At 48.1% G+C, this 43,361-nt stretch carries 44 protein-coding genes, 1 tRNA gene and 1 riboswitch; of the genes, 18 read left to right on the forward strand and 27 right to left on the reverse strand.

Features of this window, described 5'->3' with window-relative positions:
* A partial coding sequence (locus C7K08_RS03855) for an RNB domain-containing ribonuclease (protein ID WP_117434629.1) occupies nucleotides 1-1,053 on the forward strand: 1,053 nt, incomplete at its 5' end.
* On the opposite strand, the gene C7K08_RS03860 is transcribed toward C7K08_RS03855, so the two are convergent.
* Nucleotides 1,034-2,713 carry an FAD-dependent oxidoreductase gene (locus tag C7K08_RS03860; protein WP_106499374.1) on the reverse strand — a complete coding sequence of 560 codons (1,680 nt, stop codon included), beginning with the start codon at nucleotides 2,711-2,713 and terminating at the stop codon, nucleotides 1,034-1,036. The two genes, C7K08_RS03855 and C7K08_RS03860, sit on opposite strands and share 20 nt — an antisense overlap.
* Nucleotides 2,714-2,820: 107 nt before the next feature.
* Here C7K08_RS03860 and metG point away from each other — a divergent pair, with 107 nt between their 5' ends.
* Together metG and lptC are read left to right on the forward strand one after the other, a co-directional pair.
* Nucleotides 2,821-4,365, forward strand: a complete 1,545-nt coding sequence (gene metG, locus C7K08_RS03865; protein ID WP_106499338.1) for a methionine--tRNA ligase — start codon at nucleotides 2,821-2,823, stop codon at nucleotides 4,363-4,365.
* Nucleotides 4,366-4,367: 2 nt separating this feature from the next.
* Complete coding sequence (gene lptC, locus C7K08_RS03870; protein ID WP_106499339.1) at nucleotides 4,368-5,522, forward strand: LPS export ABC transporter periplasmic protein LptC; 1,155 nt, start codon at nucleotides 4,368-4,370, stop codon at nucleotides 5,520-5,522.
* Here the strand turns inward: lptC and C7K08_RS03875 are convergent.
* Nucleotides 5,431-6,141 carry a cofactor assembly of complex C subunit B gene (locus tag C7K08_RS03875; protein ID WP_106499340.1) on the reverse strand — a complete coding sequence of 237 codons (711 nt, stop codon included), beginning with the start codon at nucleotides 6,139-6,141 and terminating at the stop codon, nucleotides 5,431-5,433. The genes lptC and C7K08_RS03875 overlap by 92 nt on opposite strands.
* A 31-nt stretch (nucleotides 6,142-6,172) precedes the next feature.
* Here C7K08_RS03875 and C7K08_RS03880 point away from each other — a divergent pair, with 31 nt between their 5' ends.
* From C7K08_RS03880 to C7K08_RS03910, 7 genes are all read left to right on the forward strand, one after another.
* Nucleotides 6,173-6,586, forward strand: coding sequence for a tellurite resistance TerB family protein (locus C7K08_RS03880; RefSeq protein WP_106499341.1), 414 nt, complete (start codon nucleotides 6,173-6,175; stop codon nucleotides 6,584-6,586).
* Nucleotides 6,587-6,609: 23 nt separating this feature from the next.
* Nucleotides 6,610-7,278 carry a photosystem II repair protein Psb32 gene (gene psb32 / locus C7K08_RS03885; protein WP_106499342.1) on the forward strand — a complete coding sequence of 223 codons (669 nt, stop codon included), beginning with the start codon at nucleotides 6,610-6,612 and terminating at the stop codon, nucleotides 7,276-7,278.
* A gap of 37 nt (nucleotides 7,279-7,315) precedes the next feature.
* On the forward strand, nucleotides 7,316-8,455 hold the full coding sequence (gene pxcA / locus C7K08_RS03890; RefSeq protein ID WP_106499343.1) for a proton extrusion protein PcxA: 1,140 nt from the start codon (nucleotides 7,316-7,318) through the stop codon (nucleotides 8,453-8,455).
* 8 nt (nucleotides 8,456-8,463) lie between these two features.
* Nucleotides 8,464-9,027, forward strand: coding sequence for a bifunctional adenosylcobinamide kinase/adenosylcobinamide-phosphate guanylyltransferase (locus C7K08_RS03895; protein WP_106499344.1), 564 nt, complete (start codon nucleotides 8,464-8,466; stop codon nucleotides 9,025-9,027).
* A gap of 2 nt (nucleotides 9,028-9,029) precedes the next feature.
* The gene (locus C7K08_RS03900; protein WP_106499345.1) at nucleotides 9,030-9,512 is read left to right on the forward strand and encodes a tRNA (cytidine(34)-2'-O)-methyltransferase; all 483 of its coding nucleotides are present in this window, start codon (nucleotides 9,030-9,032) and stop codon (nucleotides 9,510-9,512) included.
* A gap of 362 nt (nucleotides 9,513-9,874) precedes the next feature.
* Entirely contained in the window at nucleotides 9,875-10,654 is a 780-nt protein-coding gene (locus C7K08_RS03905) for a peptidoglycan DD-metalloendopeptidase family protein (RefSeq protein ID WP_241537019.1), read from the forward strand.
* A 40-nt stretch (nucleotides 10,655-10,694) separates the two neighbouring features.
* Nucleotides 10,695-10,768: transfer RNA gene (locus C7K08_RS03910), tRNA-Met, on the forward strand.
* Here the strand turns inward: C7K08_RS03910 and C7K08_RS15850 are convergent.
* The gene (locus C7K08_RS15850; protein ID WP_106499347.1) at nucleotides 10,769-11,077 is read right to left on the reverse strand and encodes a hypothetical protein; all 309 of its coding nucleotides are present in this window, start codon (nucleotides 11,075-11,077) and stop codon (nucleotides 10,769-10,771) included.
* Nucleotides 11,078-11,200: 123 nt separating this feature from the next.
* Here C7K08_RS15850 and C7K08_RS03920 point away from each other — a divergent pair, with 123 nt between their 5' ends.
* Nucleotides 11,201-11,800, forward strand: coding sequence for a peroxiredoxin (locus C7K08_RS03920; protein WP_106499348.1), 600 nt, complete (start codon nucleotides 11,201-11,203; stop codon nucleotides 11,798-11,800).
* Nucleotides 11,801-11,849: 49 nt separating this feature from the next.
* On the opposite strand, the gene purQ is transcribed toward C7K08_RS03920, so the two are convergent.
* From purQ to C7K08_RS03950, 5 genes are all read right to left on the reverse strand, one after another.
* Nucleotides 11,850-12,503, reverse strand: a complete 654-nt coding sequence (gene purQ, locus C7K08_RS03925) for a phosphoribosylformylglycinamidine synthase subunit PurQ (RefSeq protein WP_106499349.1) — start codon at nucleotides 12,501-12,503, stop codon at nucleotides 11,850-11,852.
* Nucleotides 12,500-12,757 carry a phosphoribosylformylglycinamidine synthase subunit PurS gene (gene purS / locus C7K08_RS03930; RefSeq protein ID WP_106499350.1) on the reverse strand — a complete coding sequence of 86 codons (258 nt, stop codon included), beginning with the start codon at nucleotides 12,755-12,757 and terminating at the stop codon, nucleotides 12,500-12,502. Before purS ends, purQ begins: the two co-directional genes overlap by 4 nt.
* A gap of 406 nt (nucleotides 12,758-13,163) precedes the next feature.
* Nucleotides 13,164-14,192 carry a GTP-binding protein gene (locus tag C7K08_RS03940; protein ID WP_106499375.1) on the reverse strand — a complete coding sequence of 343 codons (1,029 nt, stop codon included), beginning with the start codon at nucleotides 14,190-14,192 and terminating at the stop codon, nucleotides 13,164-13,166.
* 8 nt (nucleotides 14,193-14,200) lie between these two features.
* A complete protein-coding gene (locus C7K08_RS03945; RefSeq protein WP_106499352.1) occupies nucleotides 14,201-14,827 on the reverse strand; it encodes a HupE/UreJ family protein in 627 nt (208 codons plus the stop codon).
* A 21-nt stretch (nucleotides 14,828-14,848) separates the two neighbouring features.
* A riboswitch (cobalamin riboswitch) is annotated at nucleotides 14,849-14,998 on the reverse strand.
* Nucleotides 14,999-15,005: 7 nt separating this feature from the next.
* Nucleotides 15,006-15,539, reverse strand: coding sequence for a pentapeptide repeat-containing protein (locus C7K08_RS03950; RefSeq protein WP_106499353.1), 534 nt, complete (start codon nucleotides 15,537-15,539; stop codon nucleotides 15,006-15,008).
* Between C7K08_RS03950 and upp the strand changes: the two genes are divergently transcribed.
* The 3 genes from upp to ilvD are packed head-to-tail and all read left to right on the forward strand — an operon-like array spanning nucleotide 15,538 to nucleotide 18,242.
* On the forward strand, nucleotides 15,538-16,230 hold the full coding sequence (gene upp / locus C7K08_RS03955) for a uracil phosphoribosyltransferase (protein ID WP_106499354.1): 693 nt from the start codon (nucleotides 15,538-15,540) through the stop codon (nucleotides 16,228-16,230). The two genes, C7K08_RS03950 and upp, sit on opposite strands and share 2 nt — an antisense overlap.
* A gap of 20 nt (nucleotides 16,231-16,250) precedes the next feature.
* Nucleotides 16,251-16,535, forward strand: a complete 285-nt coding sequence (locus C7K08_RS03960) for a hypothetical protein (protein ID WP_106499355.1) — start codon at nucleotides 16,251-16,253, stop codon at nucleotides 16,533-16,535.
* Between the two features lie 30 nt (nucleotides 16,536-16,565).
* Entirely contained in the window at nucleotides 16,566-18,242 is a 1,677-nt protein-coding gene (gene ilvD, locus C7K08_RS03965) for a dihydroxy-acid dehydratase (RefSeq protein ID WP_106499356.1), read from the forward strand.
* On the opposite strand, the gene C7K08_RS03970 is transcribed toward ilvD, so the two are convergent.
* The 7 genes from C7K08_RS03970 to glpX all read right to left on the reverse strand — a co-directional run bounded on the left by C7K08_RS03970 (nucleotide 18,233) and on the right by glpX (nucleotide 25,231).
* Nucleotides 18,233-18,631, reverse strand: a complete 399-nt coding sequence (locus C7K08_RS03970) for a hypothetical protein (RefSeq protein ID WP_106499357.1) — start codon at nucleotides 18,629-18,631, stop codon at nucleotides 18,233-18,235. The two genes, ilvD and C7K08_RS03970, sit on opposite strands and share 10 nt — an antisense overlap.
* Nucleotides 18,631-19,113, reverse strand: a complete 483-nt coding sequence (locus C7K08_RS03975) for a CIA30 family protein (protein WP_241537024.1) — start codon at nucleotides 19,111-19,113, stop codon at nucleotides 18,631-18,633. The genes C7K08_RS03970 and C7K08_RS03975 overlap by 1 nt, the downstream gene beginning before the upstream one ends.
* A 67-nt stretch (nucleotides 19,114-19,180) precedes the next feature.
* A complete protein-coding gene (pgl, locus tag C7K08_RS03980; RefSeq protein ID WP_106499376.1) occupies nucleotides 19,181-19,894 on the reverse strand; it encodes a 6-phosphogluconolactonase in 714 nt (237 codons plus the stop codon).
* Nucleotides 19,894-21,309 (reverse strand): NADP-dependent phosphogluconate dehydrogenase, encoded by a 1,416-nt coding sequence (gene gndA, locus C7K08_RS03985; RefSeq protein WP_106499358.1) that lies wholly within the window; start codon nucleotides 21,307-21,309, stop codon nucleotides 19,894-19,896. The genes pgl and gndA overlap by 1 nt, the downstream gene beginning before the upstream one ends.
* A 102-nt stretch (nucleotides 21,310-21,411) precedes the next feature.
* On the reverse strand, nucleotides 21,412-22,707 hold the full coding sequence (locus C7K08_RS03990; protein WP_106499359.1) for a glucose-1-phosphate adenylyltransferase: 1,296 nt from the start codon (nucleotides 22,705-22,707) through the stop codon (nucleotides 21,412-21,414).
* A gap of 120 nt (nucleotides 22,708-22,827) precedes the next feature.
* The gene (locus C7K08_RS03995) at nucleotides 22,828-24,153 is read right to left on the reverse strand and encodes a glutamyl-tRNA reductase (RefSeq protein WP_106499378.1); all 1,326 of its coding nucleotides are present in this window, start codon (nucleotides 24,151-24,153) and stop codon (nucleotides 22,828-22,830) included.
* Nucleotides 24,154-24,226: 73 nt separating this feature from the next.
* Nucleotides 24,227-25,231, reverse strand: coding sequence for a class II fructose-bisphosphatase (gene glpX / locus C7K08_RS04000; RefSeq protein WP_106499360.1), 1,005 nt, complete (start codon nucleotides 25,229-25,231; stop codon nucleotides 24,227-24,229).
* A 116-nt stretch (nucleotides 25,232-25,347) separates the two neighbouring features.
* On the opposite strand from glpX, the gene rpe reads away from it, so the two are divergent.
* Nucleotides 25,348-26,022: a ribulose-phosphate 3-epimerase gene (gene rpe, locus C7K08_RS04005; protein WP_106499361.1), complete on the forward strand. Its 675-nt coding sequence runs from the start codon at nucleotides 25,348-25,350 to the stop codon at nucleotides 26,020-26,022.
* Nucleotides 26,023-26,274: 252 nt separating this feature from the next.
* A complete protein-coding gene (locus C7K08_RS04010; RefSeq protein ID WP_133165152.1) occupies nucleotides 26,275-26,847 on the forward strand; it encodes a class I SAM-dependent methyltransferase in 573 nt (190 codons plus the stop codon).
* Here C7K08_RS04010 and ccsB read toward each other — a convergent pair.
* From ccsB to C7K08_RS04045, 7 genes are read right to left on the reverse strand one after another with little or no spacing between them, the layout of a single operon-like run.
* Nucleotides 26,844-27,770 carry a c-type cytochrome biogenesis protein CcsB gene (gene ccsB / locus C7K08_RS04015; protein ID WP_241537020.1) on the reverse strand — a complete coding sequence of 309 codons (927 nt, stop codon included), beginning with the start codon at nucleotides 27,768-27,770 and terminating at the stop codon, nucleotides 26,844-26,846. The genes C7K08_RS04010 and ccsB overlap by 4 nt on opposite strands.
* A gap of 50 nt (nucleotides 27,771-27,820) precedes the next feature.
* Entirely contained in the window at nucleotides 27,821-28,987 is a 1,167-nt protein-coding gene (locus C7K08_RS04020; RefSeq protein WP_106499363.1) for an LptF/LptG family permease, read from the reverse strand.
* Nucleotides 28,984-29,712: an LPS export ABC transporter ATP-binding protein gene (lptB, locus tag C7K08_RS04025; RefSeq protein WP_106499364.1), complete on the reverse strand. Its 729-nt coding sequence runs from the start codon at nucleotides 29,710-29,712 to the stop codon at nucleotides 28,984-28,986. Before lptB ends, C7K08_RS04020 begins: the two co-directional genes overlap by 4 nt.
* Nucleotides 29,709-30,143 (reverse strand): hypothetical protein, encoded by a 435-nt coding sequence (locus C7K08_RS04030; protein ID WP_193464807.1) that lies wholly within the window; start codon nucleotides 30,141-30,143, stop codon nucleotides 29,709-29,711. The genes lptB and C7K08_RS04030 overlap by 4 nt, the downstream gene beginning before the upstream one ends.
* A 4-nt stretch (nucleotides 30,144-30,147) precedes the next feature.
* Entirely contained in the window at nucleotides 30,148-30,543 is a 396-nt protein-coding gene (locus tag C7K08_RS16800; protein ID WP_106499365.1) for a DUF309 domain-containing protein, read from the reverse strand.
* Between the two features lie 5 nt (nucleotides 30,544-30,548).
* On the reverse strand, nucleotides 30,549-32,357 hold the full coding sequence (gene typA / locus C7K08_RS04040; RefSeq protein ID WP_106499366.1) for a translational GTPase TypA: 1,809 nt from the start codon (nucleotides 32,355-32,357) through the stop codon (nucleotides 30,549-30,551).
* A 60-nt stretch (nucleotides 32,358-32,417) separates the two neighbouring features.
* On the reverse strand, nucleotides 32,418-33,146 hold the full coding sequence (locus tag C7K08_RS04045; RefSeq protein WP_106499367.1) for a M15 family metallopeptidase: 729 nt from the start codon (nucleotides 33,144-33,146) through the stop codon (nucleotides 32,418-32,420).
* Between the two features lie 118 nt (nucleotides 33,147-33,264).
* Between C7K08_RS04045 and chlP the strand changes: the two genes are divergently transcribed.
* Entirely contained in the window at nucleotides 33,265-34,575 is a 1,311-nt protein-coding gene (chlP, locus tag C7K08_RS04050) for a geranylgeranyl reductase (RefSeq protein WP_106499368.1), read from the forward strand.
* Here the strand turns inward: chlP and glyS are convergent.
* On the reverse strand, nucleotides 34,572-36,737 hold the full coding sequence (gene glyS, locus C7K08_RS04055; protein ID WP_106499369.1) for a glycine--tRNA ligase subunit beta: 2,166 nt from the start codon (nucleotides 36,735-36,737) through the stop codon (nucleotides 34,572-34,574). The two genes, chlP and glyS, sit on opposite strands and share 4 nt — an antisense overlap.
* Before the next feature lie 93 nt (nucleotides 36,738-36,830).
* Between glyS and C7K08_RS04060 the strand changes: the two genes are divergently transcribed.
* Entirely contained in the window at nucleotides 36,831-38,585 is a 1,755-nt protein-coding gene (locus C7K08_RS04060) for an NADPH-dependent assimilatory sulfite reductase hemoprotein subunit (protein ID WP_241537022.1), read from the forward strand.
* Here C7K08_RS04060 and C7K08_RS04065 read toward each other — a convergent pair.
* The 4 genes from C7K08_RS04065 to tsf form a co-directional block, all read right to left on the reverse strand.
* Entirely contained in the window at nucleotides 38,561-39,199 is a 639-nt protein-coding gene (locus C7K08_RS04065; RefSeq protein WP_106499370.1) for a M15 family metallopeptidase, read from the reverse strand. The two genes, C7K08_RS04060 and C7K08_RS04065, sit on opposite strands and share 25 nt — an antisense overlap.
* A 13-nt stretch (nucleotides 39,200-39,212) precedes the next feature.
* Nucleotides 39,213-41,672, reverse strand: a complete 2,460-nt coding sequence (gene recG, locus C7K08_RS04070; RefSeq protein ID WP_241537025.1) for an ATP-dependent DNA helicase RecG — start codon at nucleotides 41,670-41,672, stop codon at nucleotides 39,213-39,215.
* 38 nt (nucleotides 41,673-41,710) lie between these two features.
* On the reverse strand, nucleotides 41,711-42,304 hold the full coding sequence (locus tag C7K08_RS15170; protein ID WP_133165153.1) for a hypothetical protein: 594 nt from the start codon (nucleotides 42,302-42,304) through the stop codon (nucleotides 41,711-41,713).
* 386 nt (nucleotides 42,305-42,690) lie between these two features.
* Entirely contained in the window at nucleotides 42,691-43,344 is a 654-nt protein-coding gene (gene tsf, locus C7K08_RS04080; protein WP_106499373.1) for a translation elongation factor Ts, read from the reverse strand.
* Between the last annotated feature and the right edge of the window lie 17 nt (nucleotides 43,345-43,361).

The raw sequence follows: 43,361 nt of genomic DNA on the forward strand, positions 1-43,361 counted from the left end.
GATCTTGAGGCACAGCGAAGGGCATCAAGTATCTACCTCAGCCACAGGTTAGTTCCAATGTTTCCCATTGGCCTTGGCAGTGGTCCCTTAAGCCTCTCTCCCGGTTTAAAAAAAGCTGCCATAAGCGTTGCTATTTGCCTTGATCAAAACAGWTGCATTGTTGGAATTGATATTGTTCGATCCTGGGTACAAATCACATATGCCCTTAGCTATAGCGATGCAGATGAGCTAATCGAACTGGCTCCGCCCCAGGATGCTGATCTTGCCGAAATCAATGCCCTGCTTCTGAACAGACGGCTTTGGAGGCAAGCCCAAGGTGCCCTATTGATGGATCAACCGGAGGGCAGGTTTATACGCATGGATGGAAGGCCTCAATTGGAAATTACAGAACCAGGTTGTTCACGGGCAATGGTGGCAGAGGCAATGCTTTTAGCTGGTGCTGCCGTAGCCAATTGGGCTAAAGAACATCAATTGGCCATGCCCTTTCGCTGCCAGGCCGGCAATCAAAGTTTGGCTCCTGATCAATTGATCGAATTACCAGCAGGCGCTGTGCGCTGGGCCCATCAAAGGCTTGGGTTGGGGCGCAGCCGTTTGCAAAGCGAAGCTGCCGCCCATCAGGCCCTTGGCCTTTCTGCCTATCTACAATGGACTTCRCCAATTCGCAGATACAACGACCTGCTGGCACACCGGCAGTGGTTAACACACCAAAATTTAATCGAAGCAGAACCGCTAGCAAAGGAATTGATTAACCCATTATTAGATAAATTAGAACAGCAGAGTAGGGARGTAGGCCAGATAAGTAAGGAGGATCAACGATGCTGCCTACTGGAATGGTTGGAAAGTTTAAAGCCAAAGTTAATAGCGCARGATGGAGTTATGTTGCGCTGGCTTAGGGAGGATCAAAACCTTGCGCTTGTGAGAATAGAGCCATGGGCATTGGAGTTGCCAGCACGACTGAGGGACCCGGCTGGGCCGGGTGATCTATTAAAGATTAATGTKCAGGAAGTTGATCCAGCCAGGGATTTATTGCATCTCAAGGCAACAATCGGTTAATTCGCCACCACGGTCCCCATGGATTCCAGCGGCCAACAACCGTAACTTTTTTACGATCTAGTTTAGTTATTTGTTCTCTAACCATAGGCTCAAGGGTAATAAGAGGCCATYGCTTTGATCCCCAGCAACCAAACCATTGATCCTCACTATTGATATTTAATTCCATTTCCTGTGAATATTCTCCTGGTTCAGGTGGCGCTTCCGTGKGAGTTGGAGTTGTATTTCTAGCATCAAGTGCCCMTAGCTGAGTTTGGTGCCAAGCAGGCGAATGCCAGGCTAAATTTTCATTAATAAAAGGTGCTGAGGGAGCAGTTCTCTCATTAATAAGAGCTTTTTGTAATATTTTTATATTTAATTGTTCTGGTAATATTTTTGCCTGGCTGCAAAGCGCTGCTGCCATGCCTGCTGCCTGACCAACATTTAGCACCAATGGGCCTAATCGTGTTGCACCATTGGCCATATGACTAACACTTATTCCTTTGTCAGCCATCAACAAATTTGCAGCAACGCTACCAAATAGTGCATCAAAAGGAATGCAAAAAGGAGTGCCGCTCCATCTACCGCCCCAGGCTTTACTCTTAGGGGCTAAAGGCCAGTCTGGACCAGGATAGTGATGGTCATTTGGATAATTACCAATGGCAATACTTGATTGGTTAATATCACTATTAAGTGTTGCAGGCAGCAGGTCTTGCTCTGTAACGGTGTAGTTACCAACTATGCGCCTACTTTCACGCCAATAGGGCTGAACTGCAAGTCCATCATCTTTGGATGTGAATAGTAATCCCCCAGTTATTGATTGCAATTCCTTAAAAAAGTTTTGGCTGTGGGCACGCATGCCATCTAGATGCTTGGCGATGCGGTTTGTTGAACCACTAAATGGCGCCAATGGATCTTCATGCCAATCGTTGCCATTGATCGGCCAATTAAGCATCAGTAAATCTTCTGGTAATCTGCCGTAGCTAAGGCACCTCAATAGGCCATGGGGTTTTAGGCAATCTTGAAACGGAGCAGCCGGTTGTTTATTTTGCCTAAATACTTGGCTGCTTTCATTCCAWTCCCCTTGCCAGCGAGCCAGGAAAACCCATGTGGGTGATTGCACCACTTGAGTTTTGAAAAATGGATCCTGCTCCAGTTTAATTTTTTCTGGAGCACTTGGTTCATCCCACTCTTCTTTTGCTTCCCAACCTAACCGGTAGGGCACATCAGCATAAACCAAACTTTCAGCCAATTCTGTGCCATCTATTATTAGATCAAAATTTACTKCCAATTGATTAATACCATCACTAAAAATAGCCCCTGTTATTAAACTATATTTTTTTGTTAGTTCTTGTAAATTCCAACCACTGATCCAYTTGAGGTTTGGCTCAGCCCGTATCCAATCTTGAAATATWTTTTCAGCTTGAGCCGGTTGAAAGCCAAAGCAACTTACCCAATTGTTGTCTAGTCCTTCAGGTACGTCCATTCTGAGCTTACGTAGAAGGGCGCCCCAAAGACCCGTTTGCCAAGGGGATAGTTCATTGCCATCTGGGGCTGAAACCCCACTTGCACTAAGCATCCCCCCAACCCACGGGCCTGGCGTAACAAGCAGGCATCTTGTRCCACTGCGGGCACACTGCAGTGCAGCCCCAAGGGCTCCAGTGCCACCACCAAGTACCAGCACCGGTACTTTCAATGCGTCCTGGTTCAAAGCTGATTCCTCAAGATGCAATCCCCGTTGGGAGATGGTGAACTAAAAGTGGTTTGCTGCCAATGGTTAGGATCGAGCGAATGACAACCACCCTCACCACGCCGCTCTACTACGTTAACGATCGGCCCCACATTGGAAGTGTTTACACCACATTGGCTGTGGACAGCCTTGCCCGTTACCGAAGGCAGAGGGGTGAGRAGGTAATTTTTATAACCGGTTGTGATGAGCACGGSCAAAAAATTCTTCGCACAGCCCAGCAGGCTGGCATTGCTCCTCAGCTACATTGCGATAATATCAGCGCTATTTTTAACCAAAATTGGCAAGAGTGGGGCATAAGTAATAACCGATTTATTCGTACAACTGATCCACGCCATAGGACGATTGTTAATCAGTTTTTTGAACGTGTTGCCTCAAATGGAGACATAATTGAAGGTAGGCAGCAGGGTTGGTATTGTGTTGCATGTGAAGAATACAAGGATGAATATAAAGATCAAAATTTATCCATTAATCCTGCTCCTATTTGTTCTRTCCATCAACGTTCATTRGAATGGCGTGATGARACAAATTTATTTTTTCGTCTTTCCCGCTATCAACAACAAATTGATCATTTAATTAGTAAGGATGGTTTTATTAGGCCTAGTTCTAGACGTCGCGAGGTGGAGAACTTCGCCTCTGGTGGCTTAAAGGATTTTTCGATCTCCCGTTTAAACCTGCCATGGGGAATTCCAGTGCCTGGCCATCAAGAGCATACTTTTTATGTTTGGTTTGATGCTCTTTTAGGTTACATAACTGCTTTACTAGAGCCGGGAGATGCTCCTGATTTAGATCTTGCTATCTCAAGAGGTTGGCCTGCAAATCTACATGTAATTGGTAAAGATATTCTTAGATTTCATGCTATTTATTGGCCGGCCATGTGTATGTCAGCTGGGATAGAACCTCCAGGGGCAGTTTTTGGCCATGGCTTTCTTACTAGGGAAGGTCAAAAAATGGGCAAATCCCTTGGCAATAGCCTAGAACCTGGCATTCTTTTAAATAGCTTTGGCGTTGATGCTGTTAGATGGTATTTACTAAGGGATATTCAATTTGGTGATGACGGGGATATTCAACAGCAGCGCTTARTAGATCTTGTTAATAATGATTTGGCGAATACTATTGGCAACCTGGTAAATAGAACAATTAGCATGGCTCGCAAATGGTTTAACGGGGTCCCTATTCCAAAGAATCCACCTGGCTTAGACCATCGTTTGGCTGTATTGTGTGAGCAGATCCTTCAATCATTAGATACTAATTATGATCAACTAGACTTTCGCTCCGCATCTGAGAATATCCTAATGCTGGCAACTGCTGCCAACGGTTACCTTAGTGAAACAGCGCCATGGACTGCCATAAAGGATGAAAACAACCGTGATGCAGTTGCTTCAGACATATACGCAGTGCTTGAAGCATCTAGATGGGTTGGCGTTTTACTTTTTCCGCTACTCCCAAATCTTAGTGTTAATTTACTCAAGCAATTAGATCAACCTGCAGTTGAYTGGAAATCACAATTGATATGGGGTAAGCTTGAACCTGGCAAATATCTTGATGAGCCAATTCCTATTATGCAAAGGCTTGAGCTTGAAGCATAAATATGAAATTAACTACCGCATCGATAWTAACTGTCTTGCTTCTCAGCAGTTGCAGTAATTCCTATTCGCCACCCAAGGAAACCGCACCCCCATTTAAATTTAAATCACTTAAGTTGCACCAAAATAATTCAGCMGGTTTAAGGCTTTGGGATTTATATAGCCCCCGCGCCAGTTATCGTATTGATCAAAGGAATGCAATTATTACTAACCCGTCAGGAACCCTTTATCGCAAGGGTGARGCAACCTACCAGATTTCTGCTAAAAARGGTGTTGTTACTAATGATGGCGAACTAATTGAATTATTGGATAGTGTAAAGCTTTCCACCCTTGATCAGCGTAAGATAAATATCTCCGCCGCTAGGGCCCTTTGGAGGCCCGCTGCCAATACGATTGAATTGTTTGGYAAACCTCAGGCTAGCGATCCAACAAAAATCCTAACCGCGGGCAAAGCACGTTTTAATCTGCTCCAGGAGCTACTTGAATTACGCGATCAACCACGCCTACAACAATGGATCAAAAAACAAAACCCCTTACAATTAGCCCAACTTGACCTTCGTGTTAAGGATGCTAATTGGCAGCTTCTAAGCGGCAAGTTAACTGCTGCTGGTCCAATTAAAACTATTCAAAGGCCATCAAGCAAGCAGCAAAGAACTCTTTTTGCTGCTTCGCTACAGGGCAATACAAGGGAAAATTGGCTTGATTTCTACCCGCCTGTTCTGATTAGTGAACCTGCTCGTAAAATGCAGATTAATGCTGGGCTTAGCCGTTGGTGGATTACCGAAGAGCGCATTACATCCTCTGCTCAGGCGCGGGCTACTTTAGATAAATTATCTGTAGCAGGTTCTAATCTTGAGCTGCTGGAAAAAAATAATCTGATTAAAGTTGGTGAAAATTGCGAGCTTAGCCAGCCCGGTGAATTCCTATCAGCAAATAATTGCATCTGGAATTGGCGCACTGGCGAAATCTCAGCATTTGGTTCAGTTGAACTTAAACGCAAACAGCTCAATCAAATTACTTTGGCCCAAGAATTACATGGCAAAACTGGTAATAATGGCTTAATTGTTTTCACTGCACCGGGCCGGAAGGTTCATACTCAGCTGCGTTTCCCCCAGGCCCAGGYTGGAGAAAAGCGTCGGGCTGCTGAAGTGCAATTTTGAGCTTATCTGCCCAGCCTTGGGCCCAGCGTTCATCGCTTCGGCTAAAGCAACGCACCGACCAGCCACCAATCAAWAGCCAACCCCTCTCCCCAATTGGTGTTACGAGGATTGCMGGAAGTAACTCGGGAAAGTAGTTGAATTCAGCAGCTCCTGGATAAAGTTCAAGGTTCACTAAAGATATTTGCTGTTGCTTCTCCCTTGCTCTTTTTAGGATATTTCCYTCTAAGAATGCTTTWTCGCCAAGGATTCCCCGCCGCATTAGCACTTCACCGTCCCACACCAACATCAAACAGGCCGCTGGYGTGGCGAGTAAAAACATTGCGCTTCCCCAGGCAATTTCCCMTTGGCATGTRGTTGAAAGTAGCTTCGTCAACTCAAAGCCCTCCTTACCAGCAAGCTCCACGCGATCCCTGGCCGTTGGATTKGCCCGCGTCCAGATAACCCCAACCAACATCAGGCCAACTGCCATCACACCAGCCAACACAGAGCTTCGGCCTAGRGCRGGTGTAACAAGTTCAGGAAATGTGAAGCTATTTGCGAAATTCARAGCTAATCCCAGGCCACCACAGCAAATAACGAGTTTTGCTGCCGTGGGAGGGCTGCCATTTTGGCTTTCCATAGCTCAAATGGTATGAACCTTGGTGTTTTCAATGAATAGCGCAGAGTCCTTTGCTGCCGTTTGCCTTGCGGCGGTTGCTAGCGATGGAGTTTTGGGCCGTGATGAGGCACGAAGCCTAAGAATTGAATTGGAGTTTCGCACTCCCTTCTCTTCGATGGACGATCGCGAGATGACYGATCTTTTTGATCGCTTGCTAGCCCTTTGGCGTGATCAGGGTTCAGAGGGTCTTGTTCAGTCTGCTTTGCCCCARCTAACTCCACCCCAACGGGAAACCGCCTTGGCGGTAGCTACTCAATTGGTTAGAGCAGATCGCGTGGTGGAGGCTGARGAGCTCGAGTTCTTACAATCCTTAGCTAGGAACCTCGATCTCAGCCCTGGTAAGGCTGAATTGATTATTGAAGTTATGGATATTTTGCATCGAGATGCCTTGGCCACGGCAAACTAAGAAAACCTTCCAGGGGAGCAAACATGGTTCCGTCATCAATCCTGCGCTTACTCAGCCTTTTGTTCTTGGTGTGCGCGCTGGCATGGCCTGGGCAGGCTCTATGGGCGATTGGGATTGATGATTTCCCCGCTCATGCTCCCAACGAACAGGTGGATGATGGGGCCGACGTGCTCAGCCGTGCAGCAATTACCGAATTACAAAAAAAACTTGAGCTGTTCAGTCAAGCTCGAATCGACGCAAGGATTATCACCTTTAGGCGCCTCGACTACGGCATTGGCCTTGATCAACTGGCAGAAGAATTGCTACAGCGCTGGCAAAGCCCAAGCSAGGGAGAGCTTCTTATCCTTTTGGAAACCGGCTCGAATAGCGCTTCTGTGAAAGCCTCGCCAGTTGTTTTAAAGCTGCTGCCTGAGGAACTACTTGAAAGCACAGCAGAAACAACCATGGCTGTTCCGCTCCGTGATGGAGGCAGGTATCGCCAAGCCCTATTAAGTGGTCTTGATCGCCTTGGCACAGTGCTTGGTGGAGCTGAGGATCCTGGGCCGCCACTGRTTGAAGAAGTGGTGGCTCCAGTTACCAATATCCCCACAGCGGAAGAAACCGCTAAYAGCAATGCTTTTTCATGGGTAATTGTTCTGTTGGTGGTTGGAACGCTTGTGCCGATGGCCACATGGTGGGTGTTCTCCCGATGATTGCAAGGCATCATGGAAGMGGTAGATCAGGCCCAACATGGGGATGAACAACTGGTTGGGAGCCTTTGGCAAGGCTGAAGAACTTCAATTCAGCAGCAACCTAGAGCTTGCCTATGAATCTGCCCTGATGATTCAGGGCCTTGAACTGGAATATTTCAATGATCGACCGGTTCGTACAGATGTGGATTTGGGATTACCTAAAACAACACAGGCTCAAATAATTAGGAGATTYCGATCAGCCTTAGCAAACTGCCGTCAATATGTTAGTGCCATAGAAMTGCATAGGTCGGAGCTAGATAGCCAAGAACTACGTCAATTGCAGTTAATTGAATCGGTTGTAAGGCGTTATGGCGGTGGCGATAGCCAGGGAATATTACGTCGGCCAGAGGCACTGCCCCGTAGTTTGCTCGGCGTTTTTGATCGGGTACGTAATGAATTGAATCCAGAGGCTGAAGCCAGCTTGGTTGCGGGCTTTCGCCGCAGGCGTGATTCAACTCTTGTGTCGTTAAGAATTTTATTACTTCTTATATTAGTGCCCCTTCTGTTGCAACAGGTTTCACGCACCTATATCGTTGCACCAATAATTGATCGATTAGCGCCTGAAGTTCCTTTTTTGAGTTACACAAAACCGCAGCTGCAGGATGCTGCKGTTAGTARGTTGCGCCTCTACAAAGAAGAATTGGAGTTTGATGCTCTTTTGGCGGGGAGGGAGGCCCCTTCCATTGATGAGATAAGAACAAAACTGTCTGAAAGGGCCGACCAGCTCAAGGATGAGGCCGATTCCAAGAGCACCGGAGCCATAAAGAATGTTATTTCCGATTTGATCGCACTTATTGGTTTTACTTTTGTTTGTTTTTTAGGCAGGGAAGACTTAAGGGTTTTACGTGGCTTCTTTGATGAATCCGTTTATGGATTAAGTGACAGCGCCAAGGCATTTGTTATTATTCTATTTACAGACATATTTGTTGGATTCCACAGCCCTGAGGGTTGGACTGTGTTACTTCAAAGCATTTCAAGTCATTTAGGGCTTCCAACTGAAGAAAATTTTATAATGCTTTTCATTGCAACATTCCCTGTTATTTTAGCAACAATATTTAAATATTGGATTTTCCGTTACCTCAATCGCGTRTCTCCATCTTCTGTGGCCACTTTGCGCAATATGAATGGTGGTGGTTAAACGCAACGGTGRCTGAACACATCATMGTTACAGGTGCTAGCCGCAGTGGGAAGAGTGAGTGGGCTGAACAATTACTTGTTTCAAAAGCAGCTMACAATCCAATTTGCTATGTGGCTCCGGGCAATTTATACCCCGATGATGCATCCTGGCAGAAACGGCTTGATCTTCATCGCCAAAGGCGCCCCAGTTACTGGCAGCTTATGGAGCTTGAACACCCGCATCTGTTATTAAAAATCCTAGATAACAGCAGTGATTTAGCTAATAATTTTCTATTGATCGACTCCCTCGGCAGCTGGGTATCCCTTGGCCTTGAGCTTACGGATAATGAATGGCTGGCAATGCAGGCTGGACTTCTTGAAGTGTTATCAGTTCGAAGGCTTCCAGTGGTTCTTGTGAGTGAGGAGGTGGGCTGGGGAGTTGTACCAGCAACTGTTGCTGGTGGCTGCTTTCGCGACCGCCTTGGCAGCTTGGCTAGGGCCTGTGCAAGTTGCTGTATCGAGCGCTGGTTGGTTTGCATGGGTGAAGCCCTTCCCTTACATAGGCTCGGCACAACTGTTGTTGGTATGAACTAGGGATGCCCAGGATCATTCTGTTTGAACCAGAAATACCCCCAAATACAGGAAATATTGCCCGCACCTGCGCCGCCACCAAAACTCCGCTGCATCTTGTTGAACCACTTGGGTTTGAGATTAGTGATCGCACCTTGAAGCGTGCCGGTCTTGATTACTGGCCATTTGTAGATCTACATCGCCATGGCAATTGGTCTGATTGCCTGGGCCATTGCCACGGCATGGGCGGCAAACTGATTGCCCTTAGCCGCCACGCCCCAGATTCKTATCTCGATTATCGCTTTCTAGACTCAGATTGGCTGGTGTTTGGGCGCGAAACCAGTGGGCTGCCCGATTACGTGCGCAGTGATTGTGACGCATTTCTTACCGTACCACTACCTTGTGCCAGCGTTAGGAGCTTGAATCTKTCKGTTGCAGTAGCAATTGTGCTTTTTGAGGCTCTAAGGCAAATTAAAAAGCCTTTGCTGAACAGTGATCTCGCTAWTTAGTGGGCTTTCTGTAACTTAGGGCACTTGATTTTCCCTTGWGCATGGTGTATTCTATCGAAGTTGTTGGATGTTGGCTTCTCCAACGGCTTGTTCTTTGATACTTTTGCATGAAGCCTTCCGCTTTACTTGTAACTGTTTCCATTAGYTTTCCTGCTGCATTCCTGTTGTCCGCAGGTATGCCTGGTCGCTCAAATCTTGATCGTTCRCCWTTTTTAAGTTCATCCACTCCAATTAATAGTTCAATTCAAAATAGTACTACTCATTATAATAAATCTGAACTCATAGCCAGCTCTGAGATCCCCTCACTTTGGGCTAGGGTTCGTTATGACATTACGGTTGAACAATTAGCAGATCAACTTGATTTGTCTGCTGAAAGGCTTGCAGTTTTAAATGATTGTGATACCAGTCGAAAATTTGTAGCCGGTGAATGGTTTGCCTTGCCAAGCCGTTCTGCTGATCTGCTGAAATCAGTTGCAGCCATTGATGATTCTCAACTGCGACGCTCAGCACCTCAAAAGTCGATATTTGCAAGATTTGGAGATAATCTCGCAAAAATCGCCGATCGCTATGAAATTCCAGTTCATGAATTAACTCGTTTAAATCCTGGCTTGAACCCGATTGCTCGCTTGGCGGTTGATACTCCAGTTAAGCTTCTGCAACCTGTTCGCGCTCGTTTACCTTTTGGYATTACTCCCGGCGGCAGTGGCGGCTTGAGTTGGCCAGGTTTACCAGATTTTGGTAATCAACAAAATCAAAGATCTTTTACTGGATATATTTGGCCAGCCGTTGGCACCCTCACCTCAGGTTATGGCTGGCGTTGGGGAAGAATGCACCGTGGTATCGATGTAGCMAATAATGTTGGTACTCCCATAGTTGCTGTTGCTGATGGTGTTGTGGCAAGCTCTGGTTGGAATGAAGGTGGCTATGGCTACTTGGTAGAAATTAGCCATCCAGATGGAACACTCACCCGTTACGCCCACAACAGTAGATTGCTAGTGAGCAAGGGTATGAATGTGAGCCAAGGCACCCCTCTTGCCCTAATGGGAAGCACTGGCCGCAGCACAGGTCCCCACCTTCATTTTGAGATCATTCCACCCAGCAGTGGCGCGGCAAATCCACTTGCCTTTTTACCCCGAAAATAGTTAAAGGGTCTCTCAATCATCTATGCTTTAAGGCTGCCATGGCTCGGTAGCTCAGCTGGTTAGAGCACGGGATTCATAACCCCGGGGTCGGGAGTTCAAGTCTCCCTCGAGCCATCAACGCATTTCAATTGCATTTAATCTGTCTCTGAAGCTTGTTGAAGTGGTTTGCTCTTTGTTGTATTCGTTATTTACGGTGCTTTCGTTTAAATTAACGCTGCGCCTTGTGCGGTTTGCTTGATAGGTTTGGGGACGGATTTCCTTTGTTCTGGGGGATCCACCTAAGGAAGATTCTTTAGCTCCACCTGGTTCTTCCTTGGCGCTCCGTTGAATTGGGTGGTTTTTAAGTTCGCTTCGCAGTTGATTGAGCAAGCGAAAGTGACCAGTGTTGTTGTATTTGCGCATTAGCGCCGGATCCCAGGCCATAAAAGCAATTGATTTAWTAGTGTCAGCTTAAACCCACGGGGGGACCGAAAAAGTGGTATGTTATCCCTATCCTTATGCGGATTTACTCCGTATAAGCTGATTTCCCATTAACCGCTTGTACTAATCATGACCAACGGAACACTTAGAGTTGGCCAACAGGCCCCTGATTTCACCGCAACGGCAGTGGTTGATCAGGAATTTAAAGAAATTAGTTTGTCGCAATATCGCGGCAAGTATGTTGTTTTGTTTTTCTATCCATTAGATTTCACATTTGTATGTCCCACTGAAATTACAGCATTTTCCGATCGCTATTCTGAATTCAGCAGTAAGAACACTGAAGTTCTAGGTGTTTCCGTAGACAGTCAATTCAGCCATCTGGCCTGGATACAAACCGATCGTAAACAGGGTGGSTTGGGTGACTTGGCCTATCCGTTGGTGGCAGACCTTAAAAAGGATATTGCTCGCGCCTACAACGTTCTAGACGAAGAAGCTGGTATTGCTGTGCGTGGACTATTTATAATTGATGATGCTGGAATTGTTCAGCATGCCACAATCAATAACCTCGGTGTTGGCCGCAATGTAGAGGAAACCCTCAGGATTCTCCAAGCTTTTCAACACATTCAAGCCAATCCAGATCAGGTTTGCCCTGCAAACTGGACACCCGGTGATCGCACTATGAATCCTGATCCAGTKGGCAGCAAAGACTTTTTTGCTGCGATTTGAACTTTAATTTTTAACTTAAAACCGGGCAACCTCAGTTGTCCGGTTTTTTTTAGCCCACAAGTGCYCGCAGCAGTTGCTGGCCATCGGTGCCACCYAATTGAGGATCGCAGGCTCTCTCTGGATGGGGCATCATGCCAACAACATTTCCAGCTTTATTACTAATGCCAGCTATGTTGCCAACAGAACCATTYGGATTCGCTTGGTAGCGCAACACAACTTGGTTGTTCTGCTCTAGCAATTCATGGGTATCAGAGTTGCAGAAATACCTGCCTTCCCCATGGGCAATTGGTAAATTTATTGTTTCGTTTGGCTGATAAYYAGCAATAAACTKAGATTTGCYTTGYCCAATTRCTAAATTGCATGGYTCACAAATAAAGTGCAGATCTTGGTTTCTGGTTAAAGCGCCAGGCAGTAAACCCATCTCGGTAAGGATTTGGAAGCCATTACAAATACCCAACACTGGTCCGCCCGCTTCGGCAAATTTTCTTACCTCTTCCAATAACGGYGCAAAGCGGGCTAATGCTCCACAGCGCAGGTAATCGCCRTAGCTAAATCCCCCGGGAAGCACAATTGCTTTTGCCCCCTCCAAATCCTTATTGGCATGCCAAAGGAACTTACAGGGGATCTCCAAAATGCCCTCAAGGGCCCAAGCCAGGTCTCGATCGCAGTTTGAACCTGGGAAAACAACTATGCCTACGGTCATTCGCACTGCTCCAAAGCAAGCGTCCAATTTTCGGTTACGGGATTAGCCAAGAGGCGATCACTAAGCAGTTCAACCTCAGAACGGGCTGCTTCGATAGTGGCTGCTTCCAACTCCATTTCCACCATCTTTCCGATGCGCAGTTGCCTTACACCGGTCACTCCTAGCCTTTGGGCGGCAGCCCTGGTGGCCTCCCCAGCTGGATCCAATACCGATGGTCTGAGCTGCACCTGCACTCGAGCTACAAAACGGGGCACTTAGCCAAAGCAAGTATTTCGATCTTGACAGCATTGGCTGCCAAAAGCTCAAAAATTGCCATGGTGAAATTGATCTCAGTGTTGAGACAATGGGACCKGTGCGGGCCCTGCTGCTAATGCTTCTTCTCACTTCAGCCAAGATGGTTGAGGCAGAGTCGCTTGTGATTGCCACTGAGTGCCGAGTTGGAACCAAAATATGGAGTTCTTGTTCMGTAGCTGTGATTGAACCTGGCAGTAGATGGCAGCTAAATATTGGCAGCGAAAGATGGAGCATCCAACACAACGGAACAGGAACGGTCCAATTGCGTCAAGGCAAGGGTTCATGGAAGAGTGCTCAACCCCGTTGGGAAGAGGCTGGTGCGCTTTGTTGGGGGCCTGTTTGCACTAAAGGTCYCCTACCCCTCGACTAGCACTTAAATTCATCAAGGTGAWGCTCTAATCTCKTCGCATCTGGATTGGAGCCGATCAGWACTATTTCGAGTTGATCACTATCTAATCCATCGGCTTCAAACCATAAATTCAGCCGGCTACCAACAGCTTGCACCTGCAAAGGAAGTTCTTTTCCCTTTATTGGTATGCGTCCTTTGAGGCGATAGAGATCCATAGGCTTTATAACATTTGCGAGGATCATTTCAGCTAAACCATCCTTGTGCCATTCTCCCTGCAGGCTTARGGCGGCRGCATTTAGTTCAGGATGGCTGTGGGTGTGCTCCTCTTCTKCYTCRTTTAACCTATTGGTGTGCTGGATACCAAGCAATAAATCCGCTGAAAGCTCTCCGTTAGCGATGGCTAGGCATTGCGGCCTATTCTGAATTTGCAACATCCTTAATTGCTCCTCCAGGAAATTCCTGGCAACTTGTAGTTGATCAGGTTTAAGCAGGTCGGCCCTTGAGATCAACACAAGATCAGCCTGTTCTAACTGTTCTCTAAACAGCTCCTCAATTGCATCAAGGTGATTGATGCTCAGATCTTCAAACCTCTGCTTTTCAAGCTCTTCTGGTTTACAAACTACCGAGCCAGCAGCTAGCGCTTCACCATCTACAACGGTWATAACCGCATGAACGATGGTGCGATGTTTGATTTGAGGCCATTGAAAGGCTTGCAATAACGGTTCTGGAAGGGCTAGCCCGCTTGTTTCAATAATAATTCCATCTAAGGCCTGTGGTTGGGCCAGCAATTTCTCAATTGTGGGCAAAAAATCATCTTGAACCGTGCAACATAAGCAGCCATTGGCGAGCTCAACAATTAAGCCAGCATCGTCTGGGCAGTCAATACAGTTTTTTATTAATGCAGCATCAATTCCAACCTCACCAAATTCATTTACAATAACAGCTAATCTTTGGGTTGTTTGCTTTAATAAATATCTTAGTAATGTGGTTTTACCAGCGCCAAGAAAACCGGTAACTACTGTTACCGGTATACGATTATTTCCCATTACCATTATTAAGGCACCAAGCTAGACCAGGCCAAGCTAGTGCCAATACCAGCAAGCATTCCACTAACAATTCTCAGTTTGCCAGTTGATCCCCACTGAGCCCATGAATTTCTCACAACTTTTAAAGCAACCCAAAGCAAAAGTCCCTGGGAAATTAACAAGCCGATTAAATAGAAGAAAACTGGTGTTGGCTCCCAACCCAGCACCGAAGCGCTAAGCACATAGCCATGGAAGGCAAAGGCAGGAATCAGCAGCAGTTTTGGTAAGCGATTAAGTAAAACAAGGGCTTCCAAAAGCAGTGAAAAACCTATCCATGCTTCAGCCCAAGGCAAGCTGTTTGGTAATGCCAAACCAGTAAGCGATCCAGCTAAACCAACAGCTAGAAGGGCCAGCACCCAGCGAAAACGTAGCTCTTGGCCCAAACTAACAATGCCAAGGGCGAGCAGGAAGAGTAGATGGTCTGGTCCAAGGGCCGGGTGCAGCAGTCCGCTCAGCAAACCTGAAGCTGGGCTTGGCTCCATTGGAAAAAATTCCATTAAGTGGTGGGCCAACACCGGAGTGCCCAAACCAAAAATCAAAACTAAAACGCTGAAAAAGATGGCCAGTGAAGCCTTAGGAAACAAAGATTTGAACATCCGAGAAGCCGGTCCGCGCCGGGGATGGGGGTGAATTCGGCGGGCGTTCTGACTCAAGGCAAGCCACTGGCTGCACCTCTTACAGCTGCGGGACAGCGCCGGATTCTCACCGGACTTTCCCCGTTACCTCCCAGGCCTGWTCACCTGGGAACCGATGCACAACCCTATCACCGCTATTTCAGCCGCAGCCAAGGCTTTCTGCGGTGCTAATTCCAGATAGTTGATTTACGCCTTCAGCCCTTGCACAAAGTGCCTTAATTTCCGGCTGGTCGAGCACTGCCTCAGAGAAATCAGCTCCATCGATGCGGGCGTCGCGGAAATGACTCTGCAGCAACATGCTGCGATCAAGGCGAGCCTGACTCAAATCAGCCCCTTGAAATCCACTGGCAAAACCAACAACATCGCGCATGTCGGCCCCTTGAAGATTGCTGCCCTGCAGCTGGCTGCCATTAAAAACTGCTCCGCGTAGGTCTGCGGCCGAAAAATCAAAACCTTTTAAATCCGCTTTTAGGAATTCCTTTTGTTGAAGATCTTTGCCGTGCATATTTGGGCTTAGATCCTGGAGTGATTTGGCTCCACGTAATTCAGGTGCCGTCATGGCAAAAGTGCTCTGCGGTTGGCCAAAAAGCAGCAGCGCCGCCAATAAAAAAACAGCTGCAGCTAGAGCCTTAAAACGATCAACCATTGATCTTTTTTTTTGGACCGGCGCCATGGCAACTCCTAAGCTGATCCATCCAAATTATGCCAGCAGCATGTCTTTGCGGGTGATCGTTCCTCCCCATCCGCTGGTAGCCCATTGGCTCACCGTATTGCGCGACAAAAACACACCTCCRCCTTTATTTGCCTCCGCCATGAAGGAATTGGGTCGCTGGCTCAGTTACGAGGCGATTCGTGATTGGCTTCCCCAACAGGCCGTTCAGGTTGAAACCCCACATTCAAGTTGTGATGGTTTTGTGATTGATCCCACCGCCGCACTTTTGGTTGTTCCATTGCTTACCACCGGTTTGGGGCTCTGGGCGGGAGGCCAAGAGGTTTTACCAAATGCCAGGGTTGCCCATTTGGGTTTTAGTGATCAAGGCACCAMCTATCTCAATTGCCTACCGAACCAAATAGGTGAAAGGGTTGGCGTAGTTGTTTTTGATGCAGTTCTCGCCAGCGGATCAAATTTGATCAAAGTGCTCAGCGCCCTGGATGAWAAATCGGTACGAGGCGAACGAGTGAGAGCTATTTGCGCTRTAGCAGCAGCTCCAGGACTGAGGCGGGTGGCAGAACARTTYCCAAACCTRAGCATCTATACCGCCTGCATCGACGCAGAATTAGACGACAACAATTGCGTAGTGCCTGGGCTGGGCAATGCCAACCACAGGCTTTATGGCACCGCTACGGATGATTTCCTAGGSTAAATTTAGTTTTTGGCCCTTTTATGGCCGACCAGCCCAGCAGTTCAGGCTCACTTTTTCTTAGCGCTGTTACGGGTGCAGCCCTAGGGGCGGCTGGCCTCACCTGGTGGTTGCTCTCCAGGGCTGATCGCAGGCAGGCCCTTGGCGATCAAATGAGGCGTTTGAGCAAATTAAACAGCCTTGCGCCTGGCGCTGCTTCGGTTTCAGCAGTGCCTGAGAGCCTTGAGGAGAGGGTTCAAAGACTGAACATCGCCATCGATGAGGTGCGCCGCCAACTTGAGGATCTCAGCCCCGAACCTGGGAACTGAGAGGATCTGTTTAGAGCTCCCACCGCTGCCATGGAAAAACTCCGCTCCGCTGCTGTCACCCAAGGCATACAACGAAGCCCAAACCGGGCAATGCTTAGGGCGGTTGGATTTGGGGATGCAGATTTCAATAAGCCAATTGTTGGTATTGCAAATGGCTACAGCACGATTACGCCGTGCAATATCGGCTTGAATGATCTAGCTAAACGTGCGGAGCAGTCTGCCTTCTTGGCTGGGGCTATGCCKCAGATGTTTGGCACCATCACMGTGAGTGATGGTATTTCGATGGGAACCGAGGGAATGAAATATTCCCTGGTTTCAAGGGAGGTKATAGCTGATGCAATTGAAACAGCATGCAATGGCCAATCRATGGATGGTGTTATTGCCGTTGGTGGTTGCGATAAAAACATGCCTGGCGCCATGATTGCCATGGCAAGAATGAATATACCTGCAATATTTATCTATGGCGGAACTATTAAACCAGGCAAACTTGGAGGCTGCGATCTAACAGTAGTAAGTGCTTTTGAGGCTGTTGGTCAATTCACAGCAGCTAAAATTGATGAGGCTCAGCTGCTTGCTGTTGAAAAAAATGCCTGTCCTGGAGCAGGTAGTTGCGGCGGAATGTTCACTGCGAACACRATGAGTTCTGCCATAGAAGCGATGGGCTTGAGCTTGCCTGGAAGTTCCACCATGGCGGCTGAGGACCAGGAAAAGGCWGATAGTGCCGCCCGTTCAGCCGAGGTATTAGTTGCAGCTATTGAGCAGAATATACGTCCTAGAGATCTACTTACCCGCGAGGCATTTGAAAATGCCATCAGCGTGATTATGGCCATTGGTGGATCAACAAATGCGGTTTTACATTTATTGGCTATTGCGCGCACTGCCGGAGTTCCCCTTTGCATTGATGACTTTGAAAGCATCCGTCAAAGGGTCCCTGTTATTTGTGATCTAAAGCCGAGYGGCCGTTTTGTTACCACCGACCTTCATGCGGCTGGAGGCATACCCCAAGTGATGAAGTTGTTATTGGATGCGGGGTTATTACACGGTGAATGCCGCACCATTGAAGGTAAAACATTGAATGATGTTCTGGCTGATATCCCAGCGCTACCAGCAACAAATCAAGATGTAATTAGACCTTTATCAAATCCACTATATGCAAAGGGCCACTTAGCAGTTTTAAAAGGAAACYTAGCTAGYGAAGGCAGTGTTGCAAAAATTTCAGGCGTAAAGAATCCCTGCCTCACCGGACCTGCCCGTGTTTTTGAATGTGAGGAGGATTGCCTGGCGGCAATTCTTTCTGGCTCAATACTTSCCGGTGATGTTCTGATCATTCGTTATGAGGGACCCGTAGGCGGACCTGGCATGCGTGAGATGCTTTCGCCTACCTCCGCAATTATTGGCCAGGGCTTGGGTGATCAGGTTGCGCTGATTACCGATGGCCGTTTCTCAGGTGGAACCTATGGAATGGTGGTTGGCCATGTGGCACCGGAAGCAGCCGTGGGTGGCACGATTGCTTTGGTACAAGAAGGYGACAGCATCACWGTTGATGCCCACAAATTATTGGTTCAGTTGAACGTAAACGATGCAGAATTAGATCAACGCAGGGCAGCTTGGCGCGCCCCAAAGCCCCCCTATAGCACTGGTGTTTTAGGAAAGTACGCCCGGCAGGTAAGTTGCAGCAGCAAGGGTGCTGTTACTGATCAACCCTGAATTAGGAGGCTGCGCAAGCGTCTAGCCATGGTTTCCAAATCCATGCCTGCCGCCGGTCTCTCCTGGCGAAGGCCCGTATTTGGATCCATCCATACTGGATGGCGACCGAGCCAYAGGAGGGGTTGATTTTGTTGCTGCAGCCAGCCAATTTGCAGTGATGGGTCTTGSGCTGAACCGTATATTTCAAGTTCGAGATCATCTYGTTCTCGCCTTAAACCAGCGCAATCCCGCGCTTCAAGGCGCACAACCCAACTATCAACAGCAGCTTCAAGCAAAATTGCTGCATGCCTTAATTCAGGTTTTGAGYGGTCGGCACACTTACATATGCTCTGCAGCAGTTCCGCCTGCTCCAGCAATTGCCCCTCAGCCGGTAGCCAAGTTKTTGCCATTAAGGAACAGCTTCTAGCTTCTGAACTAAAAGCCTCAATGGCCCTGGTCGAAAGCCAATATTTTCTGAACCATCTTCTGCAAAACGCGAGTGCAGTATTTGCATTTGAACAACGCGGCTGGGATCAAATCGAAGCGGTATTGAAACGGGATTTGCCCGCAGCGTTGGTAGCAAATCGGCAAAAGGTATTCGAACAGTTGTAGTGCCAGTTGGTTGGGTATCAAAGTCGCGAACCCAGCGCAATCCTCCAGGTACAAGATCTGCCAATTTTCCGGCCARATCAGAACTGGCAACGGCRAATTTRTATCGGCGCCCATCCCCCTGAAGCACAAGCTCAATCGCCCCTGCTGCCGATAAATCGAGSGGCGGGYTCCAGCGGGGGGAGCGGCAACTAACAAAGCCACCGCCTTCAGCTACCACYTCGGCTTGCATAAGCAAACCATCATTGCCAACGCTGCAAGCACCACTGCTGCGGCCGCCCATAACTGTGTCGTTGAGGCTTGCCCAACCASTAAATCCATCGCCTGCGGCTATYAGCAATATCACCAGTTCAACCAAGCCCTGCACATGCTTCGGTATCCGCAAATACGAGCATATCTGMATTSGTTTGCACCAACTTGGCTGGGGTTCGGCCAGGGTTTTCAGCTGGATCAARTAAGCGTTTGAGCGCTTCTTGTTTGCTGGTACCTGCCACSAGGAACAACACTGMACGGGCGGCGCAAAGCACCGGCACCGTGAAGGTAATCCTTGGAATTCCTTTGCCTTCTCCAACGGTTACCCAGCGATCACGAACCTGAGTGGCGGCCGTGCCAGGGAATAGAGATGCCGTGTGGCCATCATCGCCAAGGCCCAAAAGCACCAGATCAAGAACCGGTGGACTGCTTTGGCAGATCTGCTCAAGGCTGCGTTCATAGGCCTCAACTCCTTTTTCAAGGGTTGGGGAATCCGTTGGTACTGGATGGAAACAAGCAAAGGCGCTTTTGGCATTGCCCAGCAAGCTTGCACGCACCATGCGGGCATTGCTGAGGGGGTCRTTGGCCGGAACCCAACGTTCATCGCCAAGGAAGAAGTCGATYCTCTGCCAAGGAAGGTTGTATTCGGCCAAATTCCGATAGGCCGCTTCTGGAGTGGTGCCACCAGACAAGGCAATCTGTGCCCGATCGCGAWGCGCAAGAGCGCCCTCAATCGTTTGGGCAATTTGCTCCGCGGCCCGCGCTGCTAATTCGGSGCGATCTGCAACCTCAATTAGTTGATAACTTGCCACTAAAGCCACTCAGTGTGGAAGRCCCCTTCTTTGTCAACCCTTTGATAGGTATGGGAGCCAAAGCAATCACGCATTGCTTGCACCAGGTTCTGGGGCAGGCGGGGGCTGCGATAACTATTGATGTAGTCGAGGGTGCTACTAAAGCAAGGCACTGGGATTCCCGCCTCTGCTGCCCCTGCAACCACCTGGGCAAGGCCAGGTAAACGGCGGTTTACCTGCTCTGCAAACCAAGGATCAACAAGCAAATTGCAAAGTTGCGGATCTTTGTTAAAKGCGTCTTGGATGCGCTTAAGCAAACGGGCTCTGATGATGCACCCCCCCTTCCAAATCTGTGCAATTGAAGGCATATGCAAKTTGTAGTTGTGCTCCTCTGAAGCGATACGCATAAGTTCCATGCCCTGGGCATAGCTGGCCATGGAAGCCARCACAACAGCATCCATAAGAGGTGCCATGCCATCTTCAGGGGTACCCATGGGGAAAGCTTTGATCGCTGGCCCCTTGAGGYTGGCTTCAGCTGCAACCCGCTGGGGTTTAAGTGAACTCATTACGCGCGCATTTAAGGATGCGTAAATCGTTGGAACGGGAGCCCCCATCTGAAGGGCACTAACAACGGTCCATAGACCAGTGCCCTTTTGGCCGGCTTGGTCCATGATTTTTTCCACAAGGTCGCTGCCGTCCTCAGGATCCTTTGTGCGTAAACAAACCTCGGTAATTTCAACCAAATARGAGGAAAGTTCTTCACTGCTATTCCATTTGCCGAGCACATCCGCCATTTCTGTGCCACCCATGCCGGCAACACGCTTCATTAAGTCGTAGGCCTCAGCAAGTATTTGCTCAATGCCGTATTCGATGCCGTTATGCACTGTTTTAACGAAGTGGCCCGAACCGCCAGGGCCGATGTAAGTAACGCAGGGGCCGTCTTCTACTTGGGCAGCCATCTTGGTTACGAGGCTTTCGATGGCGTCGTAGGAGGCCTTTGTGCCACCGGGCATCATGCTCGGACCTTCCAATGCACCCTTGGCGCCTCCGGAAACACCCATGCCGATGTAGCCGAAACTTTTGCTTTCCAGCTCTGCTACTCGCCTTTCAGTGTCGGTGTAAAGGGAGTTACCACCATCGATAAGCAGGTCGCCCTCCTCGAGGTAGGGMGAAATGCTGGCGATGGTGTCGTCGATAGGTTGACCCGCCTTGATCATCATCAAGATGCGGCGGGGGCGCTCCAGCTTGTCTACAAACTCCTGAAGGGAGTAGGCACCACTTATTTGCTTACCAGCGCCTCGGCCGGCAAGGAACTCATCGGTTTTTTGAGCCGTTCGGTTGTAAACAACACTTGAGAAGCCGTTGCGTTCAGCGTTCAGAACGAGGTTCTCGCCCATAACGCCAAGGCCGATAAGTCCAAAATGCCCTTTGCCCATGGTTAAACCAGAAAACCAGTCGATTGCAGTGTGGCAACAACTGGCTTAAGGGCCTGCTAAGAACCTGGATCTGTTCGGATCCCAAAGCTTTAGCTCCTTGAATCAGATCGTCATACCGTCGGCTATGGAGGCATTTTTCACCACAACAACAATGCCGTTGCGGATGTAGAAGCCGTGTTCAGGGCGATCGGCTTCCTCCACGTGATCTTTGTTGACGATGGTTACGTTGGCGCCGATGCGCACATTTTTATCGAGGATTGCCCGTCGCACCGTGGTGCCCCTGCCAACACCCATGGGGATGCCKCCACGTTCAAGCAGTAGTTCCCTCTCTTCTCCCGATTCAAAATAATCAGAACCCATAACGAGGGTGTCTTGCAGCACCACTTCATTTTCAATTCGGGATCTAACACCAAGAACACAGCGGTGAATGCTGCAGGCTTTAAGTAATGAACCCTCACCAATGATTGATTCAGTTACCTGGGCATCCTGCAATTTTGATGGTGGTAGGTAGCGGTGCCTTGTATAGATAGGAAATTGCTTGTCATAAAATGAGAAAGGTGGATGGGGTTGGGCTGTTAGGGCCAGGTTTGCTTCATAAAATGCCCGGATAGTTCCGATATCCTCCCAATAATCATCAAAGAAGTAGGAGCGTAATTTCTTGCCGTCTTGTAGTGCTGTGGGGATAATCTCCTTACCAAAATCGGTGGCCTCAGGATTTTCAGCTAAGAGCTTAAAAAGCACATCTCGCTTGAAAACATAGATACCCATTGATGCCAGGTATGGCCTTTTGGCGGCATCCTCTGCACTGAGGCCCATGCCACCTGTGTCCACCCTCATCTCAGTGAGAGCTTCGCCCTTCGGCTTTTCTCTAAATTTAGTAATCCAGCCATCGGCATCAGCATGCATTAGGCCAAAACCCTCTGCCTGCTCGCTATCAACTGGTAGGGCAGCAACAGTGAGATCGGCGCCGCTGCGACGGTGCTCYTCAACAAATAACTGATAATCCATTCTATAAAGTTGATCACCTGAAAGGATCACAACTTCATCAACATCCCATTCCTGAAATAACCATTCGTATTTGCGCACTGCATCCGCCGTACCTTCAAACCAACTTGGGCTATCTGGTGTTTGTTGAGCTGCTAGAACCTCAACAAAACCTTGGCCAAAGCCAGTGGATAAATTGTATGTTTGAGATATGTGCCTGTTCAATGAAGCGCTATTGAACTGGGTTAACACATAAATCTGTGTAATCCCACTATTAATGCAATTACTAACTGGGATATCGATTAATCGATATTTGCCAGCCAGGGGTACTGCGGGTTTGGCCCGCATTTTGGTGAGGGGGAAAAGCCTGGTGCCGGCTCCGCCTCCAAGAATGATCGCGAGAACTCTTTTCATCTAACCCCTGCAGCGGCGCCACTCTGGTGGAAGCACCCCCATTCCGGCAAGGAATTCGCGAGAAGCAAGTTTAATTTGTGATCTGTTTTCGATCCGTAAATGCCCGATTCAAAAAAKCGGCTASTTGCCGCTTGATTCCCCGTCACCAGGGGCCGCAAAGGGGCCGAATAGCTTCTCTAGGGCTTCCATGGCCTGAAGCCTTGCTGCCCGGGGCTGCGGGGCTCGAAGGGCCGTTGTGGGGCCGTGCAGCACYTTGTTGATGATTCCTTTGGTTAGGGCCTCGATCACCTTGCGCTCCCGATCGGATAGATCGGCTCCCATCCGACTTAAGGCCTTGAGAAGTTCCTGCTGGCGCAGGTCCTCCAGGTGCCTACGCAAGCGATTGATGGTGGGAACAGCCTCCAGGCCATCCCACCACTCAAGAAAAGCCCGCTGATCTTCCTCAAGCAGCACCTCTGCCTGAAGGGCGAGCTCACGGCGTGCTGCTTGATTGCGATCTACCACCTCTTGGAGATCGTCTACGTCGAAACACTGCACATTGCGGCTCAGGCTTGCATCCGAGCTGATATTTCGGGGAACGCCTATGTCGATCAACATCAAACGCTGAGTGCGCATCAGCCCATTTAGCCGCTGACAGTTGATCAGCGGTTCATCGGCGCCTGTGCTCGTRAACAGCAGGGAGCTGCTAATCAATTTGTTGTTGAGTTGATCTAGCCCCACGCAGTTGATCGGCAGCTCGGGGAAATCAGCCGCAAGCAGCTCCGCCTTTGCAACGGTTCGATTTACCAAAACCAGCTCCCTAGCCCCCTTGGCTTGGAGATGCTGAATCAACAGGCGGGCCATGCGACCTGCACCCACCACAGCGATCTGCTCGCTGTTCAGAGATACCAATTCATCTAAACCCTGCTCTTGCCCAACCTTCAATTGAGCCAACTCAACCGCTGCTGAACTGATCGAAACAGCACCTGAACCGAGGTTGGTTTCAGTGCGAACCCTTTTCCCAGTACTTACGGCCTGGTTTAAAAGGCGATTTAAAATCGGTCCTATCGATTGGTGATCCTGACCCAATCGATACATTTTTTTTACTTGGCTGAGTATTTGTCCCTCTCCTAAAACCAAGCTATCGAGACCAGAACTAACCCTCAGCAGATGCTGGATTGCCTCCTCGTGGTGAAGGGCAAATAGGTGCGGTTTGAGCTCTAAACCAGGTAAGCCACTGTGGCTGGCAAGAAAATCTTGGATTGCCTCAACCCCCTGTTGGGGTTGCTTCAAAAGGCTGTAGATCTCTAAACGGTTGCAGGTACTGAGGATTGAWGCTTCAAGTACYTGATCACTGGAACGAAGTTCCTTAAGGGAAACCTCCAAAGAATGCTCTGGAATGCTCAGCCTTTCGCGGATCTCAACAGGAGCCGTGCGGTGGCTAAGCCCTACGACGGCTAGATGCATGGCCAAACGGGGGGAACTCAAGAATGGAGAGGCGTAAGCCAGCTCCATTCTTGAAGGTTTTTTAAGTGGTTATTTAATGCAGAGCGATGCTGGTAGCTCCWTCCTTGATATGCACAGTGTTAGTGAAACGGGCTGTGTTGTCTAAGGTACTGATAATCAAGCTGCTGGTGCGGGTGCAATCCTTCTCGAATTTAACCCCATGGAAGAGCAAACCATCGGTGATGCCGCTACCTGCAAATACAACATTCTCCCCTGAAGCTAATTCATCCGCTTCATAAACCTTATCCACATCGGTTATCCCCATTTCATTTAAGCGAGCAATATTGCCTTCCCTTGTGTAGTCGGCCCACTCGCTAGTTTGAGCCACGGCGGGGTCGTAAACCAGCTGGCCTTGGAAATGAGCTCCAAGGGCCCTTAGGGCAGCAGCTGAAATCACACCTTCGGGGGCTGCACCAATGCCCATAAGGCAATGGGTGCCTGTGCCAGCAAATCCACAGGCAATTGCCGCTTGCACGTCGCCATCGGAGATTGGTTGCACCCTTGCTCCGGTAGTTCTGATTTCAGCGATTAGATCCTTGTGGCGGGCACGATCCATCACAACAATTACCAGTTCGCTGGCAGCAAGGCCCAGGCACTGGCTAAGAATTGCAATGTTTTCTGTGGCCGACTTGCGGATATCAACTTTTCCTTTTGCAGCGGGGGGAGCCGCCAGTTTCTTCATATAAAAATCTGGGGCATTAAACAAACCGCCACGGTCTGAGGCGGCAAGAACCGCCATGGATCCCCTCTGGCTGTTTGCGCAAAGGTTTGTGCCCTCGCAWGGGTCTACGGCGAAGTCGACGCCTGGACCCGTGCCAGTGCCCACCTCCTCACCGATGTAGAGCATGGGGGCCTCGTCCCGCTCACCTTCACCAATAACGATTCGGCCTTGCATGTTGATTAAACCCATGCGCTTGCGCATGGCCTCAACAGCAGCGGCATCCGCCTCATTYTTCAGGCCCATACCTGTGAGTTCGGCGGAGGCGATGGCGGCCTGCTCGACTACCTCGAGAATTTCCTGGATAAGGGTGCGGTCCAAGGGGGCTGGGGCAAAGAACGGTTTGCTGGCTCCTTTGAGGGAAGCAAAGCGCCGTTGACTGTATCAGCGTTGGTCGCCGCGGTGCTCCGTACAATTTGGCAACCACCGGCCCTCCCATGACCGAAAAATCCCTTGTGATTGCCCCATCGATCCTTTCCGCAGACTTTTCAAGGCTTGGCGATGATGTGAGGGCAGTGGATCAAGCCGGTGCCGATTGGATCCACGTTGATGTGATGGACGGCCGTTTTGTGCCAAACATCACCATCGGTCCCCTGGTGGTTGAGGCCCTGCGCCCCGTAACCAGCAAGCCACTGGATGTGCATTTGATGATTGTTGAACCAGAAAAATTCGTAGCCGATTTTGCAAAGGCAGGCGCTGACCACATTTATGTACAAGTTGAAGCCTGTCCCCATCTCCACCGCAACCTTGGCCAAATTCGCGATTTAGGTTGTAAAGCAGGCGCAGTACTTAATCCCAGCACTCCTTTAAGCAGYCTTGAATATTGCCTGGAACTCTGTGATTTAGTGCTTTTAATGAGTGTTAACCCTGGTTTTGGTGGCCAAAGTTTTATCCCATCTGCCGTGGATAAAGTGCGAAGCCTGAGGCGCATGTGCGATGAGAGGGGCCTCGATCCTTGGATTGAAGTAGATGGTGGCATCAAGGCAAACAATGCCTGGCAAGTAATCGAAGCAGGTGCCAATGCCCTGGTGGCAGGCTCAGCCGTTTTCAATACAGATAATTACGCAGAGGCAATCAGCAACATTAGGAATAGTCGTCGCCCAGGCGCTTAAACCACGCTACGCGCTATAATATAATGATCTTAAAAGGCAGTTTGGCAAAGAATGTTTTTCAAAAAATTCATAGATTTATTAACCTCTTTAACCTCTAATTTATTTGGCGAAAAATTCCCGCCARATAAATTTAAATWCTCAGAGGAAAAGCGCAAACTTGATTTAATAGGKAATAATAGCGACATATTTAATTATTATTATAATAATAATTTCTGGGGGGACAGTGAAAGCGTATCGGGACCGGGTTCAACCTTGGCCTACACGGAAAACCTKAGGGCCGAGCTTCCAAAATTAGTAGAGGAGCTTGAAGTTACTAGCATCCTAGATTCCCCCTGCGGCGATTACAACTGGTTTAGGATGATTGAATGGAACGGTGAAATAACCTATGTTGGTGGTGACATAGTTGAATCACTAGTTAGCCGCAATCAGCTSCTTTATGGATCAGAAAAAAGGAACTTTGTTTGTTTGGATATAATTAATGAYAAATTACCCGATGCTGACATTTGGCTCTGCAGGGATTGCTTGTTCCATCTTTCCAATACAGATRTTGCGATCGTTCTAAAGAATTTTTTACGAAGTAATATTAAATATTTACTAACTTCAACCTACCCGAGATCCAAGAAGAGCATTGATATTCCAAGCGGCTCATTCCGATTGCTTAATCTTGAGATCAGTCCCTTTAATTTAGGCAAACCTCTTAAGGTGATTGATGATTTTATTGATGGCTTCCCCGAACGCCAGCTTGGCCTATGGGAACGCCACAAAATTATCGAAGCACTGGCCAAAAACAAAGACTTTCAAGCCCTGCTAACTAGAGCAAACTAACTATCAAAAAACCAACCATAACTATGTAARCCGATGCCAAGTAAATTAACACCTATATAACAAACTGTGATTACWACAAGACCTCCCATAGCTAGCCAGGCGGGTTTGCGGCCCTGCCAACCGCGGGTTAAACGGGTATGCAGATAAGCCGCATATACAAGCCAACAAATCAAAGCCCAGGTTTCCTTTGGATCCCAACTCCACCAACTTCCCCATGCTTCATTYGCCCATACAGCACCACTGATGATTCCCACWGTTAAAAGCAGAAAACCAACTGTAATTGTTCGRTAACTAAGGTTATCAAGTCTTTCACCCAGGCCAAAGTAGCTGCCTTGYAATGAAATGGATTCACCTTGATTAAGGTGTGCTTTTTGATAGCCCCCACTGCCAATTGAGCTACTTCGTAGTTCTAGCACTTTACTGGGTTCAGTTATCAGCACGGCAACTGATAAAAGCGAGCCAACTAATAATGCTGCATAACTCATCATTATTACGCTCACATGCATAACCAACCAACTGGAACGTAGGGCCGGCACCAGTGGAGCAGCATTTTTAAGGGTTTCTGGTAAGGCAAAACTTGCAAAAGCAACACAAACCAATGCCATTGGCGTGGTGGCAGCGGGTACGAGCCCTGAAGGCCAACTGCGCTCAACCAATAACTGCGTAAGGGTGCAACCCCAAGCGAGGAAACAAAGGGATTCATACAGGTTGCTGATGGGGAAATGGCCTGAATCGAGCCATCGCCACAAAAGCTGGGTAGTTAAGAGAAGATTTGCAGCCACCACYAAGCCCCGTACCAGTTTTGCCGTAGGGGCCTGAGGGCTACCGCTGAGGCCCCAGAAGGCAAGGGGCAGAGCTAGTAACAGGGAACCAAAGGCCAGAAGCCCYAGCAAAAGCACAGGATCAAGCAAGGGATTATTCAAGAACACACCTCAGGTTTAATACAGCACGGATGGAAAGGGTGGGTGGATTCCTAGCGACTTGCCTGCCTAAGCAGGTATCCACCACCAATAAGCCCGATAAACACAGGCGACCAAGCAGACAGAACTGGTGAAAGGGTACCTTTTACTCCCAAGGAACTAAAAACAAARGCCAGAAGATAGTAAAGGAATATCAATAGAACACTTATGCCAAAACCCTGGCTGCGGCTTGTGCGGCCATTGGGCCTGGCACCCAAACTGGCACCTATCAAGCCAAACACTAAACARATGGCAGGRAAAGAAAATTTTTCTTGAATGCGAACCTTTAACTTGCGAACCTCCTTACGGTCTSCGGCCTGCTCCAAGATGCGCAATCCCTCTCGWGCTTGAGCAACGGTCATATTATTTGCATCCCTTGGCAGTTCAGCTAGATCTAATGGGCCCTCACCAAGGGGGTAAAAATAACTATCAAATTCAGCTGTGGTATTCATTCCACCATTCTCTGAAATATTTATAACGCTGCCCTGAAGAAATTCCCAATTGCCCGATTTTTCGTCATACCTAGCCTGCTTTGCCTTAAGCATCTGCCTACTATTTGGCCTGGAAAAATCTAGTAAWGTAACGTCAAGCATAGCGCCATTGAAATAWCTCCTAGCGTAAAACAAGTGCACTAAACGTTCTTTCTCCTCAGCTGGTCCGCCAATAACTTTTCCATAGCGAGGGTAAATAATATTTTCACCCTTTTCAGAATCAATGCTTCTGCCAAGGGCCTTWTGGAGGGTTACATAACCTGCCCTGTTGGCTGGGGGGACAATAAAATCATTAAACATAAAGGTAAGGCCACTCATTAAAGCAGCCAATAATATTGCTGGAACAACAAATCTCACTGTTGAAACACCGATGCTGCGCAGAGCTGTGAGCTCACTGCCACCAGACAAACGGCTGTAGGCAAGCAGTGTGGCCATTAAGGTGGCCATGGGAAAGGAGAGAACTAGAAAACCAGGCAGTTTTAAAAATAGAACTTGAGTTGCTATCGCAACTGACAACCCCGATTCAGCAACCTTACGAACAAGTTCAAAAACCACTCCAACCGATAGGGTAACSGCTGTRAATGCTGCAATACCAAACAGTAGGGGACCCAGCAATTCAGATAACAACCAACGATCCATCAACGGAACCTGGCGCCAGTAGCGATTAACAAAKGTAAAAAAGCTATTCATAATCTAAAGTCCTCACCAAGATAATGCTTCTGAACCAAGGGGTTATTTGCCACCTCATGGGCAGTACCTGATGCAAGAATTGTGCCATCGGCAAGGATATAAGCACGATCTGTAATTGATAATGTTTCGCGTACATTATGATCAGTGATCAACATSGCAACCCCCCGTTCACSTAGGGAGAGAATCAGTTGCTGAAGATCATGAACTGCCAATGGATCTACGCCAGCAAACGGTTCATCAAGCAATAAAAACCTTGGTCCGTTAGTTCCAACGGCTAAAGCCCTAGCCACYTCAGTGCGCCTGCGTTCACCTCCGGATAATTGAAATCCCTTTCGCGTGCAAAACCGCTCCAGTTGAAAATCAGAGATCAAGGTTTGAAGTCTTTGGCGATGGGCCTCAACTGGAACGCCACTCTGCTGCATGGCAAGCAAGAGGTTATCTCGAACGCTTAAATTRCGAAATACACTTGCTTCCTGGGCTAGGTATCCAATACCTTTGCGGGCTCTCTGCGGCATAGATAGATGTTTTATTGATACCTGATCCAGCAATACATCACCTTGATYGGGTTGCAGCATGCCGGTWACAAGATTAAAAGTTGTTGTTTTACCGGCACCATTTGGGCCAAGCAAACCAACAAYCTCCCCCGGGKCTAGATCAACAGAAACTCCCTTAACAACAGGTCGTCCAGAGAAGCTAAGCGCTACATTTTGGAGTGATAAACTCATGGTGCAGGAGCATTTGCTTGTTTGCGATYGATTCGTATCCAACTCTTCACTTGTTCCCCAGCAGCTGGATCAGCAATSAGGCGGTCAGATGTTACTAAATAAACAACACGTTGAGCCCTGAGGCGATTGCCACCTTCTTGAACAACGTCAACATCGCCGCTYAAAACAATTCTCCCCTCTTTTGTGTAGTATTGAGCTTGGCGAGATGTGGCTATAAGTTTTTTTTCTGGATAGGTAACTTTAACATTACCAGTTGCCGTAACCACACCTGTTGTGTTGTCGGCTTGCTGCAAATCCGATTCAACTGTTATCAGTGGAGCGCAATTAACGTCATTTCCAGTTCCAATAAAACCAAAAATTGCAATGGCAAAGAAAATAATTACTTTATAATATTGTGATTTTTTATCAGTTTTCGTGTGGTTTGGGAGCATAGATCTACACCTCAATTRAAATTAGCGGGAASGATATCTCTTGTGGTTTATCAGGTYTCATGCCTRGGGAATRGTTTGAATCCTTCAGGYTTGTTTGCAGCAATTTAAGAATTTCCTGGCAGGGCTCTAAAAACTCGCCTTCCWTAAAACCAATSGGGGATATTTGGGCCMTGCGCATGCGACTGATTCCCTCCGCCAAAAGCAGAAGGGAACCGTTTAAATTGCCCGTTGAGTGGTGATGCATTGCTACAGATATTTGAACAATGCCATGAATCCAGCGTCGCTTTGGCTCATCGCACTCGTGCCASAGGTCCTCAAATAAATCATGGGCTTCGTAAAAGTTCCCAGAATTAAAGCTWTGAATGCCACTATAAAAWCGTGGATCTAAAAATGGATCCACAGGGCCTAGCGCTTTGCTCCTTTTTTAGATGGTAATTTGCGCAAGCGGATTGATTCCGGTGTTACCTCTAGCATTTCGTCTGGTCCGATGTACTCCAAAGCCCGCTCAAGGGTCATCTGGATAGGTGCTTGTAGGGCGTCAAGCTCCTCTGCACCAGCTGATCTGATGTTTGTTAATTGTTTAGCCTTACAAATATTTAGTTCCAGATCCTGGGGGCGACTGTTTTCACCAACAATCATTCCCTTGTAAACCTTAGTGCCGGGAGTGATAAAGAATTGCCCCCTATCTTCGGCACTTTTCAATGCATAGAACGTAGCAGTACCCTCYTCAAATGAAATCAATACTCCGTTRCGGCGAGTATCTAGGTCTCCCTGCATTCTGCGGTATTCAAGGAAGGAATGACTCATWATTCCTTCACCCCTTGTAGCACGAATAAAATCACCGCGGAAACCGATTAAACCCCTTGAAGGAACAACAAATTCCAGTTGAGTGCGGTTGTCTATGCCAGTTTCCATATTTTGCATCTCACCCTTGCGTACACCAAGTTTTTCAATACAGTTGCCAACCGACTCCTCAGGAATATCCAAAACCAATGTTTCAAAAGGTTCGCATGGGCTGCCATCAATCGTTCTAAATATCACCTGCGGCTGGGATACCTGGAATTCGTAGCCTTCCCTTCGCATCGTTTCAATCAAGATGCCTAGGTGTAATTCGCCTCTACCACAAACAGAAAAGCGATCGGGAGAGTCTGTGTCTTCAACCCTTAGGGCCACATTTGTAAGCAGCTCTTTCTGGAGACGATCTCGCAACTGGCGACTGGTAACAAACTTGCCYTCTTTACCAGCAAATGGTGAATCATTTACGCAGAATGTCATTTGCAGGGTGGGTTCATCCACCTTGATCAATGGCAGAGCTTCTGGATTGTCTGGACAGGCAACTGTTTCACCGATRTTTACTTCRTCAAAGCCGGAAATTGCAACCAAATCGCCAGCAAAAGCCTCTTGTATTTCTACTCTTTGCAASCCTTGGAAACCTAGTAATTTGCTAATGCGAGCCTTTTTAGTTGTGCCGTCATCTTTTAATAAAGCTGCTATTTGRCCATTTTTGATGCTGCCATTATGAATTTTACCAATGATTATTCTGCCAAGAAAATCAGAATAATCCAGGGTTGTTACCTGCAACTGAAGCGGYTTTTCCGGATCGCCAACGGGGGGGGGAACATGGCGGAGAATTGCTTCAAATAATGGCACCATATTTTCGCTTTCGGTTTTCATATCAGGCTTGGCAAATCCGCCTAGTCCGCTACCAAATAAATAGGTGAAATCACATTGATCATCATCGGCACCCAGCTCGATAAAGAGATCAAGAACTTTGCTAACAGCGATTTCTGGATCAGCCCTTGGTCTATCAATCTTATTAACAAATACGATGGGCCTCAGACCTTTTTCAAGTGCTTTTTTAAGCACAAAACGTGTTTGCGGCATCGGRCCTTCGTTTGCATCTACGATCAGYAAACAACCATCAACCATTCCAAGAACCCGCTCAACTTCGCCACCGAAGTCGGCGTGGCCAGGGGTATCAACAATATTGATTCTGGTGTTGTCGTAATCAACAGCTGTGTTCTTMGAAAGGATTGTWATTCCTCTCTCCCGCTCAAGGTCGTTTGAATCMAGCACGCAGGTTGGTACAAGTTCACCCTCGCGGAAGGTTCCGGACTGCTTCAGGAGCGCGTCCACAAGTGTGGTTTTGCCGTGGTCAACGTGGGCGATGATCGCAATATTGCGAATCGCGGCGCGCTTGGTGCTGGCGCTCATCTGGTAAAGGGTTCTAACGGATCACCAGCCGCAGCTTGCGACAGGGCTTGGCGGTTGCGACTATACCCCCCGCCGTTCATATTGCTTAGCCGCCTCAAAACGCCTCAAGGCTTCCGCAGAGCCTTCAAAGCGCCAATGCCATGGTTCATAGCTAACCCCTTGGCGATTTCCCCTTGGAAAGGAGAGTTGAAARTGAAATCGATGGGCATTGCTTTGAAGCCAATAAAAAGCAGGGGTAGCTTCGAAATCTTCTTGCAAGTTTGCCTGGGGTGTTTCTGCATCTCCCAGATCTAGGGCAAATCCTGTGCTGTGCTCTGAATATCCGGGTGGAGCACTCACCTTCGCCCTGGCCTCAGCGGTTTGATTCCGCTCCGATTTAAYATCAAAAAACAGTTGTTTTTGCGTATCAGCGGATCTGTAACCACTGATCAAGCGCAGTTCAACGCCATCGGCCGCCGCCGCTGCTCGCATYTGYTCATAGGCATTAGCAGCTTCAACATGAAGGGCTAGCCCTGGGGAAACCTCCACGAGCTCGCTGSTGGAGGCTTGGGGATAGGGGAAATGGCCCAGCAGGCGACCKAATTGATCAGGCCTTACATCGATGCCGGCCACGGGGGGAGGGCCCCAAAACCGTTGMATCAGTTGATCCTGCACAAGAAATAAAACCGCCAAACCCGTTCCAAGGGCAAGGGCCGTACTAAGTACAACGGGTCCAATGGGCAGTTCCCGGCTTTTAGGGCGGCGACCAACTCTGCGCGCTAATGGAACGTCCTCTCGGATGCGTGGCATTCCGCCTTGCTTAGGAAATCCCAAAGATCGTAGTGCTSAACTCAGATTTAGCCAGCGGTGCCAGTTGCTGCAGTGTTAGCTTTTTAAGAACATCAATCCCGCTTGCCGGGTTTAAGGAATGGTGCGAGTTGCAGTTGTAGGTGGCGGCCCCAGTGGCTCCTGTGCAGCAGAGGTGTTAGCTAAGGCAGGGATAAAAACCTGGATCTTTGAGCGCAAGCTKAATAATGCCAAACCATGCGGTGGTGCGATCCCCCTATGCATGGTGGAGGAGTTTGACCTGCCCGAATCGATTATCGACCGGAAGGTGCGCAATATGAAAATGATTTCACCATCTAACCGCGAAGTTGATATTAATCTAGATAATAAAGATGAGTATATTGGCATGTGCCGCAGAGAGGTTATGGATGCCTATCTGCGCGAAAGGGCGGCTGGTTGTGGCGCTCAACTGATCAATGGACTRGTAACTAAAATTGATACAGGTGATAAGCGTCAGGGGCCCTACACACTCCACTATTCCGACTACAGCGAAGGCGAATCCACTGGAACMGCTTGCACAATTGAGGTGGATGTAATCATTGGTGCMGATGGGGCTAACAGCCGGGTTGCCAAAGCAATGGATGCTGGCGATTACAATGTTGCGATTGCTTTCCAAGAGCGCATTAAATTACCCGCGGAGGAAATGAAATATTATGAGAATTTGGCTGAAATGTATGTKGGAACAGATGTTTCACCAGATTTTTATGCWTGGGTATTTCCAAAATACGACCATGTTGCAGTTGGTACAGGAACTATGCAGCAGAATCAAAGCTTGATTAAAAGTTTGCAACGGGGTATCCGTGAAAGAGCAAAGAAAAGACTTTTAAATGGTGAAGTTATCAAAGTTGAAGCCCATCCAATTCCTGAACATCCAAGGCCCCGTAGAGTTGTGGGTCGCATGGCGCTAGTGGGTGATGCGGCTGGTTACGTTACCAAAAGTTCTGGAGAGGGAATTTATTTTGCAGCTAAAAGCGGCAGGATGTGCGCTGAGGAAATTGTTCAAGCATCCCTTGCTGGTAGCCGCATACCCTCTGAAAAAGATTTAAAACAGTACTTAAAGAAATGGGATCGTAAATACGGAGCAACCTACAAAGTTTTAGAATTACTTCAAAATATATTTTATAGAAACGACGCAGCTCGAGAGGCATTTGTTGAAATGTGTGATGACAAAGACGTACAGCGTCTAACTTTTGATAGCTATCTATAYAAAAGGGTGGTTATGATGAATCCCTGGCAACAATTAAAACTAACATTTCTAACCATCGGCGCTGTATTACGGGGTAACGCCCTAGCCCCAAACATTTATCTACCTGTTGACAGCGCCGTMCGAACAGATCTTGAAGCCACRGAAATGCTCCGCACTGGAGCAATTAAAGGTGGCATAAAAAGCTAACCATTTAAACTGCTGAAGTCTGCYAATATATTCGACTGGTTTTTAAGAATGGCCAACATKTTTAACCTGTTTTTGCGCAATTCAAGGTTGTCAACCATAACCATTACACTATTGTCTCCATCAAAAAACTCCGCCAAAATAYTAGAACTTGAAGTTAACATTTCTGCAAGCTCTGGGTAAAATTCAGGTCCCCTTAGGCACAGCCTCTCTAGTTTCTCTAACACAATAAACATCTCTTTCTCACTAGTTGCTTGAAATAAATTGCAATCCACAACAGATTTCGGGCTGATGGCAAGGGGGCCCAGTTCAGCTTTWACRGCYAATTTGGCCGCCCTCTGYACCACCTGTTGCAGCGGAAGCAAGCTTCCATTATTGCGCATTTTTATTAACAACTCAGACCTTATCTTTGCATCAGCAGGATCCCTAAGTAGCTGTTCATTTGAAACATTTACTCCTGCCACAGCCTGGGCAATATCCACGGGGCACCCCTGATCAGCAAGCATACTTAGCAATCGCTGCTTAAAAAACTCAGAGAGATCTTTTGCAAGGCATTCCGATTGAATTTCCAGGGCAGGAAATAATTTTTGCCAATTGATGCTAAATATTTTAAGCATCTCGATTAAATCTAAACACCAACCTTTATTCCATAGTAATAGTAAAATTCCATTGCCGGCCCTGCGTAAGCCATAGGGATCCGATGAACCACTTGGTCTTTCRCCCTTAGCGTAGATACTCAGCAAAAGTTCTAATCTTTCTGCTAAAGCTAATATCGTACCTGCTGTTGTTTTTGGTAGCTCGTCGTCAGCCCCCTTTGGTAAATAATGCTCGTATACCGCAAGGGCAACATTTTTTGATTCACCTTCTTTAAATAAATATTTTGATCCCATCAACCCTTGCAGCTCTGGAAATTCACCTACAATTTGACTCACTAAATCATTTTTACAAAAATGAGCAGCCCTTTGGGCATGCTCTGCATCGGGTTTGGAGATATTCTTGATTAGCTGAGTAAGTTGCCCTACGCACCATTCAAGCCTTTCCGTGCGGTTGAGCAAGCTGCCAAGGCCATCGGCAAAACTAACTCGAGCCARTTGGTTWCGCCGTTCACTACATGTTGTTGAACAATCTGCATTAATAAAAAATTCAGCGTCGGCCAAGCGAGCCTTCAATACCTTTTCATTGCCATGTTGCACTTGGCTTACGGCGGATTGCAAAGCATTGCTRATGCAAAGAAATGTTGGCAATAAATAATTATTTGCGTTTAGATCCAAGGGATCCAGCTCTATATCTTTAAAATATAAGGGAATATATCGCTGGTGGCTCCGCATTACCGTACTCAATAGTTCTGCCGGTAATTTCAAGAAGTGGTTTGGTACTAACCCTTTAATCAATAAGGGTGCCTCCACTAAATCAGTAAGCTCTTCTAACAATTCATTAGGCAAATCTGGCCTTGCCTGCAATGAGCTGGCCGCTTCACTAACAGCGTTTTTTATCAAGGCAGCCCGGTCAGCTCGATTAACAACAATTCCAGCAGCGGCTAACTGCTGCTGGTAATCAGATGCCTTCTCGATTAGCACCTCCTGACTGAACAAACGATGGCCCCGGCTCCTGTTGCCAGCTTTTACAACCGGGTCTGATCCCTCTAGAACCACATCAAGAATCTGGSTATCAAGCATTGCCACCAACCAGCGCACAGGCCTGGAAAAGCGGTTGTCGCCACTGCCCCAACGCATAAATCGTTTTCCTTGCAGCGCTGCAATCCAAAKTGGAATTGCACGAATCAGCACTAATTCACTGGAGCTGCCAGGTTCAACAACTTTTGCAAAAACGAAAGGCCCCTTTGCTGTTTCCCTCAATTCGAGGGCATCGGCGCCTAAACCGCAACGCCTGGCAAAGCCAAGGGCCGCTTCTGTTGGTACGCCGTTGCTAAAGGCTTGATTAGCCGGTGGTCCCTTGCGCTCCTCAATCCGTTCCGGTCCTTGTAGTTCAAGTTCCTCAACCCATACAGCTAAGCGCCTTGGGCTGCTGGTGCAGTGGATTGCGCCATGGCCTAGGCGGTGCTCCTTCAGTTCCGCTTGAACCAGCTGCAGTAACTGGGGAATGGCTAAACGGGCGAAATCAGCGGGCAGTTCCTCTGTGCCGATTTCAAGCAGAAAAGTGGACAACTTCAATCGGCTTCTGGCTCAACTTTATGAATTGATCGAGCCCGATTGATTATGGTCGTTAGTAAGACGTTGATCAGGAGCCTCTGCCAGCCTGTGACCATTGCCTCAAATCATTTGGCTTCTAAGGAACCCAGCAAATTCGAGCAGTTGAAGGCCAGCAGCAATTATCTGCGCGAGCCYCTWGCGAGCGAATTGGAAAATGATTTGCCTTTCTTCACCGAAGGCGCTGTGCAGATCCTTAAATTCCACGGCTCYTACCAACAAGACAACCGAGATAACCGTTTAAAAGGACAGGCAAAGGATTGGGGCATGATGCTGCGGCTGCGCAGCCCAGGGGGCAGGGTGCCTGCCCAGCTATWCCTTGCCTTGGATGAGCTAGCCAATCGGTTTGGCAACGGCAGCATGCGGGTAACTACCCGTCAGGCTTTTCAGCTCCATGGCATTCCTAAGCAGGATCTGCGCACGGTGCTRGCAACCATCGTTARAAACTTGGGTTCAACCCTTGCAGCCTGTGGAGATATCAATCGGAATGTGATGGCGCCGGCAGCTCCCTATGAGGGTTTGGGTTACCCAGTGGCCAGGCGTTTAGCTGATGACATCGCAGATCTGCTGGCGCCAAAAGCAGCTGCAGGTGCTTACTTGGAGCTATGGGTAGACGGCGAAAAACGCTACAAAATTCGGCCTTCAATCGCCTGCAGCAAGGTGCGCAAACGTCAGCAGGATGCCAACCTCAGCAGTGGCGATCCAGCTGAACCGCTTTACGGCTCCACCTACATGCCCCGTAAGTTCAAAGTTGGCGTAACAGTGCCAGGAGACAATTCGATCGATCTGTTAACTCAGGATCTCGGCTTGGTTGCTTTTACCGACATGGCAGGAAAATTGCGGGGCTGCAATGTTTACGTAGGTGGGGGTATGGGCAGAACCCATAACAAGGAGGAAACCTTCGCTCGCACCGCAGATTGTTTGGGATACGTAAAAGGTACAAAAATACTTGATTTAGTTCAAGCCGTTGTTGCTCTACAAAGGGATAATGGCGATCGTGAGCAACGGCGCCATGGCCGCATGAAATATTTGATTCATGATCGCGGCATTGATTGGTTTCGCCAAGAGTTAGATAAATATTTTCCCGCYGGCGTTAGCGCAGCATTAAAAGAACCAAAGCCAGTTCTTGAAGACTACTTAGGCTGGCATCAACAGGGCGATGGGCGCTGGTTTGTTGGCTTGCCACTTCTTTGTGGCCGCCTCGATGGCGAACGCAAGCTCGGCCTGAGGCGCCTCGTTGAACGTTATCAACCTGAAATTAGGCTCACTGCAAATCAGGATTTATTGCTTTGCAACATTGGTCGAAATCAACGCCAGGAAGTTGCTGAAGAATTAGCAGCTATCGGTTGGGCAGATCCAAGCGATACAAGCTTGCTCGCCCGCCACGCCATCGCCTGCCCGGCATTACCCACCTGTGGACTTGCCATAACTGAATCGGAACGGGTTCTACCAGATGTATTGGCGCGGCTAGAAGCCMTACTCAAGGCTGAAGCAATCARCACTCCAATTTTAGTGCGCATGACAGGTTGTCCCAATGGTTGTGCTCGGCCTTATATGGCGGAACTTGCTCTTGTTGGTAGTGCTGTTAATCAATATCAGCTGTGGCTTGGTGGTAACCCTGGCCTCACTAGATTGGCGGAACCAATTCTAGAAAAACTACCCCTAGATCAATTAGAAACAACACTTTTACCGTTGATGCGCCATTGGCGCGATAACGGAATGAAGCATAGTTTTGGAGATTATTGCAACTCATTGGATCCAGATTTACTCCGTAATTTGCTTCATGGGCAAGGGGCTGCGGCATAGAGGGCCCGAGGCTTGCCGCAATGCCAKGCCCACATCTGATCGCCATAGCTGAAATGCCACCATTCGTGGGGATGTTGGCAAAAACCAACCCTTGCCATTGCCCTAGCTAATAGTTGACGATTGCTGTGCCATTGATACTCCTTTGTGCCAGCAGCAGCGGAGCAGAAATGGTTTGGTTCTGCAATGGCACCAGTGGAATCGATTGGWCCGCCCATTTCCAATGGTTYAGCATCGGGCCCTGCTAAACACAGATCAACAGCTGAACCTGTGCTGTGGGGTGGAGGTGTAAGCGGATCAGAGCTTGGTGGTGCCCAAAGGGCATCTACCKCGGCAGGATCTGCACCCGGCTGAGCAAGACTCCACTCCACCATGTATTTCTGCACAGCAATAGGTCGCCAGGCATCAAAAATCAAAAGCCTGCAGGGCAGAAGCGTTTGGGCCTTGAGTAAMCGCAGCAGCACCGCCTGTCTAAGTTGAAAAGGGCTTGTTCCCGCTGGATATGGGGCACCCAAAACGGCATAGGGATGGGGGTTCCAACGAAATAAACTCGATGGCAGTGAAACGAGCGGTTCGCCGCAATCGCGGATCTCAATCGTTTGCCACGGTCGCTGCATTGGCTTAAAAAAATTAATTTAATGCGGCGGCGTTAGCAAATTTGAGCTTTTGCAAAGCTAGGGCCGCTGCCAACTCTTGATGCTGGCTTAGGAGAGGATCATTAGCCAAGATTGCATGCGCCACATCCCGGGCCTCTTCCAGCACACTGCCATCATCGCTAAGGCTTGCTAGAGCAAGATCGGGCAATCCTGATTGTTGSGTGCCCAGCACCTGGCCTGGCCCCCGCAAGCGAAGGTCAACTTCAGCAATTTCAAAACCATCCAAACTRCGGGCCAAAACATCAAGGCGCTGTTTAGCTACGGCTGAATTGCTGTTGTTGATCAAAATGCAATGGGAGGCTGCAGCACCCCTGCCAACTCTGCCCCGCAATTGATGCATTTGAGCCAAGCCAAACCGCTCTGCGTGTTCAATAACCATTACCGTGGCATTTGGTACATCCACACCAACCTCAACAACTGTTGTTGAGATCAACACCTGGCTTAAACCACTGGCAAATTCATCAATTGCCGCCTTTTTATCGGCGCTGCTCATTCTGCCATGCAATAGTCCTAGCTTTAAATCAGGAAATACTTCAATTGCCAATCGCTGATGTTCCTCAACCGCAGATCGCAGATCAATTTTTTCTGATTCATCAACTAATGGAAGCACCACATAGGCTTGATGGCCGGCAGCAATTTGATCCCTGATAATWTGCTCAGCAACCTGGCGTTCCTGATTATTTATTACTTGGGTGTGGATTGGTTTACGACCTGGTGGCAGTCCGTCAATCTGACTCACATCAAGATCTCCATGCACACTCAAAGCAAGGGTTCGGGGGATTGGGGTAGCAGTCATTGTTAGCAAATGAGGTTGCATACCTTTGTTTAAAAGTTTATTGCGTTGGGCYACACCAAAGCGATGCTGTTCATCAACAACCACTAGGCCTAAACTGGCGAAGCCAACGGGGTCTTCAATCAAGGCATGGGTGCCAACTAAGAATTGCAATTGTCCATTAGCAAGATCTTGTAAAAGGGCCCGCCTTCTCGGTGCAGGCGTGGATCCTGTGAGCAACCCAACTGTTACATGTAATTGGGGCATCCAACTGCAGAGTTTTTCATAGTGTTGTTGAGCGAGAACTTCRGTTGGTGCCATCAAGGCCCCCTGATGGCCAGCATCAATGGCACAGAGAATTGCTGCCACTGCCACAACGGTTTTGCCACTGCCCACATCCCCCTGCAATAGGCGGGCCATCGGCTGGCGCTTTGCCATATCAACTCTGATCTCCTGAAGAACCCGTTCTTGGGCATCAGTGAATTGAAAGGGCAAAAGTTTTTGAAAATCTTTCAATCGTTCTGCTTTTGTATCAGCCTCTAATACCGGTGCATTTTTTTGGCGTAGTTGGATACGACGTAGGCCAAGGGCTAATTGCAACAATAAAAATTCATCAAATACTAGGCGACGTCTACTTGCATCCAAAAGTTCGCGAGAATCGGGTTGATGTATTTGCTCAAGTGCCTTGCTTATATYAATTAGTTTTAGAGTTTCACGCCAGTGGCACGGTAGTGGATCCTTGATTTTATTTATTACAGGCAATATTATATTAATAGCACCCCGCATTCGYTCAGCAATCAAACCCTCKCCAAGGGAGTAAACAGGCAGCAATCTACCAATCTGGCGAGATTGAAGCTGTGAATTGGGAGACTCTAAAACCTCAAGCAGGGGATCTTGTAAGCTCAAGCCAAACCTACTTTCCTTRACAAGGCCACTGGCAGCTAATTTTGCCCCCACTGGATACATTCGCATCTGTTGATGCAACCAGGCGGAACTTGTAAAACGGCGTCCGGCCATAAATTTACTTATTTTYAACCTCCCACTTTGATCCTGRAGCTGCAAATCAATAATAGCTAAGTTTGAATTTTTTGGGCTAACAAATGCATGGCAGCGTTTAATTGTTGCCACCACTGTGGCGGTAGCTCCGGCCTGAAGAGARTTTATTGGCATTAATTGGGAATAGTCAACGTAGTCCCTGGGGTAATGATAAAGTAAATCCTTAACAAGAAATAGATTTATTTTGGCAAGCTGGGMAGCTAATTTAGCCCCAATAGAATCAATCTGAGCCAATGGGGTTTCAAGTGTAAGTTTAGTATTTCTAGCTGAACTTACATCTGCCAACCGTTCAATTGGCGCAAGCGCYAATCTWGGGGCACCAGGGGCTTGCTTGGGTWCAAGTGATTTACGTAATTGATATAARTGTCGACGCAAATCAATTACTATTCTCTTTCTTTGCTCAACCTGYAATGTGTCATATTCAGAATATAATTTCGCAAATTTATCTAACTCTTCGAGCTGATGGGTTGATAGGCCATGGGGAGGTTTCCGGCAGGATGWTTCAATAAATTGATTAAATCTTGAATGTTTACCAATTACATTTGAAAAGCTATTGTCCGCTTCGATAGCTAAACTTAGCTGCAAACGAGCTAACCATTGCTCCAATTCTGGAGGAAACGGATCAACCCTCAAGGGATTTGAACCTAGTTTTGACGGTTGTCTTCCATCCACTGCTKTTCAGCCTTGCGTATGGCCAGCTGCTGATGCAAATGCTGGGATCTTCTTGCCATTCTGAGCAAATTGGCTCTGATTTGGTTGATCCGAGCCCGAATTGTTCGCAGGGTTGGATGAAGGTACTCCATATCACTGCTGCGCAGGAGTACGCCATGGAGTGCAATTTCTGAATCTTCGCCAAGGGGATAGGGCAAACGAACTGCCAATAAATTTGCTGGTGCCGATAGGGCATCGGCGCCACCCTCTATAACAGCATCGAGCAGGGCRATTGGTAAAACCTGGTTACCCATGCCATGGCGAAATARTTCAACATTCAAGGCATTACTAAGATTGCGCAACCTGCGGGTTAGTGCGTAGTCCCAAGCCAATAGCCAATGGTGCAGGCCAACTGGATCATTTGGCATTGGGAATGGTTGCTTGATGCCTTTTGCRGCCCTAAGGGAGCTGATTTCAAAAATTTGCCTTAGGGCATCGATTGCTGCTGGGAACCCCCTGGGATCATCAATATTTTTTTGGCTGAAATCATTTGGATTGAATCCCTCCATAAGCGGAGCGAGCTCCATCGACAATGAAATTGAACCAGGTGGATCATTATATTCAGAACTTACTASATCTAATTGTTGGGGTTCAGGATCATGCGCTTGCAATTTRATTGCTAAGTTCAATAGTTTTTCRTTGCTTAAAAATTCGAGGCACTTCCCACTCAGCCATTTGAGTCTTGCGCGTAAAACCRAACGTTCTTGATCACTGAGGTTATTAAAAACCTCTGGATGGTGCTGGGTTACCAATTGAAAAACAGCCTGYAAAGTTGCCGGCTCCAACTGAATCCGTAATATGGAMAGATATTTTTCTAGTAATGGGTAGATCACCAAGGCTGCTTTTTCAGCCTTAGCTTGAATCAAACCGAGTTGTTGGCGGGGTTCAGATGAGCCGCCAGATAAATCAATACTCAAACAGTCATGGCAGCTACTTCAGCTGCAAAATCRCTCTTTTCAACAACAATCCCCTCGCCTAGGGTATAGCGCGTAAAGCGACGGACTTGTATATTTTCRCCAAGGGTTCCAGCAACTTGCTTAACCAACTCAGAAACTGTTAAAGAACTATCTTTTATGTAAGGTTGCTCCAGCAAAGCAAGTTCTTTTAAGCGTTTAGCCACTCTMCCTTCAACAATTTTTGCCTTCATCGCCTCTGGTTTGTTTCCTAAATCATCCCTGCCAGCCTCAATTGCAGATTCCCGCTCWGCCACTTCAGAGGGAATGTTGTCTGTACTAACAAATTCAACATTTGGGCATGCGGCAATTTGCATTGCCACATTGCGTACCAACTCTTGGAAAATTTCGCCCCTGGCCACGAAATCTGTTTCACAATTCACCTCAACCAGTACGCCAACGCGGGCACCGGTGTGGATGTAGCTACCCACWGAACCCTCYGCAGCTGTGCGACCAACCTTCTTTTCTGCTGAGGAAATACCTTTCTGACGTAGCCATTCAGTGGCYTTTTGAAGGTCGCCATCGACCTCCTTTAACGCCTTTTTGCAATCCATCATTCCAGCGCCGGTTTGGTCGCGCAGTTCCTTAACAAGCTTTGCGGAAAGCTCAGCCATGGGCGGCACTGGGGGAC

This window comes from Synechococcus lacustris str. Tous, from assembly GCF_003011125.1.
GTDB lineage: Bacteria > Cyanobacteriota > Cyanobacteriia > PCC-6307 > Cyanobiaceae > Synechococcus_D > Synechococcus_D lacustris.

What these genes read in the sequence shown, in the direction of transcription:
- C7K08_RS15850 (WP_106499347.1), bottom strand. Translation starts at nt 11,077, where the DNA reads ATGGCCTGGGATCCGGCGCTAATGCGCAAATACAACAACACTGGTCAC.
- C7K08_RS03945 (WP_106499352.1), bottom strand. Translation starts at nt 14,827, where the DNA reads ATGTTCAAATCTTTGTTTCCTAAGGCTTCACTGGCCATCTTTTTCAGC.
- C7K08_RS03950 (WP_106499353.1), bottom strand. Translation starts at nt 15,539, where the DNA reads ATGGCGCCGGTCCAAAAAAAAAGATCAATGGTTGATCGTTTTAAGGCT.
- C7K08_RS03960 (WP_106499355.1), top strand. Translation starts at nt 16,251, where the DNA reads ATGGCCGACCAGCCCAGCAGTTCAGGCTCACTTTTTCTTAGCGCTGTT.